The organism is Rhodococcus sp. 06-462-5, from assembly GCF_002258315.1.
Lineage (GTDB): Bacteria > Actinomycetota > Actinomycetes > Mycobacteriales > Mycobacteriaceae > Rhodococcoides.
This window is the reverse complement of sequence record NZ_NOYD01000001.1, coordinates 395458-452360: the sequence shown is the minus strand read 5'-3', so window position 1 is coordinate 452360 and position 56903 is coordinate 395458. Positions and strand designations below refer to the sequence as shown.

The window sequence follows — 56903 nt, the reverse complement described above, 5'->3', positions numbered from 1 at the left end:
ACCACTCTCCCGCAACACCTCCCGCCAACTCGCCTGCGACTGTGTCCTCACTGCCATCGTGATGGACGAGAACGGCAACCCGATCAACCTCGCCCGCACCGCACGCACCGTCACCGCCAAACAACGCAAAGCTCTCATCGCCCGCGATCACGGTTGTGCGTTCCCTGGCTGCGGAAAACCTGCCGCCTGGACCGAAGGACATCACATCTGGCACTGGGGAGACGGCGGCCCCACCGACATGAACAACCTCGTCCTACTCTGCGGATTCCACCACCGACTCCTCCACCACTCCGACTGGGAAGTCTTCATCGGCGTCGACAACCACCCGTGGTTCGTGCCACCGGCAACCGTCGACCCGTACCGACAACCCAGACCATCCCACGCCCGAGCAGGCCCCCACATCGCCTGAGCCTGCCGACACGAACCGAACGAACAATCCAGCCCCGCACCGAGAACACGGTGCGGGGCTGGAAGAGGTTGTCGTGCAGCTACTTCAGCAATGGTCCGTCACTTCAACGCCGCCAGGTTCGCAACGGATTTCTTGACATCGGTGTCGAGTGCCCGCGCCACCACCGACCCCACAGGACCGAACAGGACGCCCCCGCCGAACTTCGCGTCGAGCGTCAGCTCCGATCCACCCTCGGCCTCACGAACATGGACAGTCAACGAGATTCTCACCCCACCCTTGCCGCGGCCGGACATCTCGATCAGCTTGGGCTCGTCGTACTCCGTGAAGGTCCAGTTGATCGTGTTCTTGAAGCCCTTCACCTTCACCAGCGATTCCACCTCGGTGCCCTTGCCCACCTTCTTGGGTGGTGGGCTGCACCACCCACCGTGGATGGTCATCCACTCGTCGAACCGGTCGAGCGCGGAAGCCTTGTCCCACGCGCCCTGCGGATTTTCGGGCATCTGCACCGAGACACTGATCGTCGCCATGAATCGAGACTGTCACAACTTGCCCGCAGGTTCTGACGGCGGCCGTTAACCTGAGACGATGGCCACGCTCGAGATCGAAGGTCGGAAGGTCTCCGTCACCAACCTCGACAAAGTGCTGTTCCCCGAAACCGGCACCACCAAGAGCCACATCATCGAGTACTACACCACCATCGCACCTGCGATGCTTCCTCACCTGGTTGGCCGCGCGGTGACCCGTAAGCGCTGGCCGAACGGCGTCGATCAGTCATCGTTCTTCGAGAAGAACCTCGCGGCGTCTGCACCCGACTGGCTCGATCGGCGTTCGATGCAGCATTCCGACCGCGTGGTCACCTACCCACTGTTCTCCACTGCAGCCGATCTGGCGTGGCTCGGCCAACAGGCGGCCATCGAAGCGCATGTGCCACAGTGGCGGTTCGAAGGCACCGAACCCGGACCGGCCACCCGCATGGTCTTCGACCTCGACCCCGGCGACGACGTGGATCTGGCCCGATGCGCCGAAGTGGCCTGCGAGATAAGGGATCTGATAGGCGATATCGGCATGACCGCGTATCCGGTCACCAGCGGCAGCAAGGGAATCCACCTGTACGTCCCGCTGGAGAAGCCTTTGTCGACCTCCGGCGCGTCCACGGTCGCCAAACGTGTTGCAACCCTGCTGGAAGAGCGCTCACCGGACCGGGTCACGGCCACGATGGCGAAAGCGAAACGAACCGGGCGCGTGTTCGTCGACTGGAGCCAGAACAACGGCAAGAAGACGACGGTCGCCCCGTACTCGCTCCGTGGGCGAACACTCCCCACTGTCGCGGCACCACGCACCTGGGACGAGCTGGAATCGTCGGGGCTGCAACAGCTTCGGTTCGAGGAGGTCCTGGAGCGATTCCAGGACCTCGGCGATCCACTGGCACAACTGGACCCCGCCGCGGATTCGGCCCCCGAAACCAATGCTGCCACAGACAAACTCGACAAGTACCGCAGCATGCGCAGCGCCGACAAGACTCCCGAACCGATACCGACCACCACCGAACCGCAGGGCAACAACGACACGTTCGTGATCCAGGAACACCATGCCCGACGGCTGCACTACGACTTCCGACTCGAACACGACGGCGTCCTCGTCTCGTGGGCCGTCCCCAAGAACATCCCGGTGGATCCGAAGCAGAACCGGCTGGCGGTACACACCGAGGACCACCCACTCGAATACGCGACGTTCTCCGGTCGGATACCCAAGGGCGAGTACGGCGGCGGCGACGTCTCGATCTGGGACAGCGGAACCTACGAACTCGAGAAGTGGCGCGACGACGAGGTCATCGTCGTCCTGCACGGAAAGAAGGCGACCGGGCGTTTCGCCCTGATCCGCACCAAGGGCAATCAGTGGCTCATGCATCTGATGAAGGACGCACCCGACAAGCCCGAGCCCAAGAACATCTCACCGATGCTCGCCACCGCAGGAGAGATCCTCGATCTCCCGGTAGACGAGTGGTCGTTCGAGGGCAAGTGGGACGGATTCCGCATCGTCGCCGAACTGACGCACGGTTCGATGACGCTGCGCACGCGGAGCGGCAACGACTACACCGAGAAGTTCGGCGCACTCCAATCTTTCGCGGACGACCTGGCCGAGCACGACGCCATCGTCGATGGGGAAGTCGTGGTGTTCGACGACGACGGGGTCAGCAGTTTCGAGAAGCTGCAGAACGCCACCCGTGAGCAAATCCGATTCATCGCCTTCGATCTGCTCCACCTCGACGGCACGTCACTGCTGCGCAAGAAGTACTCGGATCGACGACGACTGCTCGAACTGCTCACCACCGGACTCGACTCGGTACTGGTGCCGCCGCGGCTGACGGGGACCGCTGCGGACGCCATCGCCGAAAGCAGAGAACGGGGCTGGGAAGGCGTGGTCGCCAAACGAACCGACTCGATCTATCAACCCGGCAAGCGCGCCCACACCTGGATCAAGCACAAGAACTGGCGGACCCAGGAGATCGTCATCGGCGGGTGGCGTCGGGGGCAGGGTCGTCGTTCCGGCGGGTTCGGCTCACTACTGATGGGCATTCCCGACGGGGACCGACTGCGCTATGTGGGACGCGTCGGAACCGGGTTCGACGACCGTGCGCTCGATACGCTCGCTGCCCTCCTCGCCCCACTCGAGGCGTCGGAAAGTCCCTTCTCCTCGGTGCTGCCCGCGGCCGATCGGAACGGAGCAGTATGGGTGGAGCCGGTACTCGTCGGCGAGGTGCGGTTCTACGAGGCCACGGAATCCGGCCATCTGCGGCATCCGAGCTGGCGCGGCCTGCGCCCGGACAAAGAGCCGAAGGCGGTGCGTAGGGAATGACGAGAATGCCTCGGGTGGAAAACTTGGATCCGATCGAAGAAACAAGGATAGGTAACGTTCGGTTGCCATAAAATGAGCCGATGCGTACCGTTGCGCCCATCGTTTCCGGGGGGAGCGTAACAACTCGAAGATCATCAGCTATAACGGTTTGCGGGCCGGCTCTACGGGGGCTTGCCAGATCGCCGCAGCGCTCGTCGCTTCGGTTCAGGCACGGAGGGGTTTACCACATGCGGGTTCTCAAGTTGGCAGGCGCTGTCAGCATGACGGCGATTGCAGTTCTGTGTTCGTCGCTCGTCGGCGCAGGTCACGCGGCTGCTGCGCCGTTGTACCCGACGCCTATCGCGGACGCCTTCTACTCTCCGCCCGTCGATCTCGACGCGCTCGCTCCGGGCGACGTGATCTCCAGTCGCCCGATGCCACCGCCCCCCGGATTCTTCGGCGTGGACGTGTGGCAGCTGAATTTCCGCTCCACCAATTCGGCAGGCGATCCCATCGCCGCAATCAATACCGTGTTGGTTCCACAGAACAAAGCGCCGAACGGCCCTTTACTTTCTTACCAACACATCATCAATGCACTCGGTCTCGAATGTGCACCTTCACAAGCACTCTGGACCAACGATCCCAATTTGATGATTCGTGAGGCACCCGCTCTCAATGCAGTACTGCAGCGCGGTTGGACGGTCGTGATCGCCGATCACCTCGGACCCAACAGCGCCTACGGTGCCGCGAAGCTCGGCGGGCAGATCGTGCTCGACAGCATTCGCGCCACTCAGCGCTTCGATCCCATCCAGGTTCAGCAGAGCCCGGTTGCGTTGGCCGGCTACTCCGGCGGCGGAATGGCCACGGCATGGGCAGCTGCGCTTCAGAACGACTACGCACCCGAGCTGAACATCGTCGGCAGCGCGAACGGTGGCGCTCCGATGAACCTCGAGCGCATGGCCCGCGATCTCGGTTTCGCCCCGCACCCCATGTTCGGTCTGGCGTTCGCTGCCGCGCTCGGTATCGAACGCGAGTACCCCACCCGCATCCCGATCAGCTCTCAGCTCAACCCGCTCGGTAAGGAGATCGAGAGCAAGATCCAGAACGGTTGCACCAACGACATCATCGCGGCGGGCGCGGGAAAGAGCGCCATGGAGGTCGCAGGCACGCTGGACCTGATCAGCAGTCCGGAAGCGATTGCCGCCGTCAACGACAACAGCGTCGAGCTGTATCCCGGCGTACCGAAGGCACCGTACTTCGAGTGGCACAGCCCGTCCGATGCATTGATCCCGGTCAGCGCCATCGACAACACGCTTGCCCGATACTGCCGCGCCGGGGTCCTGGTGACCGAGGTGAAGGTGCCCAGCAACGATCACCTGACTGCTGCAGTGCTCGGCCTACCTCAGGCACTCGAGTGGATCGACCAGCGATTCGCAGGAGTGCCGGCCACGACCAACTGCTGATCGCGCCGACCGACCCATGGCACATGATCAAAGCTTCAGTGGGTCGGTTAGGCTAACCTCGCTAAGTCCAGTTGCGAGGAGATCACATGAAGAAGACCGTCCAGCTCGTCGCCGCCGGTGCCTCCGTTCTGGCACTGGCAGCCGGCTGCTCGTCCGATGCCGGCACCGACGCATCCGGTAACGCCGGCAGCGCCGCCGGCTTCCCGGTCACCGTCGAGCACCGATTCGGCGAGACGGTCATCGAGGCCGAGCCCACCCGTGTCGTGACGATCGGGTTCAACGAGCAGGACTTCGCACTCGCGCTCGGCGTCAAGCCCGTCGCGACACGCGGCAACCTGAGCTACGACTACCGGCAACGCCCCTGGGCGCAGGCAGCCCTGGGCGGAACGGAGATTCCCGAAGTCGGCAGCACCGACCTCGAGCTGGAGCAGATCGCTGCGCAAGCACCCGATCTGATCCTCGGCCCGTACTCCTTCATCGACCAGGGCCAGTACGACACCCTCTCGGGGATGGCCCCCACGATCGCCGACATCGGCGGCTACGACGACGTACCTGCCGCGACCTGGCAGCAGGAGTTCGCCGTTGTCGGCGAAGCCCTCGGAAAGTCGCAGGAAGCCGAGGCCCAGACGGCCGAGCTCGAGCAGAAGTTCGCCGACACCGAAGCCGCGAACCCCCAATTCACCGGCAAATCACTGACTCTCGCGTTCGTCATGGACGACGGCAGCTACCTGATTCTCGGCAAGGACGACATCCGTGCCCTGTTCTTCACCGACCTCGGCTTTCAGATTCCCGACGCCTCCGAGACCATCAGTCCCGAGAACTTCGATCGACTCGACACCGACGTCCTCGTCATCGCCGGCCAGAGCCGCGAGCAACTGCAGGCCGACCCTCTCCTCGCTGCCCTCGACGTCGTCCGGCAGGACCGCACCGTCTACATCGGCTCCTTCAGTACCGACCTACCCTCGGCCCTCGGCTACTCGAGCCCACTGTCGCTGGACTACGCGATCGACGGATTCACCCCGATGCTCGCCGCCGCAACCGACAACGACCCAGCAACCGTGGTCCCGGACCCGGCTTCATAAGGTCACTCCGCAGGCTCCGCTCCCGGCTTCGTAAGGTCACTCCGCCTGTGCGAACTGCGTCCGATGCAGCTCCTCGTAGCGGCCTCCCGCCGCGAGGAGCTCGTCGTGGGTGCCGCGCTCGGCGACTTGCCCGTCCTCGATCACCAGGATCACGTCCGCAGCCCTGATGGTCGAGAGCCGGTGCGCGATGACCACCGACGTCTTGCCCTCCAGCGCCTCGGCCAACGCGGCCTGCACCGCGGCCTCCGACGTCGAGTCAAGCGAAGCTGTTGCCTCGTCGAGGATGACCACTCGCGGCTGTGCGATCAGCAACCGCGCGATCGTCAGGCGCTGACGCTCACCACCGGAGAGTCGATACCCACGCTCGCCGACGACGGTGTCCAGACCGTCCGGCAGCGAGCGAACAAGGTCCGCGAGCCTCGCCCGCGAGAGCGCGTCCCACAGTTCGTCGTCGGTGGCGTCGGGACGCGGCAGCAACAGATTCGACCGAATGCTCTCGTGGAACAGGTGCCCGTCCTGGGTCACCATTCCCACTGTGCTGCGGACGGATTCGGCCGTCAGGTCGCGCACGTCGATGCCGCCGAGCCGGACCGCACCACCATCGACGTCGTACAGCCGTGCGATCAACTGCGCGATCGTCGACTTGCCTGCACCCGACGTACCCACCAGCGCGACCATCTGGCCGGGTTCGGCTCGGAACGACACACCGTGCAGAACCTCCTCTCCCCCGCGCGAATCCAGGGTTGCGACCTCCTCGAGCGAAGCGAGCGACACCTTGTCCGCGGACGGGTACGCGAACCTGACATCATCGAGTTCGACGGCCACCGGACCTGGCGGTAGTGCCTTCGCGTCGGGCTTGTCGGCGATCAACGGAACGAGATCGAGAACCTCGAAGACCCGCTCGAAGCTCACCAACGCGCTCATCACCTCCACGCGTGCACTGGCCAGAGCGGTCAGCGGTGAGTACAGCCGCGCCAACAGAAGCGACAGTGCCACAACCGAACCCGGGTCAAGGCTCCCGCTGAGGGCATAGAAGCCGCCCAATCCGTACACCACGGCGAGCGCCAGTGCCGAGACCAGCGTCAGCGCCGTGACGAACACCGTCTGCACCATGGCACTGCGCACTCCGATATCGCGCACCCTGGCCGCCCGGACCGCGAACTCGACCGATTCCTGCTCGGGATGACCGAACAGCTTCACCAGTGTTGCTCCCGGCGCCGAGAAGCGCTCGGTCATCTGCGTGCTCATCGCCGAATTGTGTGCTGCCGCTTCACGTTGCAGCCGCGCGAGGCGTCGACCCATCCGGCGAGCGGGAAGCACGAACACCGGCAGCAGGACCAATGCGAGAAGGGTGATCTGCCAGGAAATTCCGATCATCACCACCAACGTCAGCACCAGGGTCACGAGATTGCTGACGACACCAGACAGAGTGGTGCTGAATGCGCGCTGCGCTCCGATCACGTCGTTGTTGAGTCGGCTCACCAACGCACCGGTGCGGGTTCGCGTGAAGAACGCGATCGGCATCCGCTGCACATGGTCGAACACTGCCGTCCGCAGATCCAGGATCAGGCTCTCGCCGATGTTCGCCGAGAGCCATCGGTTGATCAGACCGACCACCGCGTCCACCAGAGCGATACCCGCGATCGCCAGTGCCAGCAGCACCACCACGCGTAGCTCTCGTCCGTCGACGATCGCGTTGACGACCCGACCCGCCAAGACCGGCGTGGCCACCGCGAGAACGGCCAGAGCCACGCTGAGCACCAGAAACCCGCCGAGTGCGCGGCGATGCGGTGCCGCGAACGTCAGGATCCTGCGGGCCGTCTCCTTCGAGAACGACGACTGGGTGTCGGGCCTGTTCATCGTGCGATACATCTGATTCCAGGCGGTCATCTCCATACTCATCCCACCAACGTAGAACCTCGACATAGCTCGAGGTCAAGCGCGGCACCCGAGACCGACGGGAGGGGCAGGCGGCCGAGCCACCTGCCCCTCCCACGGCGATCACGCGGCGCTATGCCGCAGCAGTTGCCATCGCCGGCTCCAGCGCGAGCGCGAGAATGTCCGCGACGTCGGTCATCGGGCGAACATCCAACGCCTCCAACACCTCTGCGGGTACGTCGTCCAGATCCGGTTCGTTGCGCGCCGGAATGAACACCGTCTTCAGTCCCGCACGCTGCGCAGCCAGCAACTTCTGCTTCACCCCGCCGATCGGCAGCACCCGACCGTTCAACGTGACCTCACCGGTCATGCCGACATCCGAGCGCACCGGACGCCCCGTGGCCATCGACACCAGCGCAGTCACCATCGTCACACCGGCCGAAGGACCGTCCTTCGGCACGGCACCCGCCGGAACGTGCACGTGAATGCTGCGATCGAGAGATTCCTGCGTGACGCCGAATTGTGCTGCGTGCGAGCGCACGTACGACAGTGCGATCTGTGCGGACTCCTTCATCACGTCGCCGAGCTGGCCGGTGAGCTTCAGGCCGGGATCGCCGTCGGTCGCCGCAGCCTCGATGAACAGGACATCGCCGCCGAGTCCGGTGACCGCGAGTCCCGTTGCCACGCCCGGCACTTCGGTTCGCTCGTGCGCCTCGGGAGTGAACCGCGGACGACCGAGGAACGGCACCAGGTCCGGCTCGTCGATCCTCAGGACATCCGTGGTGCCCACCAACTTCGTCGCCACCTTGCGAAGCGCCTTGGCCAGCAATCGCTCGAGTTGCCGCACACCCGGCTCACGGGTGTAGTCGGCCGCGATCTTGCGCAGCGCGGCGTCGGTGACCGTCACCTCCTCGGATGTGATTGCCGCCCTGTCCATCTGACGGGGAAGCAGGTAGTTCCGGGCGATGACGACCTTGTCGTCCTCGGTGTAGCCGTCGATGGTCACCAATTCCATTCGGTCGAGCAACGGCCCGGGAATCTGGTCGATCACATTGGCGGTAGCGAGAAAGACCACGTCGGACAGGTCGAGGTCCAAATCGAGATAGTGATCCCGGAACGTGTGATTCTGCGCCGGGTCCAGCACCTCGAGCAACGCAGCACTGGGGTCGCCGCGATAGTCCGAGCCGACCTTGTCGATCTCGTCCAGCAGGACAACCGGATTCATCGATCCTGCCTCTCCGATGGCCCGCACGATCCGGCCCGGCAGCGCGCCGACGTAAGTACGACGGTGACCACGGATCTCGGCCTCGTCGCGGACGCCGCCGAGAGCGACACGTACGAACTTCCGACCGAGTGCACGTGCGACCGACTCACCGAGAGAGGTCTTGCCGACCCCGGGCGGACCTGCGAGCACCATGACGGCACCGGACCCACGCCCACCGACCGACTGCAGTCCACGTTCGGAGCGCCGGGCCCGGACGGCCAGGTATTCGACGATCCGATCCTTCACGTCGTCGAGTCCGTGGTGGTCTGCATCGAGAACCGCACGGGCCGAATCGATGTCGTTGTTGTCGGTCGTGGTGTTGTTCCACGGCAGATCCAGCACGGTATCGAGCCAGGTGCGGATCCAGCCCGACTCGGGGCTCTGATCGCTGGCCCGCTCGAGTTTGCCGACCTCACGCAGCGCCTGTTCGCGCACCTTCTCGGGTAGATCCGCGGCCTCGACGCGGCCACGGTAGTCGTCGGCACCGTCGGGCTCGTCCTCGCCGAGTTCCTTGCGGATGGCCGCCAACTGCTGACGGAGCAGGAACTCCTTCTGAGTCTTCTCCATGCCCTCGCGGACGTCACCGGAGATCTTGTCGTTGACCTCGACCTCGGCGAGATGAGCCTTGGTCCACTCGATGAGTGAGGTCAGACGCGTTGCCACATCCGGGGTTTCGAGAAGGTCCCGTTTCTGCACGTCGGTGAGATATGACGCGTAGCCCGCCGTGTCGGCGATCGCGCCCGGGTCGGTGAGTTTGTTGACCGAGTCGATCACCTGCCACGCATCTCGGCGCTGCAGCATCGCAACGACAAGTTGCTTGTACTCGGCCGCCAGGGCTTTGAGGTCGTCACTCGGGGGCACATCTGCAACGGTCTCGGCCTCGACCCAAAGGGCGGCACCGGGTCCGCTGACTCCGTGGCCGATGTGCGCGCGGCGCGTGGCCTTGATGACAGCGGCCGGGCGGCCGTCTGCGAGGCGTCCCATCTGCACGATCGTGGCCAGGACTCCGTATGCGGCGTAGCGGTCCTCGAGACGCGGCGCGACGAGCAGCGTGCCGTCGTTGCTCGCCTTTGCGGCGTCGACGGCGGCACGCGCTGCTTCGTCGAGTTCTACGGGCACCACCATGCCGGGCAGGACGATCGGATCGGTCAAGAACAGTACGGGGACACGAACGGTTTCGGTCACTTCTCCTCCAAAGGATTGAGCTATAGGGGCTCAACTTCGAAAGCAGTAGTGATGTTCCCGTCCAAGTCCGTTGTTCTCCGTGGGCGGAACTCCGACCGTCCTCTCCGGCTACTTCAGCGCGCTGACCAGCTTCTCCGCGAGGGGACGCGTCGACGCCGGGTTCTGACCGGTGTACAGGTTCCGGTCGACGACGACCTTCGGTGCCCACGCGTCGGTGGAGTCGAACTTCGCGCCGTTCTCGCGCAACCGGGACTCGAGCAACCACGGGGCCTTGTCGGCGAGACCGGCCTGGGTCTCCTCTTCGTCGGTGAATCCGGTGAGCTCGTACCCGTCGAACGCCCAGGTACCGTCGCTGCGGACGGCGGGGAGCAGGGCGGCAGGCGCGTGGCACACCGCGGAGACCACCTTGTTGGAGTCGAGGAAGTCGATCACCAGTGCCCCGGAGCTCTCGGAGACGGCGAGGTCCTCCATCGGCCCGTGACCACCGGGCACGAAGACGACGTCGAAGTCGGACGCCTTCTGATCCTCCAGCTTCGCGGGCGAGGACAGGATCGACTCGATGGAGGCGAGGTAGCTCTTCTGATCCGCCACCTTCTCCTCGTCGCCGCCGTTGGCATCGACGGCCAAGCTGCCTTCGTCGACGACCGGAGCCTTACCGCCCGGCGTCGCAACCGTGATGTCCCAGCCTGCGTCGACGAACGTGCGATGGGACTCGACCAGCTCCTCGGCCCAGTACCCGGTGGGGTGCTTCGTGCCGTCGTTCAGGGTCCAGTGGTCGGCAGCGGTGACTGCGAACAGCAATGTCGTCATGGTCGAACAACCTCTCGTCGTCGGTATCTGCTCCTGCATGCCACGCGGGAACCCGATCGAAACCCTCACCGACTCGGTGTCGAACCGATCACCACGACAGCATCGAATGACTCGGATTCGTCGACGCGACCGGTGAATCCGGCGTCGACCACGGCTTGCAGCGTCGAATGTGCCAGTGCTGCACTGGTTTCGATGAGCAAGTGGCCACCGGGAGCCAACCAGTGCGGTGCACCGACGGCGACACGACGATGAATCCCGGCACCGTCCGTACCGCCGTCGAGCGCGATGCGCGGCTCGTGAAGGCGCGCCTCTCGTGGCATCAGCCCGATGTCGGCCGTCGGCACATAGGGCGCGTTGACGACGATCGCATCGAATCTGCCGCGCATGTCCGGCGGCACGGCGTCGTACAGGTCGCCGCGATGTACGTGACCGACCGGTGCCGTACCCCCGACACCGGCGAGATTGCGAGAAGCACACTCCACCGCCACCGCGTCGACGTCGGCAGCATGCAACTCGGTGACGCCGGCGACCGACAGGCCGACTGCCCCGGAACCACAGCACAGGTCCAGCAACACCGAAGGATGCAGCGCTGCAGCACATTCGACGAGAAACTCGGTTCGCCGGCGAGGCACGAACACCCCCGGTTCGACGGCGATACGTCGACCACAGAACGCGACCCAGCCGACGACATGCTCGAGCGGTTCGCCGTCGACGCGTCGTGCGAGCATCGCGGTCAGCTCCGCCCGGGTCGACGCGGACTCGACGAGAATGTCGGCTTCCTCTTCGGCGAACACGCATCCGGCTCCGCGCAGTGCGGACACCACCTCGCCGTATTCGAGTTCCGACATCGACCGTGCCTTCCGGAGTGCTTTTCGCCCGCCTGCCCGCCCGCTGAAATACTGTAGACCGGTATGTCGCACGAGACGACGAACTGGGAAGCCGCTGTCCGACGGTTGTGCCTGGCCCTGCCCGAGACCTACGAGGAGCAGGCATGGGTCGGGACGCGCTGGCGGGTTCGCGGGCGCACCTTCGCCCACGTTCTCGAGATCGTCGACGCCGCCCCGCCTGCATTCGCCGCAGCCGCCGGCACCGACGGCCCGGCACACGTGCTGATCTTCCGTTCCAGCGGCATCGAACTCGACGCACTCTCCGCCCGCGCCGGGTTCTTCGCGCCCGGTTGGGGTCCGCAGATCATCGGCATGCTGCTCGACGAGTCGGTGGACCGGACCGAACTCGGCGAACTGATCACCGAGAGCTACTGCGACCGCGCCCCGAAGAAGCTCATCGCACTCCTGAATCGACCACAGTGACCGCCGCGAACAAACTCGTTTGACGCTGCCTTGCGCCCCGGGACAGAGTGGACGCATGCGCGCGCCCGAGAACCTGCTGGCCGATTGCGGCAGTTGTTTCGGACTCTGTTGCGTCGCTCTGCCCTTCGCGAAGTCCTCGGACTTCGCCGTCGACAAGGCCGCCGGTGAGCCGTGCCGCAATCTTCGGCAGGACTCGCGGTGCGGCATTCATTCGACGCTGCGGGAGAAGGGCTTTCCCGGGTGCACGGTGTACGACTGCTTCGGTGCAGGCCAGAAGGTCTCGCAGTCCACGTTCGCGGGACGCGACTGGCGGCAGCAGCCGTCGAACTCGTCGGAGATGTTCGCGGTGTTCCCGATCATGCGTGATCTGCACGAATTGCTCTGGTACCTGGCGGATGTGCGCGACCGGACTTCGACCGCGCCGCTGCACGATCGACTGTCCGGCGAGTACGCAGAACTGGACGCACTGACCGAGTCGGCGCCCGAGGTTCTACTGTCGGTCGACGTCTCCGGGCTGCGTTCGCGGCTCAACGAGTTGCTGCTCGAGGCAAGCGATCTGGTTCGCGCCGAAGTGAAGGGCAAGAAGAACTATCGCGGCCGCGACATGATCGGCGCGCGACTGACCGGCGCGGACCTGCGCGGCGCGAGCCTGCGCGGCACATACCTCATCGGAGCCACCCTGCGTGGTGCCGACCTGCGCCTGGCGGACCTGATCGGCGCAGACCTACGCGGCGCCGACCTACGGGGTGCGGATCTACGCGGCAGCATCTTCGCGACTCAGTTCCAGATCGATGCGGTGAACGGTGACGAGTCGACACGACTCCCGCAATCGGTGACGCGTCCGAATCACTGGGTCCGACACTCGACCGAAAATATCAACCGAGCGAGCGACCCGTCTGCTCCAACGCTGTCTGGATGACTGTCAATGCCTTGGGACCGACACCGTGCAGTTTCTTCAGCTCGGCCGCGGGCACTCCCGCAAGATCGTCCAGGCACATGTACCCCGCCGCGCGGAATGCCCCGGACGCGGGATTTCCGGTGCCCTTCGGAAAGTCCGGATGTTCGTCGGCTTCTGGTCTGCTCACGGGCAAAGTCTAAAACAGACCGGTAGCCTGGCGGCGTGCCCGAAAACAAGCAGAGACGCGTTGTCATCACCGGTGCGAACACCGGTATCGGCTACTACACCGCCTTGGAGTTGGCGAAGCGAGGCGACCACGTGACGCTCGCATGCCGTAACAAGGACAAGGCCGATGCCGCCGCGGCCAAGATTTCGGCGGAGGCACCCCGCGGAACCGTCGACACCGCCACCCTGAATCTCGCCGACCTGGCCTCGGTGCGTGAGTACGCTGCGTCGGCACCGGAGTCGATCGACGTGCTGATCAACAACGCGGGCGTCATGATGCCCGCAATGCGGACCGAGACGGCGGACGGGTTCGAGCTCCAGCTCGGCACCAATCACCTCGGCCACTTCGCCCTGACCGGCCTGCTGTTCCCCAAGCTCGCCGCGGACGCCAAGATCACCACCATCGCTTCCGTCGCGCACCGGCAGGGCCCCAAGCTCGATTTCGACAATCTTCAACTCGAGCGTGGGTACAACCCCCAGCGCGGGTACGCGAACTCCAAGCTTGCGAACATCCTGTTCGCGTTGGAACTCCAGCGCCGGATCGACAAGGCCGAACTGAAGATCACCAGCAACGCCGCGCACCCCGGAATCTCGGCCACCGAGCTGTACTCGAGCCCCGACGGGCTGGGCAGCAACAAGATCCTGTCCACTCTCGCGCCGATCGGACTGAAGTTCTTCTCGCAGTCCGCCAGCGCCGGAGCACGTCCCACGCTCTACGCAGTCGACGTTGCGGGTGGCGGTACGTACAGCGGCCCCAAGTCCCTGTTCGAGACGCGCGGTAAGCCGGGCAAAGCGAGCATGACCAAGACCGCACAGGACCCGGCTCTGGCTGCACGGTTGTGGGACGCAAGCGAGAAGTTGACCGGAGTCGGCTACCCGTTCTGACGGGGAACCGTCACCGGGCGGGCGTGGGCAGAGGAAGTCCGCGCTCGTGGGCTGAGTCCACCATGTCCTGGGTGACGTAGAGCTCGAAGTCGGGGTCGCCGACCTTGCCGTTCTGCGGGGTCCCCTGCACGGGCGAGTACGCCGACGCCCCGAACGAATCGATCGCGGCAATCGCGTCCCCTCCGAAGTCGTCGATGTCGATCCCGCCCAGCCACTTCGATGGTCGTTCCGCAGGCTCCACTCCTGGCGGCGATGCACCGTCCTGACCGACTTGCAGGAAGTCACCGTTGGTCAGTGCCACCACCGGCACCTCGGGTTCGGCGTCGCGGACCAGTTGCAGGGCACCCCAGTCGAAGCTCTGCACGGTGATCCTGTCCAGCATGCCCGCGTCGCGGATTGTCCCCAGAACCGTGTCGACGAATTGCTCGCGTGGAGCCGTCTCGGTAGGGCTGCCCGCCTCGACCTTGGTCTCGACGTTGAGTTTCACTCCCGGTGCATCGGCCGACTTCACCAGATCCAACACCTCGGTGAGGGTCGGCATTCGAGCGCCGGGGACACGTCGTTGCTCCGGGTAGTCCGTGAGCGGCAGGGCTCCGCAGTCCAGTGTGCGAATCTGCGCGAGTGTCAGTGTGTTCACGAATTTCCCGACGTACGGAAACTCGGGGTCTCCCGGCGTGATCGCAGCGGTGTCGACGCACTTGCTGTCCGAGACCTTGCGGTCGTGGGTGACGATCGCGATGCCGTCCTCGGTGATCTGAGTGTCCAGTTCGAGCGTGCTCACCCCGAGTTGCAGTGCGTTGGTGAACGATTCGATGGTGCTCTCGGTGACCAGGCCGAGGCCTCCGCGATGCGCCTGCAGATCGAACGACTCCTGCGGCAACGCCGGGTCTGCTGTCGAGTCCGTTCCGCACCCCATCGACACTGCGAGGGGAATGCACACCAGGGGCACGTACTTACCGAATCGCATGCTCGACGAGGCTACGGAAGATCGGTGTCCACCGAGTTCCCCGGCGATGAACTACCGGTGCCCGAAAGATAGACGGCGATCGGAAACCGCAGCGCTGCAACGTCCTTCGACGAGCGCCGCCCGAAGACGACGTCTGCCACCAGACCCTCACACAACGAGACCAGGCCGTCTCCGTGTGCGGGTTCGGCGAACAACGCCCGTGCCCGTTCGAGCGAGAAGAACGATCGAGCCAGTACGTCTCGAACATCCTGCGCGACAGCAGGATCGAGCATCAACGCGTAGCGGGCACGAAGCTCGATCGTGCGATGAGTCAGTGCATCGTGGAGGTACCGCGCAATGACAGTGGCAACATCACTCTCGGTGCCGGCGATATCGAAGAACGTCGCGCGCGACAGCTCGACGAGACGGGCGGCAACCGCCGCCGACAGATCGGACTTGGTGCGGAAGTAGTAGGACGTCGACCCTGCCGGGTAGTCGAGCGCCGAATCGATCGCCCGATGCGTCAGCGCACGCAGACCGGCGCGGGCGATGACCTCGAGCGCAGCATCTGAGATGGCGGTTCGGCGATCCATGATCGTGACCCTACACACTCACTCTACAAAAGTAGAGGGTGTCGGCGTACGGTTCGATCCATGAGGCCGATCGCACCGCGACACACGTTCGACGCCGACTTCACCCTCGACGACGCCCAAGCGTCGGCCGTCGACGCGCTCTCGACTATCGGTACCCGGGGCGTCTACCTGTGGGGTCCGGTCGGCCGCGGCAAGACCTGGCTGCTCGACGCCTACTTCGCCGGTGCCGCGACCACGGCGAAGAAGCGAATCCACTTCCACGCCTTCTTCCGCGACCTGCACGCTGCGTACTTTCGTCACCGCTTCTCGATCGACGCGGCCATCGACGACATCCTCTCGACGGACGACACCGGACTGCAGGCGGAACTGCTGTGCTTCGACGAGTTCCACGTCCACGACATCGGCGACGCCCGGCTCATCACGCGCATGCTCGACGCCCTCTTCGCCCGCGGGGTCGCTCTGGTCGTCACCTCCAACTACGCCCCCGACAATCTGCTTCCCAATCCGCTGTTCCACCCGACCTTCGTTCCGACGATCGAGAAGCTGAAGAACAATCTCGAGGTGATCTGCGTCGACGGTCCCGTCGATTACCGTGCCGCCGGCACCAGCGGTTCGCGATTCGCGTCGGGAACCTGGACTCTCGAACGCGGGTCGGATGGCCACTCGTTTGCCGATCTGTGCTGCGCCGCTCGTTCGACGGGCGACTACCTCCGGCTGTTCGAGGAGGCAACGAGCGTGACCGTCACCGAGGTTCCGGCTCTCGCGAGTGTCGACGAGTTCGCCGCTCAGCGCTTCGCAAATCTCGTGGACGTCGCCTACGACCGCGATGTACGAGTCGACTTCCACGCCCTCGTGTCGTTGGATGAATTCGCCGTCGGATGTGCGGGTCTCGACACCGACCGATTGGTCAGCAGGCTCAGTGAATTGGGCGCTACATTGCCTCGAGCATCGTTCGATTTCCGCCGTCGGCCTTGGCTCGGTACATGAGGGAATCCGCCGCGCGCGTCGCGTCGTCTACCACATCGACCCCTGAGGTCCACGCGTCGGAATCGGGAGCGATCACCACTGCGCCTGCGCTCACCGTGACCGGTATCGGGTCCGAGCAATCCGTCAGACTGCCGCTCACCTCGAGCACCAGTTCACACAGCTGTTCCGCCTCGCCGACGAGGACGGCGACGAACTCCTCGCCCCCGGTTCTCGCCACCACCCCCACCTTCCCGAGGTGGTCCCGGAGTCGGTCGGCAACGAGAACGATGACAGCATCGCCCTGGTCGTGCCCGTAGCGGTCGTTGACGCTCTTGAAGCGATCGATGTCGACCAGAACGAGAACGAAGGCCAACTGCTCGCGGTGAGCGAGCATCCGCAGATCTTCGATGGCGTTCTGCAGTCCGCGCCTGTTCTTCATTCGGGTCAGCGGATCGATCTCGGACTGCCGTGCGTCCTCGCACACCAACGACCAGGCGATCTGGGCGAAGATCGGGACACCCGATGTCGCACCCGCGGCCACCAGCACAGCGGCGATCGCATCCCACGGACCCCACAGGCCCTGCACATACGCGGCCACCCCGATGTAGACGATCACCAGATTGGCGAACACCAGGTGGGCGACGAGCAGTCGCGGTCCGAGAAAGAAGGTGCACATCGACCCGGTCAGCGCGAAGAGGAACGTACCGATCAGCGCCGACGTGGGGACGTCGAGAAGAATCACCGACGCGAGACCGACGTCGCCGAATACCAGGAAGGTCACCACCTGCCACTTACGGTCCGGCAGCGGCCCGAACAGCAGATACACGATGACGGCGAACTGCAGAACCAGGATGAAGATCACGTAGGCAACCGGACCCGATCCGGTCGGCCCGTTCGGCGAGGCCAACATCAGCATCGACACCGCGGCGTACAGAGCCACACAGCTCGCGAACACGACCCGGATCAATCGGTGCAGCGGACGAGTCGACTTGTGCACGAAAATCCAGTCGAAATCGTGCGGGGCAGCGAACCAGTGGCGAAGAACCTGAGCCGCACTGGGCTGAGGTCCGAGCGGCGGAGCGGTGATACTCGAGATCGACCTCGGCGGCGAGGGCGTGCTCGACCGTTTGCGGTGGCGACTACGCGCCTGGCCGTGCGCTCGCGTCGAACGTGGCTGTACCGACGCATTCGATCGCTCGCCGTGCCGCGATGCGGGCGATCGAAAGTCTTCGTACATGAGGCTCCCTCGAGAAACGACCTGCCCAGGTCCGAAAGCGTACCGACCACCGTTTCGGCTCGCCCGAAATCTTCCGATCCGGTCTCGAACGGCTGCCGTGCGGCGGATCGGGAGTCGGGCTCCAAACGCATCCATCGCGATGTGGACGTCGTCCCGCACACAAAAAGGGAGACACCCACTACTGACGGCGGTCGGGGGCGACAGCAGTAGCGGGTGTCTCATTGTGCATTCGCAGCCCCTGTCGAGGTGGATGGGTACCGGATGAGAAATTTTTTCGAAGTTTTTCCACGACCCGAGGAATAGCCTGTGACCATGCCTTTCACCGCAGCGAATCACTACGACTTCACCGGCGACGACATCACCGGGAGCGTCGATGCCCATCGATCCGCAGGCGTCTGGGCGGCGCAGCTCGTTCTGAGCGGACAGACGCTCGAGTCCACCGACGTCACCCGATCGGACCTGGGTTTCGAGGTCCGTTCCGTCGTCGACAATCTCTCGGACGGTAACCGGACCCACCTGCTGGTCGTGTTACCGCGCGTCACCGTCGACTCCGACGACAGCCAACCTGTCACTTTCACCTCCTACTCGGTGCTGTACACGGTCCACGGTGAATCGACCGAGGTGCACGGTGCGGCCGAGTCCTACGACGTGCGGCTGCTCAGCGGAACCGCGTCACTCGTCGGGTAGAGCCGGACCGGGAACAGCCCTCGCCGCATTCGGGTTGTTCCACCCAGTCGATTCGAGCGCCAACTTTCGTGCCATCAGGAGCAGACGTGATCGAAATTCTCACCCCACGCGAGGTTCCTCTCGGCGGCCCGCGCGCCCTGAAGGTTCGGCGCACACTTCCCCAGCGGCAGCGTTCACTGATAGGCGCGTGGTGCTTCGCGGATCACTACGGGCCCGACACCTCGTCGATGGACGTCCCGCCGCACCCGCACACCGGACTGCAGACCGTCAGCTGGTTGTTCTCCGGCGAGATCGAACACCGCGACAGCGTCGGATCACATGCCATGGTGCGGCCCGGCGAACTGAACCTGATGACGGCCGGCTACGGCATCAGTCACTCCGAGACCTCCACCCCGCAGACCGAGATTCTGCACGGCATGCAGCTGTGGGTTGCCCTTCCGGCTCGATCTCGCTTCACCGCACCGACTTTCGAGCATTACGTGCCGCAGACCCACACGAGCCAGGGGCTGACCGCACGAGTGTTCCTCGGCTCGCTGCTCGGCGAGACCTCGCCGGTGGCCACGTTCACCCCACTTCTCGGAGCCGAGATCGTGCTCGACGCCGGAGCCCGCGTCACCCTCGACGTCGACCCGACGTTCGAGCACGGCGTCATCGTCGACCAGGGCACCGTGACGATGGACGAGACCGTCCTTGCCGCAGCCGAGCTGGGCTATCGCGAACCAGGCGGTTCGACGCTCGATCTGCACAATCCGACCCGAAAGCCGGTGCGACTGCTGCTGCTCGGTGGACCGCCGTTCGGAGAGCAGATCGTCATGTGGTGGAACTTCGTCGGCCGCAGCCACGAGGACGTCGTCGAGTACCGGGCAGCCTACGAGCGGGGCAGCGAGCAGTTCGGCACCGTCGAGGGCTATCCGGGATCTCGACTGCACGCGCCACCCCTGCCCAACAGCCGAATGCAACCGCGCGGCTGAATCGTCCTGCTAGGCAGCAGGAGCCGTGGGCAGCACCCGCTTGATGACGTCGGTGAGCGTGACGATGCCGAGGAATCGTCCACCGGTCTCGACCACCGCGAGCTGAACACTGCGGTTACGCATCTGCCGGAGCAACTCGTACACCGGTGTCGAACCGTCGACCGTGTAGGCCTCCCGTGCGTAGTCGGCCGCCGGTTCACCGACGTCGGCCAGCAACGTATCTCGCACGTGGACGACGCCGGGCGTCGCGCCGGAGCTGTCGGTGAGCAGTACCCGAAGGTGACCGGAGCGCAGCGCCGCCGCCTGCACATCGGAGACAGTGGCACCGTGCGGCACCGAGGTCGCCTTGGAGTCGGGCACCGTGATCTTCTCGACGGTCAGTGTCTCGAGTTCGATCACCCGGGTGATCTGGGTTTGCAGTTCCGGTTCCAGCACACCGACCTGCGACGAGTACTCGACGAGGTTGCGGATGGTCTCGGCATCACGTCCGCCGACCGCAGCGCTCTCCACCGGTTCCACTCCCGACCGTTCGACGAGCTTGTTGGCGATCTTGTTGACCCACACCAGGAACAGCCGGAAGGGGCGGATGAACGCCCGAGACGGCAGCCCGATGATGGTGGCGGCGAGTTCGGGATGCGCGATGGCCCAGGACTTCGGGGCCATCTCACCGATCACCAGATGCAGGAACGTGACGAGCAACAGCGACAGCGCGAAGGCGGCGGTCCCGGCCAACCAACCCGGCACACCCCACGAGGTGAACACCGGACCCAGCCAGGAATCGACGGCGGGCTTGGTGACGGCACCGAGCGCGAAGGTGCAGCCAGTGATGCCCAGCTGCGCGCCCGCCAACATGATCGTCAACTCGTTCATTCCGCGCAGCGCCGCCCGCACCGATCGGCTCGTTCCGGCCTTCTCTTCCAGTCGATGCCTCCGGGCACCGAGCAGAGCGAACTCGATGACCACGAAGAACGCACTCAGCGCGATGAGCACTACCGTGACCAAGACGACGACCCATGCGTTCATCGGTCCGTCTCCTCGTCCGACTCCTGCGAATCCTCGCTGCCGTCCGGCGAATTCTCGTGCAGTCTGATTCTCAGCTCACTCGGCACGTACCGGTCCACACCCAACACCTCGACTTCCAGCGACGGACGCGGTGGTATCTCTTCCATCAGGTCGGCCCCCAACACCGCGAGGTCGATCCGCACCGTGTCTCCGACCTCGGGCAGACTCCCGCCCTCTGCGATGAGCAGGCCGGCGAGCGTCTCGTAATCGCCTCGCGGCAGCAGCATGTCGCGACCGATGGTGCGTTCGACCTCGTCGACGTGGACGTCGCCGTCCATGAGCCACACTCCGTCTTCCTGATCCTCCACGCCTGCGATGTCCTCGTCGTGCTCGTCGGTGATCTCGCCGACCAGTTCCTCGGCGAGATCCTCGATGGTCAGCACACCGGCGAATCCGCCGTATTCATCGATCACGCATGCCAATTCGTTCTTGGTACTCGACAACAACTCCAGGGCATCCTCGAGCGGCATCAGCTCCGGCACGATCAGCGGCTCTCGCATGATCTCGGTGACCGAACGGCTGTCGTCGGGGGCAGCGGCCAGCACCTCGGCCAGCTGCACCACACCGATCGGCTCCTCACGGTCGCCGATCACCGGGTAGCGAGTGTGCGCACGCACCATCCGCGCCCGCATCTCGCCGATGGCAGTGGCAGGGGTGACCGCGTCCACCCGACTGCGCGGGATCATGGCGTGCTCGACGTCGCGTTCCGGAAAGTCCAGGATGCGGTCGAGCAGCAACGACAGATCCTCGGTGAGATCCCCGCTGGCCCGGGAATCGTCGATGATGCTCTCGAGATCCTTCGCGGTGGCACTGCTGTCCACGTCGTGCACCGGTTCGACGCGCAGCAGACGCAGCATCGCGTTGGAGGACTTGTCGAAGAAGGTGATCAGCCAACCGAACGCGGCCAGGTAGATCAGCGTCGACCGGGCAAGGCGTCGGGACAGCGGATCGGGGTTCGCAATCGCGAGATTCTTCGGATAGAGCTCGCCGAAGATCATCTGCACGACGGTCGCGAGCACGAGAGCGCCCACCGTGCCGATCGAAATACCCACCGCGATGGGAACTCCGGCACTGCTCAGCAGCTCACCCAGCGATTCACCGATGAACGGCTCGGCCACGTAGCCGACCATCAGACCGGTGACCGTGATGCCCAGCTGCGCGCCCGACAGCATGAACGAGGTGCGCTTGGTGACCTTCAGTGCCCGCTCGGCCGACGCATCGCCCTTCTCGGCCCCGGTGCGGAGCGTCGCCCGGTCGACGGACATGTAGGCGAACTCCTGGGCCACGAAGTATCCGTTGGCCGCGATGATCGCGGCGGTGAGTACGAAGCCGAGGAGCAAGGACAGCAGCGCGGTGATCACCATGCGATCACTCGAAAACGGACGCCCTCGAATGAAGCAGTGCCTACGGACGAAGCAGCGGCCATGGGCGGCCGAGAGGGATCTATGGAGTGCACAGTGCGCTCGACGCCTCCGGTATCAGAGAATCCGAATTGAGTGGAATGTCGTGATTCTATCGACTGCCGGTGCGCGATTCTGACGTCGAGGCGGGATGAGCGATCAGAACAGCGTCGGAACCGCGTCGTCGGACGTCGACGCCTCGCGCGCAGCCGGGGCCGGAGACGAAGGAACTGCATCCGCCTCGGCCGGTGTCGACCTCTCGGGTGCGGTCTTGACCGGAGCTGTCGGACCGCCTGCGGCCACGGCGCGTGCGGCCTCCCCCGCCAAGGCGTCGGCCGCTTCGTTGAAGTGGTTGCCGACGTGTCCGCGGACCCACCGGAACCGGACCGGACCTTCGCGTTCGGTGATGGCTCGCTCGATGCTCTGCACGAGCTCCAGGTTGCGCACCGGGGTACCGCCCGCGGTTTTCCAGCCCTTGCGCTTCCACCCTGCGAGCCACTCGGACGCGCACTTGATGGCGTATTGCGAATCGGATTCGATCAACAGCGGCTCGGGGCCGGGGTGTGCCAGCACGGCCTCCAGCAGGGCCCTGAGCTCGGCGACCTGGTTGGTGCCCGAGGGCTCACCACCGGAGTTGCTCGGTCCCGTGTGGTTGACCCACGCCCACCCGATTGCTCCGCCGGGGTTACGCAGACACGAGCCGTCCGTACTCACGATGATCACGGTCTCAGACCCTACGTCGGGGCACCGACAAACTCCGGGTGACTCGCGCACGAACACCGAGGTACTTGGCAATCGACTGCGCGCACCGCGAATCGACTCCGGCGCACCGCCGTCCGGGTCAGGCGTAGTGGGACGCCTCGGCCTTCCTGCCGTCGAGGGTGAGCAGCACGAACGCCACCGTCGCGAGCGCTGCGATGAGCGCGGAGAACACCAGTCCCGCCGTCACCAATCCCCATTCGTTCGCCGCAGCCCCGGCCCCGATGACCGGCACCGAGATGGCGACGTAGAGCACCACGAAGAATGTCGACGTCACTTCGGCTCGACGTTCCGGCGGAAGCCCTGCGGCAATGGCGGCCATGCCGTTGCTGAACGTCACGCCCTGCCCGATACCGCACAGCAGCGCCGCGATCACCAGGACCGGCAGCGACGTCACCAGCAGCGACAGCGCCAGGACCACCAGCCCGACCGTCAGAACGACGCAACCCCAGCGCTGAGCGGACCCGGGATCGGCTCGGCCCAGAACGATCTGTGCGGTCGCGGATGCCGCGAAGACGACGAACACCACGGCCCCGGTGACCGCGTGGTTGTCGATCTGCAGCACGCCTGCGATGAATCCCGGTGAGACCGCGGTGAACAGCCCGAGCACCGCGAACCCGGCGAAGCCACCGATCGAGGCGCGCAGAAACGTGCCACGGACATCCGCCGGCACGGACAATCTCTGCATCTGTGGGCGGGCACCGCGCGCCACCCTGACGGTTTCGGGCGCGAGGAACACCGCCACCGCTGCCACGACGAGCAGGACGATATCGACGAAAAACGTCAGGCGGAGCGGTTGCGGAAGGTATTCGGCCAGCAATCCGGCCACCAACGGACCGAGGCCGAGGCCGCCGATGTTGGCCGCGGTGGCGATGGCCGGGGCTCGGTCGCGCCACTTGTCCGGTACCAGTTCGATCAACGTCACCGTCGCGGTGCCCACGAAGATGCCTGCCGATATTCCGGACAGCACGCGTCCGATCACCAGGGCTGCCAGCGAACCGGCGAACACGAACACCACGGCGCTGATCAGTCCGAAAGCGATGGCGGCCAACAGCATCGGCCTACGCCCGAGTGAATCGGACCACCGACCGAATGCCAGCAGGGCACCGAGCACACCGACCGCGTACGCCGCGAACACCAAGGTGACGACGAAGACGGAGAAGCCGAACTCGATCTCGTACAGCGCATAGAGCGGCGTCGGCATGGTCGTGCCCATCATCGCCACGACGAACGCGTAGGCGACTCCTATGAACGCGACTGCGCGCGATCGAGTCACGAAGATCCTCCAGATGGTGTCGATGGGACCGGACGCGGCGCGGGAGGCTGTGCGGCTCTCCCGCGCTCCGCGGGGCACTATGTATCTTGCCGTCGGCGCTGCAATCGTGTCGGCCGACGCCCTGACGGGGACCCACTCGGTCCGCATGACCACGAACGTTCGGAGGTGAAGAACCGATGCCCGACGACGCCGGTTCCGACGGGGTCGCCCGCCTCGTCACCTCCGAGCAACGGATCGACGTCCGGATGTCGGTGTCGCCGCTGCGTCGGGGCCGAGGTGATCCCACCTACGAGTCGACGCCGGACGGCGGGATCTGGCGCACGTCGCGAATGAGCTCGGGTCCGGTGACGTATCGCCTGATCCAGGCCTCGCCGACGAGCGCCCAGGTTCGAGCCTGGGGCCCCGGTGCACCCGAACTTCTGGACGCGGCACCCGACCTGCTGGGCCGCGGCGACGATGCCTCCACGTTCGCGCCCGAGCACCCGATTCTCCAGGAGGCCCACCGGCAGCTGCCGCACCTGCGACTGGGTAGAACCGGGCTGGTGCTCGAGGCCTTGATCCCGGCGATCATCGAGCAACGCGTACACGGAATCTCGGCCTTCGGGTCGTGGCGCCACCTGGTGAGCAAGTTCGGCGAGAAGGCACCGGGTCCGACGCCGAAGCCGATGTTCGTCTTCCCGACACCCGACGTGTGGCGGCGGATCCCGTCGTGGGAGTACCACCGCGCCAACGTCGATCCGGCCCGGTCCAAGACCATCGTTCACGCCGCCTGCGCGGCCGGACGCCTGGAGGAGGCGTCGGGAATGACACCCGAGGACGCTGCACGCAGGCTGCGGGCGATCCCGGGCGTCGGTGTATGGACGGCAGCCGAGACCGCGCAACGCGCCCTGGGGGACCCCGACGCGTTGTCGGTGGGCGACTATCACCTGGCGGCGGTGGTGGGCTGGTCGTTGTTGGGTAGGCCGATCGACGACGCCGAGATGGTCGAGTATCTGCAGCCTCTGTCGCCGCATCGGCATCGCGCAGTTCGCCTGCTGTATCTGAGCGGCAAGGCGACCAAGCCGAAGTTCGGTCCGCGAACCGCGCTGGTGGATCACACGTGGCACTGAGGACTCGACTGCCCGTACAGTCGAGTAGTACGCCGACGTAAGGGGTTTGTCTGTGGTTGCCATCGGTAGTTCCGATCTGGAGATCTTTCCGCTCGCTCTCGGCGGGAACACGTTCGGCTGGACCAGTGACGAGGCCGAGTCGTTCGAGATCCTCGACGCTTTCACCGCGGGCGGAGGCAACTTCGTCGACACCGCAGATTCGTACTCCGCATTTGCCGACGGCAACTCCGGTGGCGAGTCCGAGACGATCATCGGCAACTGGACCACCGCCCGTGGCAACCGCGACGATGTCGTCATCGCCACCAAGGTCAGCCAACATCCCGAGTTCCGCGGATTGGCCCCGGCCAACATCCGCGCCGCCGCGGACGCGTCACTGGCTCGGCTGCGGACCGACCGCATCGACGTCTACTACGCGCACTACGACGACGAGAAGGCTCCGCTGGTCGAGTCCCTCGCCGCGTTCGATGCCTTGGTAACGGCAGGCAAGGTGCGGTACGTCGCCATCTCGAACTACACCCCGGCGCGGGTGCGCGAGTGGCTGGAACTGGCGAAGGAGAACGGGTTCGCCGCTCCGATCGCGCTGCAGCCGCACTACAACCTGGTCGCCCGCCGGGATTACGAAGGCGAACTGCAGAAGCTGGCCGTCGAGAACCATCTCGGCGTCTTTCCGTACTTTTCGCTCGCGGCCGGGTTCCTGACGGGTAAGTACCGCACCCGCGAGGACCTCGCGGGCAAACAGCGCGAACGTTTGACCACCGGGTACTTCTCCGACGCCGGTCTCGACGTGGTGCAGGGTCTGCGTGAGATCGCCGAATCACGTTCGGCCGAGATCTCGAGCGTGGCCCTCGCGTGGCTGCTCGCGCGACCGGGCGTCACCGCCCCGATCGCCAGCGCCAGCAAGATTTCTCAGCTGCCTGCCCTGCTCGACGCACCGGCCCTGGCTTTGACCGGCGAGGAGGTCGAGAAGCTGACGGTGCTGTCCGACGCCGTGGCGTAGAACACGAAAGTTGTAGTCAGCAACCGGGAACAGAACGAGTGCCCCGGTTGCTGAACCTCGGGTGGCCCAAGCACCGAACACGTCAGCAGCCGAGACAGCCGTAGCCGAAGCACCGACAACGAGCGCGTCCCCCGAGCCGACATCGAAGGAACGCCTGCGGGTGATCCTGGTGCTCGGCGCGCTCATCGCGCTCGGTCCACTGACCATCGACATGTACCTGCCGGCTCTCCCGGCCATCGCCGACGACCTGAACACCCCGTCGTCGGCCGTGCAGCTCACCCTCGCGGGCACGTTGATCGGGCTCGCCCTCGGCCAACTCGTCATCGGCCCGCTCTCGGACATCGTCGGCCGTCGCCTACCGCTCATCGTCGGCACCGGGGTGCACATCCTGGCCTCCGTCGCGTGCATCGTGGCTCCCAACATCGCCGTTCTCGGTGGCCTACGCGTCGTGCAGGGTCTCGGTGCTGCGGCTGCTGCGGTGGTCGCGATGGCCATCGTGCGAGACCTGTTCAGCGGCCGCGCGGCCGCAACCGTCCTGTCCCGGCTGATGCTCGTCATGGGTGTCGCCCCGGTGCTGGCTCCCTCGCTCGGCGGTGCAGTGCTGCTGGTGGGATCGTGGCGGCTCGTGTTCGCCGCGCTGGCGATCATGGGTGTCGCCCTGATGACACTGGCGATCGTGTCGCTCCGCGAGACGCTGCCGCCCGAGCGTCGTCGCGCGAGCGGCGTCATGCCGGTGTTGCGCACCTACCGTTCACTGCTGCGCGACGCCCAGTTCGTGGTGCTCGTCCTCGTCGCGGCCCTCGCGATGTCCTCGTTGTTCGCCTACATCGCCGGATCGTCGTTCGTGCTGCAGGAGGAGTTCGGCCTCGACGAGCAGCAGTTCGCCATCGTCTTCGCCGCCGGTGCGATCTCGCTGATCGGTGCATCTCAGCTCAACGTCCTCCTGCTCGGACGCTTCGCTCCGGTGCAGATCGTGTTGGCTGCGCTGTCGTTCGCCGTCCTCGCGGGCGGCGTCATGGCCGTGCTGGCGATCGCCGAGATCGGCGGGATGATCGGCTTCGTGGTTCCGCTGTGGTTCGTGCTCGGTGCCGTCGGTTTCGTGATGCCCAACGCGCCTGCGCTCGCGCTGTCCAGGCACGGTGAGGCCGCAGGCGGTGCCGCTGCCCTCCTCGGAGCAGCTCAATTCGGGCTCGGTGCCATCGTTGCGCCGATCGTCGGTGCACTCGGAAACGACGCCGTTGCCGTGTCCACCACGATGGTCGTCACCTCTGCCGCCGCCCTGGCAGCACTGGGTGTCATCACCGCACGTTCGTCTTCGCGGCTGTGAGCTCGGTGCGGGCCACTACCCACTAGGGTTTCCGCCATGGCCGAACGCGAACGTGATGCGCACGGTAAACCCCTCAACGCCAGGCCTCGTGACGGTCTCGGGCGGCCACTCTCGCGCGGCGGCAACGGAACCCCACGTGTTCCCGACGACCTCCGTCTTCCTCCCACCGCCGCCCTCGTCGAAGCGCAGAGATTCCTCGACGCGAACATGCCCTTCCATGCGCACGAGGTACTGGAAGGCACGTGGAAGAGTTGCTCGCCCGACGAGCGTCCGTTGTGGCAGGGCCTCGCCCAACTGGCCGTCGGGTTGACCCATCTGATGCGCGGCAACCGCGTCGGTGCCGGTTCACTGCTCCGGCAAGGACACGACCGGCTCATCGCCTTCGAGTCCGACCCTCCGCATCGTCTCGACGTCACCGGGCTGTTGACCTGGTCGGAGGGCCTGCTGGACGAGCTCGAGACCGGAAGGTTACCGGTCGCTCCCGGCATTCCGGCGCTGCGCGCCACCGGCCGAACCGATCCCGACGGGGGCGTCCTGGCCTCCGATTCCGGCTCGAGCTAACCTGGGAAAGGTTAGGTAAGGCTAGGACAATCCGGATCGGAAGTGGGGTTCGTCGGAGTGACCGTGTTCGCACCGCTGAGACTCGTGCACCGCGAGACGATCAGCCCGGCCCAGCTCGGACGCACTCTCTGCACTGAGGTGGCCGAACAGGTTCCGTACTGGGTAGCCGTCCTGACCCCGGCAGAGCGACCGCTGCTCACCGAACGGCCCACGGAATTCGAGCAGACGTCGATGACGTTCGTGTTGCCCGACGGCCTGCACCGCCGCCGCGTTCTGCTGCTCGCGGCCTTGGGCTCGGCCGTGTCCACGTGGCAGAGAAACAACCGCCGCGGCTCCTCGGCCGGCGTGTTGGTGGACCTCGATCTCGACAACACCCAGGCAGTTCACCCGGTCCGGCTCCCTTCGATCCATTCCGACGCTCTCGCCGTCCCCGCCCACCGCGAGCACCTCCTCGACGAGGTATCGAGGCGACTGGGCTCGGTGCCGAACGGCGGCCGCGACTACGCACTGACTCGCAACTATCCCGCGCTGGCCTCGCGCGCGGGAGCCCAGATAATCCTGCGTGAGGATGCACGGGCCGAGCCCCGCCGCGATCACGCCATCGACATCGGGATCACCGTGACGGATGCGGGTACCGTGCTGGCGCGCATCACCTGGGCTGTGAATCTGCACGGCATCGACGAACTGATCCGGCTGTGGTCGGTGGCCGTGCACGACCTCGCTGTCACGACTACAGGCTCTTCAGCAGCCTGACGTCGTCTTCGATCCCCTCGGGCGGGGTCTCTAGGATCACCGGCGCGTCGGCCGCCAGTGCGACGGCCGTCAGAATCTCGGCGTCGATCGTTCCGGTGCCGAGATTTGCGTGCCGGTCTCGCGCCGAGTCGAACTCGTCGCGTGAATTGTTCAGATGCACCAGATCGATTCGCCCGGTGATGGCCTTGATTCGGTCGACCACGTCGACCAGATCCTCGCCCCCGGCCCACGCATGACAGGTGTCCAGACAGAATCCGGCACCGAATTCACCGATCGCGTCCCACAACCGGGCGATGTCGTCGAAGTGGCGCGCCATCGCGGAGTCTCCGCCCGCGGTGTTCTCGACGAAGATCGGCACGGCGAAGCCGCCCTGCTCCGCTTGGCGCTCGAACAGCTTGCGCCAGTTGTCGATTCCCTTCGCAGTGTCCTCGCCCTCACGGACGTGGCCGCCGTGGACGACCAACCCGATGGCCCCGATCTCGGCCGCAGCGGCAGCCTGCTCGACGACGGCCTTGCGCGAGGGAATGCGGATCCGATTGTTCAAGCTCGCCACGTTCAGGACGTAGGACGAGTGCACCACCACGTCGACATCGCCCCTCAGCAGCGCCTCGCCCTGCGGGTGCGGGGTGAGCTTGTTCCACTTCTGCGGATCGGTGAGGAACATCTGGACGAGGTCGACGCCGAGCGCCTCGGCCGTACCGAGAGGGTCGCTGCTGTCGCGGACGTGGGCTCCGATGCGCATGAGGCCCATCATAGGGGTGGTGTTCAGGGTCTCCCCTGATAGCAACCGGCGCAGAACGCTGCAACACTGGCAACCATGAGCGACATCGCCGCACGTGCGGTCAACGTATCGAAGGTCTACGGATCAGGGGACACCCAGGTCCACGCACTGTCCGGGGTGAGCGTGGAATTCGCTCGCGGAGAATTCACCGCAATCATGGGCCCGTCGGGCTCGGGCAAGTCCACGCTCATGCACTGCCTGGCCGGTTTGGACAATGCATCCTCGGGAACGGTGACCATCGGCGACACCGAGTTGACGGCGCTGTCCGACAAGGAGATGACCGGATTACGCAGGGACCGAATCGGATTCGTGTTCCAGGCCTTCAATCTGGTCCCGACGCTCACCGCGCTCGAGAACATCACGCTGCCTCTCGACATCGCCGGCCGCACACCGGACCAGGGATGGCTCGACACCGTGGTCGACCGACTCGGCCTGCGTGACCGCCTCGATCACCGCCCCAGCGAACTCTCGGGCGGACAGCAGCAGCGAGTGGCGTGCGCACGTGCACTGGCAGGCAGGCCCGACATCGTGTTCGGCGACGAGCCGACCGGCAACCTGGACTCCCGCTCGTCCGGTGAGGTGCTGTCGATCCTGCGCACTGCCGCAGACGAATTCGATCAGACCGTCGTCATCGTCACGCACGATCCACGCGCGGCCAGCTACGCCGACCGCGTCGTGTTCCTCGCCGACGGATCGGTCATCGATCAGCTGAACTCGCCCACGGCCGACGCCGTACTCGAGCGGATGAAGAAGCTGGAGACGGTCCGATAATGGCGCATTCCGTTTCCAGCAAACCTCCTCGACAAAAGCCGTCGGGCAATCCCATGCGCAAGGTGTCGTTGAGAAACCTTGCTGCACACAAGGTTCGGCTTGCCTTGACCGTACTGTCCGTGGTGCTCGGCACGGCATTCGTCGCGGGTTCGTTCGTGTTCACCGATACCCTCCAGCGCACCTTCTCCTCGCTGTTCGCCGATACCGCGCAGGGCGCGGACGTTCGAGTGAGCCCCGAGGACGCGCGCTCGTCCGGCGTGCCGAACGAGGACATCGCGGCGATCTCGGCACTGCCGAACGTGCGCGCCGTGTCCCCGTACGTCGGCGGGCAGTTGGTACTGCTGGGGTCGGACGGGGCTGCCGTACAGTCCGGCGGCGCACCGACCATCGGTGAGTCGTACCTCCCCGACGATCAACGACTCGGCGATCCGACCACCTTCGTCGACGGCTCGGCTCCCACCGCTCCCGGTCAGGTCGTGATCAACGCCGGTGGTGCCGAACGCGCCGGCCTGAAGGTGGGTGACGCCACGCAGGTTCTCGTGCCGTCCAAGGGCATCACCGACGTCACGATTGTCGGAATCTATTCCACGGCAACCGAATCCGGTGGCTACATCGGAATCCAGTTCGTGCAGAGCCAGGCGAACGAGCTGTTCACCGACGGTGCCCACGTGCAGTACATCGACGTCGCAGGCAACGATCTCGCCGCGCAAGGGTTGGGTCAGAGCGATCTTCGCGACGAGATCGCCGCGGCGTTCCCAGATCTGAAGGTCCAGACGGCCGCGGACGTACAGGCGGAGACTCAGGCCGAGGTCGAGTCGGCGCTGTCGTTCATCAACTACTTCCTGCTCGCCTTCGGTGGGATCGCCCTGCTGGTCGGCACCTTCATCATCTACAACACGTTCTCGATGATCGTCGCTCAGCGCGTCCGCGAACTGGCACTGCTGCGCGCCATCGGAGCCAGCCGCGGGCAGGTCAGCCGTTCGGTCGTCCTCGAAGCTCTCGTCGTAGGCGTCATCGGCAGCGTGCTGGGCTTCGTCGGCGGAGTCGGGCTCGCCTACGGACTACGGGCACTGCTCAACGCCTTCGACCTGGGCCTGCCGTCGGGACCGCTGGCGCTCGAGCCGCGCACCGTTGCCGTCGCCTTCGCCGTCGGCATCGTCGTCACCGTGCTGAGCGCGTACGCACCCGCCCGACGAGCGGCCAAGATTCCACCGGTCGCCGCGATGCGCGAGGAGTTCGCCTCTGCGGGCGACACCCTGCGCACCCGGACGTTCGTCGGCGTCGGCCTGGGAATCGCAGGCGCGGCCGCACTGATCATCGGCGCGCAGTCGACCGGCGGAGCGGCCGCCGGCACGGTCGGCGCGGGAGCCGTCGCGCTGATCGTCGCCACCGCACTGGCCGCACCGTCGCTGTCACGGCCTGTGGTCGGCGCGCTGGGTGCCGTCATCACCCGTCCGTTCGGAGCGATCGGACGCTTGGCCAGGACCAACTCGGTACGCAACCCGCGACGCACCGCGGCCACCGCCTTCGCGCTGATGCTCGGCCTCATGCTCGTCACGGTCATCGGCGTGCTCGGATCCACTGCCAAGGCCAGCGTCGACTCACTCGTCGACACCGGCGTCGAGGCGGACTACATCCTCACCGGTCCGCAGTCCATCGGCGTTCCGACCGGTGCCACGACTGCTGCGCAACAGGTGAGCGGCGTGGACCGCACGGCGGTACTGCACCCGGTGTTCGTCACCATCGCCGGCCAGGAGGAGTACGGCGCCGCCATCGACGGCTCGCCCGAGGGACTGCTCGAGCTGTCGATGGTCCAGGGCACGGCAGACCTGGACAGCGACGGATTCTCGGTGTCGGAGACCGAAGCAGCCAACCGGGGATGGACGGTCGGAACCGAGGTCACCTTCGACACCGTGGACGGGGCGTCGGTCCCCGTGACCGTCACCGGCGTGTTCACCGACAATCCGCTCATCGGGAGCTGGATCGTCTCGGGCGATATCTACCAGGAGGTGACGCCGTCCATCACCCGGTCCGACATCCTGGTTCTGGTCAAGGCCACGCCCGGTACCGACCTGGGCACGCTGCGCACCGACCTCGAAGCCGCGACCAAGCCGTTCGTCGTCGTCCAGGTTCAGGACGTCGAGGAGTTCAAGGGCAGCCAGGGTCAGCAGATCGACACCCTGCTCGCCGTGCTGTACGGATTGCTGGCATTGGCCGTCGTCATCGCCGTGCTCGGCATCGTCAACACGCTGGCCCTGTCGGTCGTGGAGAGGCGTCGGGAGATCGGCATGCTGCGGGCGATAGGCATGCAGCGGCCCCAGGTTCGTCGCATCATCTATCTCGAGTCGCTGCTCATCGCCCTGTTCGGCGCAATCGTGGGCGTCGTCCTCGGCATCGCGTTCGGGTGGGGATTCGTGCAGACTCTGCGCGACGAGGGCCTGGGCACCATGACCGTGCCGTGGGGCCAGGTGGTGGCGATGCTGCTGGGCTCGGCCGTCGTCGGAGTCTTGGCGGCGCTGTGGCCCGCCGTGCGAGCCGCACGCACGAAGCCACTGGAGGCCATCGCGGACCTGTAGGGGCAGGCCCGGAAACCGACCGGACATTCCGCAACGTCACCCGATTGTTGTGGAATGTCCGGTTTTCCGCTTGCGTAAAAAGGCCATGCGCGTCTACCTTTGAGACGTTAAAACAGTCTCGAAGACGGTTTGTGAGCAACAAACCGACTTCGCAATCACGGGTCGGGCTCGTGCAAGGAGAATCATGTCGATTCAGGACATCGATGCGCCGACCCGACTTTCACTGGCCCCACTGTGCCGGCCCGAACGCCGCGACACCCTCATGGCCCGCTACCGCGAGGTGGCTCACGCCCTGCCGCACGCCGTCGCACTCGACGTCGACGGCACCTCGCTGACGTTCGACGAGCTCCTCCACCGCGCTTACTCGCTGGCCCGGAAGATCGCCACCCTCTTTCCCGCCGATTCTCGGCCGCTCGCCGTGGACACCGACGCGACGCCCGATTCGATCGTGCTGATGCTGGCCGTCGTCACCGCGGGCCATCCCCTGGTTCCGCTCGACCCCATGCTTCCCGCCGAGCGCCGCGCCACGATCATCGACCAAGCAGACGCGACGGCGATCGACTCGGCCGCCGTCGCCGCCGCCGTCGATTCCTGTGTTCCGCTGCCGACGCTGTCGGGCGACCACACCGCGGTGATCAACTACACCTCGGGATCCACCGGCACCGCCAAAGGTGTGATCCTCAGCCACCGCATGTGCCTGACCAAGGCATACGAGGTTGCCAACGCGTTGGCGCTGAGCCCACACGACCGCGTCGGAAACTCCCTTCCGGTCAGCTTCGGTGCCGGCTTGAACACGTTGTTCGCGGGGTTGCTCAGCGGCGCCGCTGTGCACTGCCGCGACCCCAGGTCGGGTGTCCCCAGCAGCACCGTCGAGTGGGCAGCCGCGCATTCACTGACCACGCTGCACTGCTCGTCCTCGCTGCTGCGTGCTGTCTCCGCGGCCGATCACGGACCCACCGGGCGCGGGGCCGTACCTTCGCTGCGGGTGGTCGTCACATACGGGGAATCGCTGCACTCCGACGACGCCGACGGCTTCCGGCGGCGATTCGACAGCCGCGCCACGGTGGTCAACTGGTACGCGACCACCGAAGCCGGTGCCGTCGCCTACGGCGAATACCCGCCCGAACGAGCGCTGCCGTCGGGCTTTCTCCCTGCAGGCAGACCCATCGCAGGCAAGCTCGTCGAAGTCGTCACCTCCGACGGTTCGACGTGTGCACCCGACGTGATCGGCGAAGTACGGGTGACGGCGAATTGCTTGGCCGACGGCTACCTCGGCGGTGCCGGTCTGGACTCCCAACGATTCACCGCCCTCGGCGACGGTCTTTTCCGGTACCGCACCGGCGATCTGGGCCGACTCGACGAACACGGGACGCTGCACCTGGCCGGACGCATCGACGACGCCGTCAAGGTGCGCGGATATCTGGTGGAGCCGGCCGAGGTCGAGGCAGCACTGCGCGCGATGCCGGGGATCGGCGACGCCGCCGTGATCGGCAGAACCTCCGGCACCGATACCGACCTGGTCGCCTACGTGTGCTCGGCCCGTTCCGAGCGACGACCCTCCGTGGCCGAGATCCGAGCGTCGCTGCGCCGGACGCTGCCGGAATGGATGGTGCCCACCCATATCGTCGCGCTCGACGCGATGCCGCGAAACGAGCGCGGCAAGCTCGATCGAAGTGCACTGCCAGAGCCCGCCGATCGACGCGTCGAGCGCACGGCGGTCGGCCCGACCGAGTACATCGTGGCCGAGGCCGCACGCACCGCGATCGGACTGGACACCATCGGCCGGGACGAGGATTTCCTGGCGCTGGGCGGCAACTCGCTGACCACAACGGCAATGCTGGCTCACCTCCGCGAGAGCCTGAAGATCGATCTGACGCCGGAGGACGTGTTCGCGGCGACCACTGTTCGAGCGCTGGCCGTGACAGTCGATGCCCGCCTCGAGGACGCAGCGACTGCGCGCCGGCGCACAACCGGTGAACACGATGTGCTCGTGCCGCTGCGCACCGAGGGCAGCAAGGCACCGATCTTCCTCATCGGTGGTGCAGGTGTCGGGGCGATGGCGTTCCTCAATCTCGTCAAACACATCGACGACGACCGCCCGGTGTATGCGTTGCAGGCGCACGGCCGAGGCAAGCGCGGACGCCCGGACCGAACGATTCGGCGAACCGCGAAGCGCTACGTCGACGCTGTTCGTACGGTCCAGCCCGAGGGCCCGTTCCATCTGGTCGGCCATTCGCTCGGCGGCTGGATCGCCATCGCGATGGCGGAGGAGATCCGAGACTCCGGCCTGGGCTCCCCGCACCTGCTGCTTCTCGACACACGGCTGTTCCGGCATCTGCTGGACAAGTTGCCCGGCGGTACCGAGGTTCCGGCTGCTCCGCCGGCTCGGACGCGAGAAGAAGCGGGCTTCCACCTCGGCCGCGTCGGCACCGCCGCCCTCTGGGTACGGATGCAGTTCGCCGGGCTGCTGCGGTACCCGACGACGATGGAATGGTTGGTCTTCGCGAGCATCGGGTACGTGGCGTTGAACAAGCACGTGCCGACACCGTGGTCGGGTTCGATGACCGTGGTTCGCACAGCGGAGAACGTGAAGGATCTCAGGTCGTGGCAGACGGTCGGTCGTGGTGAGCTGAGCTTCGTCGACATCCCCGGAGATCACGTCGACATGTTGCGCGAACCGATGGCCGAACACTTGGCCGAGACGATCGCCAACACCTTCGACGAGGCGGGGCTCGCGCGCTGACCGAGGGTCTGTCGCAGTGTCGGCTCAGCTTGTACGTTTGTGCCAGCGGCTCGCCGAGCCACGCGACGACCCGGGAATCACACGACGAGGAGGTCGACCATGAGTTCATCGTACGAATTGCAGTCGGTAGAACTACACAAGGACGTCCTGCGATACGTGGACATGGGCGACGGCCCGCCCGTGATTCTGGTTCACGGCCTACTCGGATCGCATCAGTCCTGGGGCACGCAGCTCGAGCGTCTGTCGCAGAAGTATCGGGTCATCGCGCCCGATCTGTTCGGCCACGGTGAGTCCGACAAGCCGACCGGTGACTACTCGCTGAGTTCGCACTCGGCCACCATTCGCGATCTCATGGATCACCTGAACATCGATTCCGCTCCGATGGTCGGTCACTCCCTCGGCGGTGGCATCGTCATGCAGCTGACGTACCTTTTCCCCGAGCGGGTCGATCGCCTGGCGCTGGTCAGCAGCGGCGGCCTCGGCCCCGAAGTGAGCCTGCTCCTCAAGGCCGCGACGTTGCCCGGCAGTGAGCTGGTGCTGCCCCTGCTCGCATCGGACTGGTTCCGTAAGAACACCGAGAGTGCGCTGGCGCAGTTGGGCAGATGGGGTCTGCCGGTCGAGCCGGGTCCCAGCATGGCCGAGACCTGGCGGTCGTTCCGGTCCGTGGCGGACCGCTCCACCCGCGGCGCATTTCTGGCGTCGACGCGAGCAGTGGTTGGCCCGCGTGGTCAGACCGTCAGCGCGAAGCAACATTTCGAGAAGTTCGAGTCGATTCCGTCGCTGCTCGTCTGGGGCGGCAAGGACCGAATGATTCCGGCCAAGCACGCCGACAACATTCGACGCGAGGTCCCGAACAGTCGCGTCGAGATCTTTCCCGACGCCGGCCACTTTCCCCAGCTCGACGAGCCGGACTTCTTCTTCCGACTGCTCGACGAATTCCTGGACTCCAACCGGACCGAGAAGAGCGCGCCTGCGGCGATCACCCCGGCGGCTGTTCCGTTGCAGCACCCGTGAGCGTGACACCGATGTTCCCGCTCGGCAGTGTGCTGCTCCCCGGCGAACGCCTACCCCTGCACATCTTCGAGCCGCGCTACCAAGCTCTGGTGCACGACTGCCTGAAGCAGGACGACCCGAGCTTCGGCGTTGTACTCATCGCGCGTGGGCACGAGGCCGGCGGCGGCGACGTACGGCACGATGTGGCGACGGTCGCACACATCATCGGTCACGAGTCCATCGGCAACGGCCGATTTCTTCTCGAGTGCGTCGGCGGTGAACGGATCAGGATCGACGCCTGGCTGCCGGACGATCCGTACCCACAGGCCGACGTTCGAGCGTGGCCGGACGAAGATACCGACGCGGTGATCGCCGACACCGAATTCGACGCCACCTGGGCACGGGTCGAAGATCTCTACGAGCTGATCGGCCGACTCGAATCGACGGAAAACGTCGCCACACCCGGTGTTCCGGACTTCCTGGGCCTGCCGATCTCGGCCGCCGAGAAAATCTGGTCGCTGGCAGCACTGATTCCGATGGGTCAGTCCGATCGACTCGACATCCTGTCTGCGCCCGACGCCAGAGCACGCATGACCGCTCTCGACGACGCGATCGAGAATGTCACCGCTGTCGTGCAGTTCAGACTGCAGCCCTGATTCGCGAACGCACCGGCACCACAGGCGAGGGCAGCACAGACGAGTCAGGCCCGACATCATCGATGTCGGGCCTGACTCGCGTAGTAGCGGGGACAGGATTTGAACCTGCGACCTCTGGGTTATGAGCCCAGCGAGCTACCGAGCTGCTCCACCCCGCGTCGGGTGTTCACCAACCTACATGCCTTCTCGGCAGTCTCCCAATCACCAGGTCAGCCGCACGCTCTACGGTTCCGAAGTATGCCCACCGCACTTTCTCCCGTCCTGACCTTCCCGCACGCGGCCGTCGCGCAGATCACGCTGAGCAATCCGCCGGTCAACGCGCTGACCCGACCGGCAACGCGGCGACTACGCGCAGTCCTTCTCGAGCTGGCCGACAATGCCTCGGTTCGGGCGATCGTTCTCACCGGCGACCGGGTGTTCAGTGCCGGCTCGGACATAGCCGAGATGCCCGAGATGCAGGACGGCGGTGACGTACTCGCCCGCAAGAGCAATCTCGAGAACGCCACCCTCGAGTTGCTGGACGATCTGCCGCTACCCACGGTCGCGGCGATCGACGGATTCGCGTTGGGCGGCGGCCTCGAGATGGCGCTGTGCTGCGACCTCGTCGTCGCCGACGCGGGAGCTCGACTCGGACTGCCGGAGATCGACCTCGGTGTGATCCCCAGCAGCGGCGGGTCCATGCGTGCGCTGCGGCGGGTGGGTCAGGCGCGCGCGGCGGAACTGGTGTTGCTCGGCGAGCCCGTCTCGGCCGAGACTGCTCTGGAATGGGGCCTGATCAATCGAGTCGCTCCGCGTGGACAGTCGTTGTCGGTGGCACTGGGCTTGGCGCAGGCGTTGGCGCGAAAGTCCCGCTCTGCTGTTCGGGCGAACAAGCGCGCCCTCGCTCTCACGTTCGGCGAGTCCCCCGGCCTGCCGGCGCGACGGGCGTTGCCGGTGTTCGAGGAGGCGTTCGAGTCGGCGGATGGCAAGGAGGGCGTACGCGCTTTCCTCGCAAAGGAGTCACCCGACTTCGAGTAGGCGGCGCTTGACCAGAATCGTTGCACCGGTGACGATCTCCCATCCGATGATGGTGTAGACCGAGATGCGCTCGAATGTTCCGCCGCCGAGGATTCCGGTGTCGGCGAGAAACAGAGCCAGCCCCACCAGGCCTGCCACTCCTGCAGTCGCACTGCCCACCGTGTACCAACGCGGCGCGCCGACGCGGCCGCCGTATCGGCCTGCCGCCAGCAGCACCAGATTGCCGCCGACGATCGCCATGCCCGCACCCACCGCATGGGGCGTCGAGGCCCCGGCGACCGAGGCGTGAGCGAGCCCGACGACGATGCTGCCGACACCGTGAACGACGGAGGTGCCGGCCACGATCCACCGCGCGCGGCCCTCGAAGAGCACCGACAGTCCCAGCCCCGCCAGGACGAACAACGTGCCGTCGACGACGAAGCCGGTGTTCATCACCGTGTGCAGCGGCGAGATGTCCGGGATTCCGAGGTCGCTGATGTTGTTGCGGGCGTAGCTGTACGGCCGGTCCGTCCACCCGAGCGCGGCGACGGCCTCGGCGGCCAGATAGGTCACCCCGCCGACGAGAAAGGCTCCAGCGGCCAGGACGGTAGTTCTCTTCACAGCTGTACGACCCATCTCGGCTCGACCCCGATGGGTCATTTCGCAGGCTCCACTCCCGGAGCCCCGATACACCTGGCGTGTACCGATTGGTACAGTACCGGCTCATGAGCGATCGCCACGACGTGGTGCCGATACTCGCAAGGGTGTTCCGCGACCACGGTTTCGACGGATCGTCCCTCGCCGTCATCAGCAAACAGACCGGCCTGGGGAAAGGCAGCCTCTACCACTACTTTCCGCGGGGAAAGCAGGAGATGGCCGAGGCAGTCCTCGACGACGTCGAGCTGTGGTTCCACCACAACGTGTTCGAGCCGTTGCGACACGGCACCGATGCCGCGTCGACCACCCACGAGATGTTCGAGCAAACCGCGCGATACTTCCGGTCCAATCGTCTGGTGTGCCTGTTCGGAGCGTTCACGCTCGGTCTCGAACGTGCGGTGTTCTCGGGCCGCGTCGCAACGCATTTCACCCATTGGATCGACGCACTCACTCCGGTACTGAGCCGTCTTGGGCACGGCGACTCGGCAGCCGAACTGGCCGAGGAGATCGTGGCCGGAATTCAGGGCGCGTTGGTGCTCTCACGCGCCTCCGACGATGCAACGCGGTTCGATCGACTGTTGGCACGCCTGGAAGCCTCGGCAGCACGCGTGCCTGCGGGGGTGCACGCATGACACCCGAGCCTCTGACACCGAAGCCGGCACCCGAGCTGAGGAAGTTCGGGGTACGAGAACTGCTGCGGCTCATCGTCATCGGCTCGGTGTTGGCGTACTTCCAATTCGTCGCGATCGGCCGCTGGGTGCGCGCGCCACGGCGCGGGTGGCCGCTGCACGCCTCCGAGGCCGTCGTCGACGCCTTCTTCGTTCTCGGCCCCACCTTCGTCAAGGTCGGGCAGTTGATGGGGTCCTCACCGGGGCTGTTTCCCAAGGTCCTCGCCGACACCTGTCTACGCTGCCTCGACGAGGTGCCACCGTTTCCCGGGTCGCAGGCGCGCGCGGTGATCGAGGCCGATCTGGGCCGCGGAATCGACGAGCTGTTCTCCTCGTTCGACGACGTGCCGCTCTCGTCCGCCTCGGTCGCTCAGGTGCACCTGTGCGTGCGCCGTGACAACGGCCGCGAAGTGGTCATGAAGGTGCAGCGTCGCGGCATCTATCACCGCATGAAGATCGACCTGCGTATCGCGTACCTCATCGCCCGCGGACTCGAGAAGTTCATTCCGTTCTTCGCCACGGCCAACGCGTCGGCGATCATCGTCGACCTGCACGCTGCCACCTTCGCCGAACTCGACAGCGCCGTGGAAGCCAAGCGGCAGGACAGCTTTCGCGCGGCCATCGGCGCGTTCGGCGACAACGAGCACGTCACCGCGCCCGAGGTGTTTCTCGACTACTGCGGCGGGCGCGTGATCTGCATGGAACGCATGCACGGCTCCCCACTCGACCGTTACGAGCCGGGAGATCAGTCCGAGCTGATCGTCCGCCGTGCGGCCAAGGTCTGGATGGAAGCCCTTGTGCTGCACGGCCTCTTCCACGGCGACGTGCATGCGGGAAACGTCTGGGTCCTCGACGACGGCAGGGTCGCGTTCCTCGATTTCGGAGTCATGGGCGAAGTGGACGAGCAGTGGCGCGCGCTGCTGCTCGACCTGTTCCACGCCACCGTGATCGACGGCGACTTCACCCGACTCGCCGGTACCGTCAAGCGGCTGGGAATCGTTGCCCCGCAGATGGGTTCGGACGCCGAGGTCGGCGCGATCCTGCAGTCGGTGTTCGCGCCGATGCTTTCGGCAACCCTCGCGCACTTCAGCCTGGCGGACTTCATTCGAGCGCTGGTGGGCATGGGCAAGCAGTACAAGACGTCGAGCCCGGAGGAATTGATCCTGGTGGCCAAGCAACTCGGCTACTTCGAGCGATACGCCATCGAGCTCGCACCGAACTGGGCGCTCGGAACCGATCCGTTCGTGTTCAAGAACGTCTTCCCTGCCGAGATCGCAGCCCTGGCCGAGGCGAGGGGCGTCGAGCTGCCGGAATGAACCGGCAGCCCGACCCCAACTCAGCGTGTGAAGTCCAGCACCACTTTGCCTGCGGCAGTGCGGTTTTCCAGTGATGCGATGGCGGCGGCAGCGTCGGCGGCCGGGAACACCGACGGCTCCGGCGCGCTGAGCGATCCGTCGGCGAGGAGCGGTTCGATCTCGGCCCACTGGGTGGCGAGGTAGCCCGGGCGCGTCATCCACCATGCACCCCAACCGACGCCGACGACGTCGACGTTGTTGAGCAGTAGCCGGTTGACCTTGACCGTCGGGATCTCGCCACCGGTGAAGCCCAGCACCAGGATTCGGCCGGACGGCGCAAGCGAGCGGATACTGTCGGTGAACCGGTCACCACCCACAGGATCGACGACGACGTCGACGCCGCGGCCGCCGGTCAGTTCCTTGACCGCGTCCTTCCACCCGTCGACCAGCACCACATCGGTGGCTCCAGCGGAGCGGGCGATGTCCGCCTTGGCCTGCGAGCTCACGACGGCGATGACGCGAGATGCGCCGAGTACCGGAGCCATTCGCAACGCGGAGGTTCCGATGCCTCCTGCTGCGCCGTGTACCAGGACCGTTTCGCCCGGGGCCAGACGACCGCGCTCACGAAGCGCGAAGTGCACCGTCAGGTCGTTGAACAACAGCCCTGCCCCTGCGGAGAGCGACACCGACTCGGGCAGCGCGAACACAGTGTCGGGTGAGACCACGGCGACCTCGGCCATGCCGTCGCTCAATCCGGTCAGGGCGGCTACTCGATCACCTGCCGAGAAGCCGGACTCCGGCGGTGCCGACCGGACGATGCCGGCGATCTCGCTGCCGGGGACGAACGGTAGTTCGGGCTTGTACTGGTAGAGCCCGCGGGTGAGCAATGCGTCGGGAAAGGCGACACCCGCCGCATGGACCTCGATGACCACCGACCCGTCGCGCGGGGCAGGCGCGTCGATGTCCACCACGCTCACCGAATCGGGTCCGTCGAGGCTGGAGATCTGAACCGCACGCATGAGTTGTCCTCTCGGTCGGGATCGTTCCCTGCACGCCACCGTACAAAACTGCGGAACTCACCGTTGTTACCGGCATGCGCTAGTGGTGATGTGCTCCAATCGAGGGATGAACACCACTCCCCTCACCGTCGTTCGGCCCGATGGTGATGCCCGCGGCGGCGTCATCGTCATCCAGGAGGCCTTCGGGGTCACCGACCACATCGTCGACGTCTGCAATCGCGTCGCGGCTGCAGGGTGGGTCGCGGTCGCCCCGCATCTGTTCCACCGGCAGGAGGGCGTCACCGTGCTCGACTACTCGGACATGGATTCGGCCATGGCGGCCATCGGCAAACTCGAGGCGGACGAAGTGGACTCCGACGTGGACGCGGCGGCGAGTGCCCTCGCCGAATTGGGATTCGAGCCCTCGTCGATCGCCATCGTCGGCTTCTGCATGGGCGGCAGTGTCGCGTTCCAGACCGCCGTTCGACGCCCCCTCGGTGCGGCAGCGACGTTCTACGGCGGCGGAATAACGAAGGGCCGCTTCGGCTATCCCGCGATGGCCTCGGTGGGCGACGCCCTCCAGACCCCCTGGCACGGCTTCTTCGGGGACCTGGACGAGGGCATCCCGTTCCAGGACGTCGAGACGCTGCGCGAGATCACCGCCACGGCACCGGTGGCCACGGAGATCACGCGGTACGCCCACGGCAAGCACGGATTCCACTGCGACGACCGCCCTGCCGTGTTCGACGCCGACGCCGCCGCCGATGCCTGGGGCAAGACTCTCGAGTGGTTCGACGCCCATGTCGCACGCTGAGCCGCCGCGCTCCGACGCCGAACTTGCCGAGGAGACGGAACGGATCGTCGCCTTCTGGACCGACCTGTCGCTGCCCGGCCTGTTCGACGTCCACACGCACTTCATGCCGAAGAACGTGATGGACAAGGTGTGGAGCTATTTCGACAGTGCCGGTCCGCTGACCGGCAGCGTCTGGCCCATCTCCTACCGGTTCGCCGAAGAACAACGGCTGGACGTCATTCGGGGGTTCGGAGTACGGCAGTTCACGTCGATGATCTACCCGCACAAGCCGTCGATGGCGGCCTGGCTCAACTCGTGGGGTGCCGACTTCGCGGCCCGCACCCCCGACTGCCTGCAGACCGCCACCTTCTACCCCGAGGACGGAGCCACCGAGTACGTCGAGCAGGCCTTGGCGAACGGCGCTCGAATCTTCAAGTCGCACATCCAGGTCGGCAACTATTCACCGATCGATCCCCGGCTCGACGGCGTCTGGGGTGCGATATCCGATGCCGAGGTACCCGTGGTGATCCACTGCGGATCAGGCCCGGCACCCGGCACCCATACCGGACCGGAACCCATTGCCGCACTGCTGCAGCGGTTCCCGAAGCTTCCGTTGATCATCGCGCACATGGGCATGCCCGAGTACGGCGACTTCCTCGACCTGGCCGATCGTTACCAGAACGTCCGGCTGGACACCACGATGTCGTTCACCGACTTCTCGGAGGCAGGCGCACCGTTTCCGAGACACGAACTGCCCCGGCTACTCGATCTACAGAATCGCATTCTGTTCGGCAGCGACTTCCCCAACATCCCGTACCCGTATCTGCATGCCCTGCAGGCAGTGCGCCGACTCGATCTCGGTGACGACTGGGTTCGTGCCGTCTGCTGGGGAAACGGGGCTGCCCTGTTCGGCTAGAGAGGTTCTCTAGACCCAGAACTCGGCGATGCGCGCGGCGATGGCGTTGCCCTGTGCGCGTCCGGCCACGGCCGCAGCCGATCGGACGGCGACGTCGGTGGCATCGGGTCCGATGGCCGCCGACGAATCGGCATCGGGGGCAATCACTTCCACCTTGGAGCCGCCCTTGATCAGTCGCTCTCGTTCGACGTCGAAGGGATCGTTCTCCAGGTCGAGCGCTCCGACTCTGAACACCAGCACCTTCTCGAAACCGACTGCCAAATCGGCATTCTCGCTCGCCCGAATACCTCCGTCGACGTAGCGATGATCGCCGATCGTCACCGGCGGCCACATTCCCGGGATAGCGCAGCTCGCGGCCACGGCGTCGATCAGCTGGACGCCCGAGCCACGATCGAGTACCCGATGCCGCCCGGTCACCGCGTCGACGGTGACAATCCGCAGATCGCGGTTGGGCCACGTGGGCGACGGCAGCCGTCGTTCGATGATCGCCCTGCGCTCACGCTCGGTGATCGTCGAGGCCGCGAGCGCTTCGGTGCCGATGCGCCTGCGAGTGTCGATGGCACTGCCGTCCGAGTTCTGGGCCGCCCGAGCCAGCATGGAGACCAGTTCGTCGATGGTCGCCTCGGCATGCGGTTCGTGGTCCTGCTTCGCTTCGTCTGCTTGACGCTCGAACAGCTCGGCCAACGCGGCTCCGCTCGAGATCTGGGCCGCGACCGAGGAGCCGGCCGACGTTCCCAGCAGCATCTCGGCGTCGGTGACGTCGGCTCCTGATTCCGCCAATCCCAGTAGGACACCCGTCTGCCACGCAATACCTGCGACTCCGCCGCCGCCCAATACGAGTGCTCGCCTGGTCATGGTGGTACCCCCTTCTTCGAAAAGATCCGTCAGGAACTTACAGCGCCGGTGTGTACACGGGGACGCAGCCAAGCGATGAGGTCGTCGAGTACGCGCTCCTTCTCCGGTTCGTTGAACACTTCGTGGAACAGCCCGTCGTACGTCTTCAGGGTCAGGTCGTCGGATCCGGCCAGCTCGGCGATCAGTTCACTGCCCGAGACATCGGCCAATCCGTCCGCCGTTCCGTGCTGGAGCAGCACGGGGATCTTCAGCGACGGCAGTCGAGCCGGGAAGGTCTCCCCGACGCCCAGCATGGCTGCGGCCAGGCCCGCCGGAACCGCGCCGTGGTATCCCAGCGGATCGGCGAGATAGGCGTCGACCACATCCTTGTCGCGGGAGACGAGATGGGGGTCGAGCTTCAGCACGGGAATTGCCGGGAGGAATCGTCCGAGGACCTTACCCACCGCCACCAAGGCTTTCGGCTGTCCCACGCTGGGAGCCACTGCAGGTCCGGACAGCATCAGACCGTCGAGGTCGCCCTGATGGTCGAGCGCGTACGACAGCGCGATGGCACCGCCCATGCTGTGGCCGAGCAGGAAGGTGCGCTGATTCGGATGCTCGGCGGCTGCGACGCCGAACAGCGTGTGCAGGTCGTCGGTGAAGTCGGACCACTTCTCCAGCGACACCCGTTTGCCACCGGATCTCCCGTGTCCGCGGTGGTCGGGCGCGTAGACGACGACGCCGAGCGAGCCCAGCCGTTCGATGACGTGCCGGTACCGGCCGGCATGCTCGGCCAGGCCGTGAGCGAGCACCAAGATCCCGGTCGACGTGGTCTCGGGGGTCCAGACGTCGTAGACGATTCGGGTTCCGTGAACTCCGACGAACGACGACTCGACATGCTCCATTCGGTCACCGTACAAGGGCGGCGGGGCCTTCGACGGCTCATCGGCGAACCCACAGATTTTTGCTTGGGTAACTATCATCGTGGAACGGGCGATGTAGTTGTGACACGCCACTACCGATCTGTCCTCGCACCTCGGGGCACGACACCGACCAGGAGTGAAGAAACCTTCAATGCGTGATGAGTCCGCCACGAGTACGTCGCCGCGGTGGCGCGACCCCAAACGCTACCTGTGGCCGTTGGGACTGATTATTCCCCTGAGCCCGTTCCTGGCCTGGGGTCTGGTGACCCTCCTCGGTCCCGGTGCTTTCTGGACCCTCGGTCTGATGATCATGGGCATCGCACTGCCCCTAGTGGACAAATTCGCCGGTGTCGACCGCAGCAATCCCCCGGACGAGGCGATCGCCGCGTTGGAGAACGATCGGTACTACCGCTGGTGCGTCTACCTGTTCCTGCCGCTGCAGTACGCGGGGCTCGTTGCCGCCTGCTACCTGTGGGCGCACGGACCGCTGGGAGTGCCCGAGCGGATCGGCCTGGCCATCACCGTCGGCATCGTCGGTGGCGTCGGCATCAATGCCGCCCACGAACTGGGCCACAAGCGTGCCCGCCTCGAACGTTGGCTGTCGAAGGTGACGTTGGCACAGACTCTGTACGGCCACTTCTACGTCGAACACAATCACGGCCATCACCTGCGCGTGGCGACCCCGGAGGACCCGGCGTCCGCCAAATTCGGCGAGTCGTTCTGGAAGTTTCTGCCGCGCACCGTCGTGCACGGCCTGCGCTCGGCCTGGGAGCTCGAGTCGCGACGCCTCGCCCGGCAGGGGCTGTCGCGGTGGACGTACCGAAACAATCTGTTCAACGCCGCGGCCATGAGCGTCGCGCTGTTCGGCGTACTGATCGCCGTCTTCGGCACCGTGATCGTGCCGTATCTGGTGCTGCAGGCCGCGATCGCCATCGTCCTGTACGAGGCGGCCAACTACCTCGAGCACTACGGATTGCTGCGCCAGAAGCGGCCCAGCGGTCGATACGGCAAGCCGACTCACCGGGACAGCTGGAACAGCGATCACCTGTGGAGCAACCTGTTCCTCTACCACCTGCAACGTCACAGCGACCATCACGCGAATCCGGTGCGCCGATACCAGGCATTGCGCACCGTCGACGAATCCCCGCAGCTACCGGCCGGCTACGCGGTGATGATCTTCTGCTCGCTGGTTCCGCCGCTGTGGCGCCGGGTGATGGACCAACGACTGATCGATTTCTACGACGGTGACGCAGACCTCGTCAACGTCGATCGGTCCGACCCCAGGGCAGTGCGGAAGCTCGAGCAGCTGTGTGTCGAGCGAGCCGAGGCGCACTGAAATTTCACACCGCTGCAGGCTCGTCGGTCTGTGCGCGCAGGTAGCGACCGAAGTGCGGGACCGTGAAAGCGATGGTTCCGCGCTCGGCCGAGTAGATCAGGCCCTTCTTGATCAGGCCGTCCCGCGCCGGAGACAACGACGCAGGCTTGCGTCCCAGCTCGGTCGCCACGGCCGAGGTCGGCACCGAGCCGTCGTCCACCGACAGTTCGGCCATCGCGCGCATGTATTCGCGCTCGGCCGGCGTTGCCCGTTCGTAGCGAGAACCGAAGAATCCGACGGCCAGTTCCTCCTCCGCCGTCGGGGCGGCGACGCGCACGTCCTCGACGGTGATCGGGGTGTCGGCCGCGAGATCCCACGTCGCCTTGCCGTACGCCTGCACGAAGTACGGGTATCCGTCGGCGGCCGCGTACAGCGCGTCCAGAGCTTCCGGAGTGAATTCGACGTCCTCGCGGTCGGCCGGGGCGATCAGGGCCAGATCGGCCGCGGCCCGCTCGAGCCGCCCGATCCGGTGGTAGCTGAACAGACGCTCGGAGTAGCTCTTGGACGCCGAGAGCACCGCGGGCAGGTGCGGCAGCCCGGCCCCGACGATGATCAGCGGCGCGGTGTCCTGGCTGAGCTCGTGGCAGGCCGCACACAGCGCGGAGATATCGGCTGGTCCCAGATCCTGCATCTCGTCGATGAAGATGGCGATGCCCACGCCCACGTCGCCGGCCAGCGCGGAGGCATCGAGCAGCAGTTCCACGAGGTCGATCTCGATATCGCCGGAGTCGGCGCGGCCGGTCTTGGCCGGGACGTCGATGCCGGGTTGCCAGCGTTCCCGCATGCCCTTGTCGGCCGTGGAGCGCAGGGCGAAGGCCTTGAGTACGCCGAGGAACTCGTCGACGCGTTCGGGGTCGCGATGCGAGGCCGCGATCCCGCGGACCGCCATATGCAGTGCCGAGGACAGCGGGCGGCGTAATTCCTGGTCGGGGCGAGCCTCGATCTTCCCGGTGCCCCATCCGCGCGCGATCGCCGCGGATCGGAGTTGATTGAGCAGCACCGTCTTTCCGACGCCTCGCAGCCCGGTGAGTACGACGCTGCGTTCCGGTCGGCCGCGGGTGATGCGTTCGAGCACCACGTCGAAGGCGTCGAGCTGCTTCTTTCGGCCTGCGAGCTCGGGTGGGCGCTGGCCGGCGCCGGGAGCGTAAGGGTTACGCACGGGGTCCATGGGGCCAAAGTTACAACGAATCGTGCGATATATGCGGACATCTAGCTCGTGTCCTAGAGATCTGTATTCGCTCGATACTTGCGCGCCAGTCCAGGTCGCGGCTAAGTTCGACGCTGTGAAGCGCATTCTCGTAGTACGCCGCCGTAGCGGGGTCTGATTCGGACCGACCCCTCGCTGCGGGTCGTCGTGCTCTCTCGGTCCTCCCTTCACATTCGCCAGGACCACTCCCATGAATGCACTTGCTTCTTCTTTCGCCACCGATCCCTTCCACGGCCGCTTCGGCTGCGCTCTGCCGCGCACGATGCGCGACGAGATCACCGAGTCCACCTGGCACACCATGACGTGGACGGCATTCACCGACCGCTTCTCGCCCACCACAGGACCGCTTCGAATGGGCTCCTGGACCGGAACTCGAGCCCCAGGGGGCAAGACGTCGTTCGACGCCACCTTCGGCCTCGGCGACACCATCATCACTTGTGCTGCAACGTCTTACGGGCCGATCGAGGCGTTGACGTCGATGCTGCACGACGCCGGATTCCGCATCGAGATCCTCTCGTTCCACCAGCAGATCGTCGGCGACGAGACGGCGACCTTCATCCTGGCCGAGCACGACGGTCGTCGCGAATGGTCGATGGCACTCGAGGCCGACGCAACCCTGTCGGCCGTCCGGGCCATCATCGCCGGAGCGAACATCCTGCATCGGTAGCGCTTTCTTGGCCTGTCTAGCGCTTGTACAAGACAGGGGAAGATCTCGCTAGGGCATCTCGATCGTCTCGGCTCGGTGTACTTCGGCCAGTGCGCGGCGCAGGTAGGTCTCTGCGCGACCGCGGCGAACCGCGAGTAGGTCCGCAACCACCAACAATGCGTGTGCCGGACGGGGTTTCGTGCGCGACTGCTCTTCGACGTCGGAAACCCCCAGGGCTCCGGTGAGCACCTCGACGAACCCCGCGATGTCCAGATTCGGCAGCCAGTCCGCGCCTCGCACGGTTCGCCCCAGCACCTCCTGGACGTTCTCGCCGGTCAAGCCATCGCTATGTACCTCTTCGAGCAACGTGCGTACCATTTCGGCATGCACGTGCCCGGCCTGCGCCGAGTCCGAGCGGCCCAGTAGTTCGACGGCGTCGTCGAACGCGATCGGATCCCGCGCCGCAACCGCGGCGAGGGCATCGTTCGTGGCGTCGGCGATCTTTCGGACCTCGACGGGCCATTCGGCAGGCCAGGCGATGGGGACGCGACTCGGGGGAGTCGACGCCGGGGCAGGGGGAATCGACACGGGGGAGGAGTCGGTCATCACAGCAGTCTCTCACTCGGCTCCGACACGGTTCCTTTTACCTGTAACTGGTGTTTATACTAAAGCGCGCACTGTGGCATCGGCCACACATGCGGATGTGGAGGAGGTGGCTCGATGAACGAACGGAACACCGTCGCGTCGGATCCCGGCGAAGTGATGCTGCAGGCCAGGAACGTGAAGTTCGACTGGACCGATCTGCCGATGCACTGGGTGCCGGGTGACCCGTACACCACGCATGTGCTCAACGTGCTGCATCTGTTGCTGCCCGCCGGTGAGCACTGGTTCGTCGACACGTTCAAAGAGGCCCTGCCGTACATCGACGACGAGAAGCTGCGCGACGACGTCATCGGCTTCATCGGCCAGGAGGCCGTGCACGCCGAGGCCCACACCGGTGTACTCGTTCACCTCGAGGCCAAGGGGCTCGACCCCAAGCCGTTCACCGATCAGATGGAATGGACCTTCGGCAAGGTACTCGGAGCCGATTCGGTGACGAGCCTGCGGTCGAAGAACAACCTGGTCGAGCGCCTGGCCCTGATCGCCGCCATCGAACACGTGACGGCGTTCCTCGGCGACTGGGTGCTCAACGCAGACGGTCTCGATCGCGCAGGAATCCACCCCACCATGCTCGATCTGCTGCGGTGGCACGGTGCCGAAGAAGTCGAGCACCGCTCGGTCGCGTACGACACGCTCCGCTACTTCGACAAGCGCGAGGTCCGTCGCCTTCGCACCTTCGTGCTGGTCGTGCCGTTGATGGCGTACATCTGGATGCGCGGGATCATCTTCCTGATGAAGAACGACCCGGAACTGCAGTCTGCGCCGAAATCCGTGCGCAAGCCTCGGTCGGCTCTGTGGCGGAAGTCGGTCAGGCGCGGCACCCTTCCCGCGTTGACGCACGTCGGTCGCAGCATGTCGCGCTACCTCAGGAAGTCGTACCACCCCAGCCAGGAAGGCTCGACCGCGCAGGCCGTCCGGTACCTCGCGTCCTCGCCTGCCGCGCAGGCTGCGGCCAGGTGAAGCTCACCTCGCGCCGCGTCCCGCGACTGCTTCCCAAGGATGCGCCACCCGATCTGCGTGGACGGGCACATCCCGATCGCTCGATGCAGCTCCTCGGCACGTTTCTCAACGGATACATGCGTGCGGCTGCCGGTGCGGAGTACGACGAGGCCGTCGCCGGCCACAATCCCGATTCCGCGTTGACGTTGGTCGTCACCGAACGCGAGATCGTCGCCGAGGACAACGATGTCGCAGCCATCACCCTTGCGTCGCCGACGGGGGAGCAGCTGCCGATCTGGCATCCGGGCTGCCATCTCGATCTGCACCTGCCCTCCGGCCGCCGCCGCCAGTATTCGTTGTGCGGCAACCCGTCCGATCGCAGCTCCTACCGGATCGCGGTGCGTCGAATCCCCACCGGCGCAGGTGGATCCATCGAGATGCACGGGCTGGAGCCAGGCACCGAGGTGACCGTCCGCGGTCCCCGCAACGGATTCCCTTTCGTCGGTGAGGGCAGCGCCCTGTTCGTCGCGGGTGGTATCGGCATCACTCCCATCATCGCGATGGTCAGAGCTGCGCGGATTCTCGGCATGGACTGGCAATTCGTGTACTGCGGTCGATCTCGCGACACGATGCCCTTCCTCGACGAGATCGAGAGCTGGGAGTCGGACCGCGTGTTCGTTCGCACCGACGACGTGCACGGCTACCCCACCGAGGGCGAATTACTCCAGCGCGCACCCGCGGGAGGTGCCGTCTACTGCTGTGGCCCCACCCCGATGCTCGACGCCGTCCGCCGCGATTTTCGCCAGTGCCCGTCCACCGCACTGCATTTCGAGCGTTTCGGCCCGCCACCCATTCTCGACGGCACTCCGTTCGAGGTGCAGCTGATCAGCACCGGTGCCGTGCTCGACGTCGCGGCCGACGCGTCGGTGTTGACGGCCGTCAAGGAACAGAAACCGAATATCGCGTACTCGTGCCAGCAGGGCTTCTGCGGTACCTGCAAGGTTCGGGTGCTGTCGGGTGAGCCCGAACATCTCGAATCTCGGCTGACTCCCGAAGAACAACGTGATCACATGCTCATCTGCGTCTCGCGTGCTCGTAGCGGGCGTCTCGTACTCGATCTATAGAACGGAAATACTGTTGAGCAGCAACGCGGTTCGAACGACGGTCGTCAACGAGGGAATCCGACTGGCGGTGTTCGAGAGCGGCAACCCCGACGGTGACCCCATCGTCCTCGTACACGGGTGGCCCGATACCCACGAGCTGTGGAGCCACATCGTCCCCCAGCTCGAGGACCGCTTTCGGGTGATCAGTTACGACTCCCGCGGTGCAGGCGACAGCTCGGTCCCCACCGAGCAGTCGGCGTACAAGTTGGCGCGTCTGGCCTCGGATTTCTACGCTGTCGCCGACGCGGTCAGCCCCGACGCCCCGGTGCACGTGCTCGCCCACGACTGGGGTGCCGTGGAGGTTTGGGAAGCCGCCGCCCAGCCGCGCGCGAAGGACCGCATCCGCTCGTACACATCGATTTCCGGGCCGAATCTCGATCACCTCGGCAAGTGGTCGCAGTCGCGGCTACGCAGACCCACCCTCACCGGCATCAAGCAGGTGCTCGCCCAGGTACGCGCGTCGTGGTACACCGTCACCTTCCACATCCCCGGGCTGTCGACGCTGCGGATCAAGCGACAGTTCGCCAAGGGCTGGCCTGCATTCCTCGAAGAGTTCTCGGGAGTCGACCCGAAGCTCGTCACCCAGAACCCCACATTGTGGTCGGACGCCACCAACGGAACAAAGCTTTACCGCGCGAACATTCTTCCCATTCTGGGCAATCCACGGGATCGGTACATCGACATCCCGGTACACCTCATCGTCAACACCGAGGACGTCGCGGTGCGCCCGTACCACTACGACGACACCGACAAGTGGGTGAAAGATTTGACCCGCAACGACATTCCAGCCGGACACTGGTCGCCGATCTCCCATGCCGACGACATCGCTCGATTGACAAGGAAATTCATCGACTCGTTGGACACTCGAGCCGGTCAGGGGACCAATATCAGTTTGTGACGGGTGAGTGGGGCTCGCTTCCACGCGCTCGCCACCTCGGCCAGCGGGACGTTCTCGTACTCCACGGTGATCTCGCCGGCCGCGGCCCAGTCGGTCAGGGTTCGATAGGCCTGCGAGGTGGCATCGGGCCCGTAGTGCAGCGGCATGAAACCGACGATGGTCGCCCCGAGCGATCGAAGAAGCTGCGCCGGTAGAGTGATTTCGGCACCGGCTCGATCGCCGATCTGCACCAGACGAACGAGTCGGTTTCCTGCGCGCAGTGCCGCCGAAGCGACTGTGCTCCAGGTGTAATCGAGTACGACGTCCGCGCCGGAGGATGCCTGCCGAATGGCCGAGCCGAGCTCGTCCAGGCTCTTGTCTCCGATGGTGACCGTCGCCGTGGCCCCGAGTTCGCGGGTGGATTCGAGTGCGACCTCGTCGCGCCCGACCACGGTGATCGATCCCGCTCCGAGCAGCTTCGCGGCTTGCACTGCCAGGCGTCCGACGACCCCGGTGCCACCGAGGATCACAACGCTCTCCCCTTCCTTCACTCGACCACCGTGGGTCAGTGGCATCAGCGCCGCAAGGCCGGCATTGCCCAGCGTCGCGGCGGTCGAGAAGTCCAGCCCGTCGGGTAGCTCGATGAGCGACGCCGTCGGTACCAACGCCTGCTGAGCCATCGAACCGTACGGCGGGACCGGCGGGCAGAAATAGACTCGGCGACCGTCCTGCGTGGTGCCCGCGCCTTCGATACCGCTGACGGTGGGCAGCGACCGCGGGCTGAGGTAATGGGTTCCTGCGGCGATGGCGATGTCGACGGCATTGAGCGTCGCCGCCGCCACGTCGACCACCTCCATGCCATCGGCCGGTACCGGATGCCCGTGGTCGGCGTATCTCGGTATCCCGAATTCGGTCAGAACTGCTGCCTTCACAACGACTCCTTCGACGAATGAGCATTCACTGAATCGTGATTCAGTGTGTATCGTGACGGCAGAGGTGTCAACAGGCAGGGAGCAGAGATGGCCGCCACAACACGGGCGCAACAGGCCGGACGAACCCGGGTCGAACTGGAGAACGCCGCCCGCGTCGTGTTCGCCCGGTCCGGATACCTGAACACCAAGATCGTCGACATCACCCGCGAAGCCGGACGAGCGGCAGGCTCGTTCTACAACCACTACTCCAGCAAGGAGGAGCTGCTGCTCGCCCTCGCCGAGCAGATCGGTGAGGACGCCGACGTCATCGTCGCCACTCAGGACCCGTCGGCGCGCGAGCACCCGACGATGCGTCCGCACGTGGAAGTGTTCTGGCAGTTGCTCACTCGGCACCGAGTGGTGATCGATGCCCTCCGCGATGCAGCTCTGGTCAATGCAGACTTCGCACTGCGAGTACAGCGATTCACGCAGGTTCAGTTCGAGCCGTGGGTCGTCCGCCTCGCGAATTTCGAGAGGGCAGGCGTCGAGCTACCGGCGTCCCCTGCCACCACCGCGATGCTGATCGGTGGTGCAGCAGAGAATTTCGCCCGGCTGTGGCAGGGCTCGCCCGACGACGGACTCGACGCTCTGGTGACGTTCGTCGATCGGGGGGTCTTCGGGCCTGCTCGGTGAGTCGGTGAATCGGTGAATCCGATCAGCGAGCCAGGTGCCCGCGCAGCGTCGACGCGGTGTAGTCGGATCGAAAGACGCCGCGCTGCTGCAGGATCGGGACCACATGGTCCACGAAGTCCTCGAGGGAGTCCGGATATCGCGGACACATCAGATTGAATCCGTCGGCACCACGGCCGATCCAGGACTGCATCTCGTCTGCAATCGATTCCGGTGTGCCGATCATCGTGGCGTGGCCTCCGCCGGCCGCGAGGGTACCGAGCAGTTCCCGCACGGTGGGAGCGTCCTTCTCGACGATCCGCAGGATTGTCTCGTAGCGGCCCTGCGGTCCGGTGAACTCCGATGCCGGCGGCAGGTTCGGTACCGGAGCATCGAGTTCCCAAGCAGCGCAGTCCTGCCCGGTGAACGTCGACAGCATCGCCAACGACTGCTCGGTGGGGAGCAGCCGATCCAGTTCGGCTTTCTTTCGGCGGGCTTCGTCCACGGTCGAGCCGATATAGGTCACCAGACCCGGCATGATCCCCACCGCCGCGCTGTCGCGACCCGCTTGGCGGATCCGCGTCTTCACGTCCCCGTAATAGCGTTGCGCTGCAACGAGATCGTAGGCGACAGCGTAGATTGCCTCGGCGTATTTCGCCGCCAGTTCGCGACCCGGCCCCGACGCCCCGGCTTGGAACAGCACCGGCCTGCCCTGCGGCGACCGCGGTACCGTCAACGGGCCGTCGACTCGAAAATGCTTGCCGTCGTGGTCGATCGAGTGCACCTTGGCCGGATCCGCATACTGTCCGCTTCGATCGAGCGTCAATGCGTCGGCATCCCACGAATCCCACAGCGCCAGAGCCGTATCGACGAACTCTTCGGCGCGCGCGTAGCGCTCCTCACGAGCGGGGATGACGTCCATTCCGTGATTGCGTGCCTCGGCGTCGAACATGGAGGTGACGACGTTCCAGCCCGCCCGGCCGCCGCTGATGTGATCGAGCGACGCCAGCATGCGTGCAGCATGGAACGGGGTGTAGAACGTCGACGACACCGTGGTGACCAGACCGATGTGCGTGGTGGCCCCGGCCATGGCCGACAGCGCGGTGATCGGCTCGAGGAACCACGTGCCGGCTCCGGCCGGGTCGCGCACCGAATGTCCGTCGGCGAAGAACACCGCATCGAACTTTCCCCGTTCGGCGAGCTGCGCGAGTTCCTCGTAGTAGGAGATGTCGCCGAGATCCTCCACTCGCGAACCGGGATGCCGCCACGCGGCGCTGTGGTGGCCGCAACCGTAGAGAAATGCGTTGAGGTGCATGTCAGTTCTTGACCAAGCCGCCGTCGACGACGAGATTCTGGCCGGTCACCGACCGCGCCCACGGCGAAGCGAAGAACAGCAGGGCATCGGCGAACTCCTCGGGCGTGGTGACGCGTTGCAGCGGAGTGGAGGCGGCGATGAAGTCGAACACCTCGACCGGGGTAGCGGCACTGGCGTCGGTGGTGCGCAGCAGTCCGCCCGAGACCATGTTGACGGAGATGTTGTCTGCACCGAGGTCCGCGGACAGAGTGCGGGTCAGCGAAAGCAGTGCGGCCTTGGAGGCGGTGTAGTCGTGGTACGGCACCACCGGATTCTGGAACAAGTTGGTGCCCACGTTGATGATTCGACCGAACCCGGCCTCGCGCATACCCGGCAGTGCCGCCTGGGTGGTGAGCAACGCCGCGCGGACGCTGCCACGCAATTGAGCGTCGAAGCGTTCCCAGGTGATGGTGTCGGCCTTGGGCCGGGCATCGCCGGCGAAGGAGAAATCGGCCAGCGCATTGTTGACGACGGTGGTGATCGGGGTGCCGAAGTGTGCACGGGCGGTGTCGAACAGTGCAGCCACATCGCCTTCGTCGGTGACGTCACCCTGCACTGCGATCGCGTTCTCGCCGAGTCGGTCCGCCAGTGCTTCGGCAGCATCTTTGCTGTTGCGGTAATCGATCACCACGCGCGCACCCTGACCTGAGAATGCCGCCGTGATCGCTGCTCCCAGTCCACGGCCACCGCCGGTCACCAAGACCGTCTGCTCGTCGAATTTCATGCGCCTCGCCTCTCGTTCGAGGTCGGGACCCACGCGAAGGACAGGAAATACCGAAACGTCACGACATTCCCTTCGCTGGTCCTAACCAGATCAGGTTCGACGGGTGTGTTCTCAGCCCCTGGGGGCACCCCGTGTCGCGCTCGACTGTACCCACCGGCCTCGGTTGGGCGCTGCATTGCCGTCGATACGGTTCTCTAGCCCAGTTGATAGACACCCGAATACGACGATGACAAGTTACTGTGCCGCCAGGGCCGAACGCGTCTACCTGGAGTATCGCCTCGACGAGAACGTCATTTTCGTCCTCGACCACCGCATCGGCTAGCGGGCGACCGAATGAAGTTCACCGTCACCGACGAACAGCTGCCGCATCTGCCGGCATTCTTCGACCGCGCGAAAGCGGCCAGGGCAGTCAGCCGATGACGGCCCAGCCGTGCGGCGGAACGTTCACTCGCCCGTCGTTCAGGCCCGCTTCCCCGGCCAGCACCTCGCTGCCCTCGACCGCGTAGTCGATCGCGTCGTCGCCGAGATTCAGTGCCACGGTGATCGACTCGCCGTCCGCAGAAGCTCGGTAGACGAGTGCTGTGTTCGTGAGTTCGAGAGTTTCGGTGCGGGCTGAGTACAACCACGGGTTTCGCCGCCGTAACCCGATCAGCTCTTGGTGAATTCGGAACACCGGCCAGCCGTACGGGGCGAGATCCTCGGACGTGTCGGGGTACTCCGGACGCACGTCGTCGTCGCCGCCTACGCGGTCCTCCTTGATGCCCCTGAACGCCTGCTCGTCGCCGTAGTAGATCATCGGCATACCGCCCACGGTGAACAGAACCACCAACGCGTGCAACAGATGTCGCTCGTCCTCGATGACGCTGGCGATGCGATTGACGTCGTGATTT

General features: G+C 65.6%; 55 protein-coding genes, 1 tRNA gene and 1 riboswitch (2 of these 57 only partly in view). Of the genes, 31 read left to right on the top strand and 25 right to left on the bottom strand.

Annotated features, from left to right (window positions below; genetic code table 11):
* Positions 1-409, top strand: partial view of an HNH endonuclease signature motif containing protein gene (locus CH251_RS02230; protein WP_094611603.1) — the 3' portion only. 935 nt of this gene lie to the left of the window's left edge; 409 of the gene's 1344 nt are visible here — the last part of the coding sequence; the start codon falls outside the window, past its left edge; its stop codon occupies positions 407-409.
* 98 nt (positions 410-507) lie between these two features.
* Here CH251_RS02230 and CH251_RS02225 read toward each other — a convergent pair whose 3' ends face one another.
* Positions 508-936: an SRPBCC family protein gene (locus tag CH251_RS02225; RefSeq protein WP_094611602.1), complete on the bottom strand. Its 429-nt coding sequence runs from the start codon at positions 934-936 to the stop codon at positions 508-510.
* Between the two features lie 58 nt (positions 937-994).
* Between CH251_RS02225 and CH251_RS02220 the strand changes: the two genes are divergently transcribed.
* The 3 genes from CH251_RS02220 to CH251_RS02210 all read left to right on the top strand — a co-directional run bounded on the left by CH251_RS02220 (position 995) and on the right by CH251_RS02210 (position 5789).
* On the top strand, positions 995-3265 hold the full coding sequence (locus CH251_RS02220) for an ATP-dependent DNA ligase (protein WP_094611601.1): 2271 nt from the start codon (positions 995-997) through the stop codon (positions 3263-3265).
* 227 nt (positions 3266-3492) lie between these two features.
* Positions 3493-4707 carry a lipase family protein gene (locus CH251_RS02215; protein WP_094611600.1) on the top strand — a complete coding sequence of 405 codons (1215 nt, stop codon included), beginning with the start codon at positions 3493-3495 and terminating at the stop codon, positions 4705-4707.
* Positions 4708-4793: 86 nt separating this feature from the next.
* Positions 4794-5789 (top strand): iron-siderophore ABC transporter substrate-binding protein, encoded by a 996-nt coding sequence (locus CH251_RS02210; RefSeq protein WP_094611599.1) that lies wholly within the window; start codon positions 4794-4796, stop codon positions 5787-5789.
* Between the two features lie 36 nt (positions 5790-5825).
* On the opposite strand, the gene CH251_RS02205 is transcribed toward CH251_RS02210, so the two are convergent.
* From CH251_RS02205 to CH251_RS02190, 4 genes are all read right to left on the bottom strand, one after another.
* Positions 5826-7691, bottom strand: a complete 1866-nt coding sequence (locus tag CH251_RS02205; RefSeq protein ID WP_094611598.1) for an ABC transporter ATP-binding protein — start codon at positions 7689-7691, stop codon at positions 5826-5828.
* Between the two features lie 109 nt (positions 7692-7800).
* Positions 7801-10116 (bottom strand): endopeptidase La, encoded by a 2316-nt coding sequence (gene lon, locus CH251_RS02200; RefSeq protein ID WP_094611597.1) that lies wholly within the window; start codon positions 10114-10116, stop codon positions 7801-7803.
* A gap of 108 nt (positions 10117-10224) precedes the next feature.
* A complete protein-coding gene (locus CH251_RS02195; protein WP_094611679.1) occupies positions 10225-10926 on the bottom strand; it encodes a type 1 glutamine amidotransferase domain-containing protein in 702 nt (233 codons plus the stop codon).
* 65 nt (positions 10927-10991) lie between these two features.
* The gene (locus tag CH251_RS02190; RefSeq protein WP_094611596.1) at positions 10992-11774 is read right to left on the bottom strand and encodes a putative protein N(5)-glutamine methyltransferase; all 783 of its coding nucleotides are present in this window, start codon (positions 11772-11774) and stop codon (positions 10992-10994) included.
* 63 nt (positions 11775-11837) lie between these two features.
* Between CH251_RS02190 and CH251_RS02185 the strand changes: the two genes are divergently transcribed.
* Positions 11838-12236 carry an MmcQ/YjbR family DNA-binding protein gene (locus tag CH251_RS02185; protein ID WP_094611595.1) on the top strand — a complete coding sequence of 133 codons (399 nt, stop codon included), beginning with the start codon at positions 11838-11840 and terminating at the stop codon, positions 12234-12236.
* 55 nt (positions 12237-12291) lie between these two features.
* Positions 12292-13155 (top strand): pentapeptide repeat-containing protein, encoded by an 864-nt coding sequence (locus CH251_RS02180; protein WP_094611594.1) that lies wholly within the window; start codon positions 12292-12294, stop codon positions 13153-13155.
* Here CH251_RS02180 and CH251_RS02175 read toward each other — a convergent pair.
* The gene (locus CH251_RS02175) at positions 13112-13321 is read right to left on the bottom strand and encodes a DNA-binding protein (protein WP_094611593.1); all 210 of its coding nucleotides are present in this window, start codon (positions 13319-13321) and stop codon (positions 13112-13114) included. The genes CH251_RS02180 and CH251_RS02175 overlap by 44 nt on opposite strands.
* 35 nt (positions 13322-13356) lie before the next feature.
* On the opposite strand from CH251_RS02175, the gene CH251_RS02170 reads away from it, so the two are divergent.
* Positions 13357-14244 (top strand): oxidoreductase, encoded by an 888-nt coding sequence (locus CH251_RS02170; RefSeq protein ID WP_094611592.1) that lies wholly within the window; start codon positions 13357-13359, stop codon positions 14242-14244.
* Between the two features lie 10 nt (positions 14245-14254).
* Here CH251_RS02170 and CH251_RS02165 read toward each other — a convergent pair whose 3' ends face one another.
* Positions 14255-15160: a glycerophosphodiester phosphodiesterase family protein gene (locus tag CH251_RS02165; RefSeq protein ID WP_306436834.1), complete on the bottom strand. Its 906-nt coding sequence runs from the start codon at positions 15158-15160 to the stop codon at positions 14255-14257.
* A 62-nt stretch (positions 15161-15222) separates the two neighbouring features.
* Positions 15223-15783, bottom strand: coding sequence for a TetR/AcrR family transcriptional regulator (locus CH251_RS02160; RefSeq protein WP_094611590.1), 561 nt, complete (start codon positions 15781-15783; stop codon positions 15223-15225).
* A 60-nt stretch (positions 15784-15843) separates the two neighbouring features.
* Between CH251_RS02160 and zapE the strand changes: the two genes are divergently transcribed.
* Complete coding sequence (gene zapE / locus CH251_RS02155; protein WP_094611589.1) at positions 15844-16770, top strand: cell division protein ZapE; 927 nt, start codon at positions 15844-15846, stop codon at positions 16768-16770.
* Here the strand turns inward: zapE and CH251_RS27345 are convergent.
* Positions 16715-17746, bottom strand: a complete 1032-nt coding sequence (locus CH251_RS27345; protein ID WP_179273692.1) for a GGDEF domain-containing protein — start codon at positions 17744-17746, stop codon at positions 16715-16717. The two genes, zapE and CH251_RS27345, sit on opposite strands and share 56 nt — an antisense overlap.
* 552 nt (positions 17747-18298) lie before the next feature.
* On the opposite strand from CH251_RS27345, the gene CH251_RS27150 reads away from it, so the two are divergent.
* Both CH251_RS27150 and CH251_RS02145 read left to right on the top strand, forming a co-directional pair.
* Positions 18299-18673: a hypothetical protein gene (locus CH251_RS27150; protein WP_143537941.1), complete on the top strand. Its 375-nt coding sequence runs from the start codon at positions 18299-18301 to the stop codon at positions 18671-18673.
* 86 nt (positions 18674-18759) lie between these two features.
* On the top strand, positions 18760-19644 hold the full coding sequence (locus CH251_RS02145; RefSeq protein WP_094611587.1) for a pirin family protein: 885 nt from the start codon (positions 18760-18762) through the stop codon (positions 19642-19644).
* 9 nt (positions 19645-19653) lie between these two features.
* Here the strand turns inward: CH251_RS02145 and CH251_RS02140 are convergent, their stop codons facing one another.
* From CH251_RS02140 to CH251_RS02125, 4 genes are all read right to left on the bottom strand, one after another.
* Positions 19654-20667 carry a CNNM domain-containing protein gene (locus CH251_RS02140; protein ID WP_094611586.1) on the bottom strand — a complete coding sequence of 338 codons (1014 nt, stop codon included), beginning with the start codon at positions 20665-20667 and terminating at the stop codon, positions 19654-19656.
* Complete coding sequence (locus tag CH251_RS02135; RefSeq protein ID WP_094611678.1) at positions 20664-22067, bottom strand: hemolysin family protein; 1404 nt, start codon at positions 22065-22067, stop codon at positions 20664-20666. The genes CH251_RS02140 and CH251_RS02135 overlap by 4 nt, the downstream gene beginning before the upstream one ends.
* A gap of 198 nt (positions 22068-22265) precedes the next feature.
* Positions 22266-22829, bottom strand: coding sequence for a ribonuclease H (locus CH251_RS02130; protein WP_094611585.1), 564 nt, complete (start codon positions 22827-22829; stop codon positions 22266-22268).
* 118 nt (positions 22830-22947) lie between these two features.
* A complete protein-coding gene (locus tag CH251_RS02125) occupies positions 22948-24141 on the bottom strand; it encodes an MFS transporter (RefSeq protein WP_094611584.1) in 1194 nt (397 codons plus the stop codon).
* Between the two features lie 176 nt (positions 24142-24317).
* Here CH251_RS02125 and CH251_RS02120 point away from each other — a divergent pair, with 176 nt between their 5' ends.
* From CH251_RS02120 to CH251_RS02100, 5 genes are all read left to right on the top strand, one after another.
* Positions 24318-25250, top strand: a complete 933-nt coding sequence (locus tag CH251_RS02120) for a DNA-3-methyladenine glycosylase (RefSeq protein ID WP_094611583.1) — start codon at positions 24318-24320, stop codon at positions 25248-25250.
* A gap of 52 nt (positions 25251-25302) precedes the next feature.
* Positions 25303-26247 (top strand): aldo/keto reductase, encoded by a 945-nt coding sequence (locus CH251_RS02115; protein WP_094611582.1) that lies wholly within the window; start codon positions 25303-25305, stop codon positions 26245-26247.
* 61 nt (positions 26248-26308) lie between these two features.
* Positions 26309-27574, top strand: coding sequence for a multidrug effflux MFS transporter (locus CH251_RS02110; RefSeq protein ID WP_094611581.1), 1266 nt, complete (start codon positions 26309-26311; stop codon positions 27572-27574).
* Between the two features lie 36 nt (positions 27575-27610).
* Positions 27611-28135 (top strand): DUF309 domain-containing protein, encoded by a 525-nt coding sequence (locus CH251_RS02105; protein ID WP_094611580.1) that lies wholly within the window; start codon positions 27611-27613, stop codon positions 28133-28135.
* A 57-nt stretch (positions 28136-28192) separates the two neighbouring features.
* A complete protein-coding gene (locus CH251_RS02100) occupies positions 28193-28888 on the top strand; it encodes a hypothetical protein (RefSeq protein WP_143537940.1) in 696 nt (231 codons plus the stop codon).
* On the opposite strand, the gene CH251_RS02095 is transcribed toward CH251_RS02100, so the two are convergent.
* Positions 28866-29630 carry a deoxyribonuclease IV gene (locus CH251_RS02095; RefSeq protein ID WP_094611677.1) on the bottom strand — a complete coding sequence of 255 codons (765 nt, stop codon included), beginning with the start codon at positions 29628-29630 and terminating at the stop codon, positions 28866-28868. The genes CH251_RS02100 and CH251_RS02095 overlap by 23 nt on opposite strands.
* A 75-nt stretch (positions 29631-29705) precedes the next feature.
* Here CH251_RS02095 and CH251_RS02090 point away from each other — a divergent pair, with 75 nt between their 5' ends.
* The 5 genes from CH251_RS02090 (at position 29706) to CH251_RS02070 (ending at position 37408) form a co-directional block, all read left to right on the top strand.
* Positions 29706-30440 carry an ABC transporter ATP-binding protein gene (locus CH251_RS02090; protein ID WP_094611578.1) on the top strand — a complete coding sequence of 245 codons (735 nt, stop codon included), beginning with the start codon at positions 29706-29708 and terminating at the stop codon, positions 30438-30440.
* Positions 30441-30493: 53 nt separating this feature from the next.
* On the top strand, positions 30494-33016 hold the full coding sequence (locus tag CH251_RS02085) for an ABC transporter permease (RefSeq protein ID WP_094611577.1): 2523 nt from the start codon (positions 30494-30496) through the stop codon (positions 33014-33016).
* A 184-nt stretch (positions 33017-33200) separates the two neighbouring features.
* The gene (locus CH251_RS02080; protein ID WP_094611576.1) at positions 33201-35759 is read left to right on the top strand and encodes an alpha/beta fold hydrolase; all 2559 of its coding nucleotides are present in this window, start codon (positions 33201-33203) and stop codon (positions 35757-35759) included.
* Positions 35760-35858: 99 nt separating this feature from the next.
* Entirely contained in the window at positions 35859-36773 is a 915-nt protein-coding gene (locus CH251_RS02075) for an alpha/beta fold hydrolase (RefSeq protein WP_094611575.1), read from the top strand.
* Between the two features lie 11 nt (positions 36774-36784).
* Complete coding sequence (locus tag CH251_RS02070) at positions 36785-37408, top strand: LON peptidase substrate-binding domain-containing protein (RefSeq protein ID WP_179273702.1); 624 nt, start codon at positions 36785-36787, stop codon at positions 37406-37408.
* Positions 37409-37492: 84 nt separating this feature from the next.
* Here the strand turns inward: CH251_RS02070 and CH251_RS02065 are convergent.
* Positions 37493-37566: transfer RNA gene (locus CH251_RS02065), tRNA-Met, on the bottom strand.
* 79 nt (positions 37567-37645) lie between these two features.
* Between CH251_RS02065 and CH251_RS02060 the strand changes: the two genes are divergently transcribed.
* Complete coding sequence (locus CH251_RS02060; RefSeq protein WP_094611573.1) at positions 37646-38425, top strand: enoyl-CoA hydratase/isomerase family protein; 780 nt, start codon at positions 37646-37648, stop codon at positions 38423-38425.
* On the opposite strand, the gene CH251_RS02055 is transcribed toward CH251_RS02060, so the two are convergent.
* The gene (locus CH251_RS02055) at positions 38408-39025 is read right to left on the bottom strand and encodes a DUF998 domain-containing protein (protein WP_179273690.1); all 618 of its coding nucleotides are present in this window, start codon (positions 39023-39025) and stop codon (positions 38408-38410) included. The genes CH251_RS02060 and CH251_RS02055 overlap by 18 nt on opposite strands.
* A 104-nt stretch (positions 39026-39129) precedes the next feature.
* Between CH251_RS02055 and CH251_RS02050 the strand changes: the two genes are divergently transcribed.
* Positions 39130-39693, top strand: a complete 564-nt coding sequence (locus CH251_RS02050; protein ID WP_179273689.1) for a TetR/AcrR family transcriptional regulator — start codon at positions 39130-39132, stop codon at positions 39691-39693.
* Positions 39690-41045 carry an AarF/ABC1/UbiB kinase family protein gene (locus CH251_RS02045; RefSeq protein WP_094611571.1) on the top strand — a complete coding sequence of 452 codons (1356 nt, stop codon included), beginning with the start codon at positions 39690-39692 and terminating at the stop codon, positions 41043-41045. The genes CH251_RS02050 and CH251_RS02045 overlap by 4 nt, the downstream gene beginning before the upstream one ends.
* A 20-nt stretch (positions 41046-41065) precedes the next feature.
* On the opposite strand, the gene CH251_RS02040 is transcribed toward CH251_RS02045, so the two are convergent.
* Entirely contained in the window at positions 41066-42043 is a 978-nt protein-coding gene (locus CH251_RS02040; RefSeq protein WP_094611570.1) for an NADPH:quinone oxidoreductase family protein, read from the bottom strand.
* 106 nt (positions 42044-42149) lie between these two features.
* On the opposite strand from CH251_RS02040, the gene CH251_RS02035 reads away from it, so the two are divergent.
* Together CH251_RS02035 and CH251_RS02030 are read left to right on the top strand one after the other, a co-directional pair.
* Positions 42150-42836, top strand: coding sequence for a dienelactone hydrolase family protein (locus CH251_RS02035; RefSeq protein ID WP_094611569.1), 687 nt, complete (start codon positions 42150-42152; stop codon positions 42834-42836).
* The gene (locus CH251_RS02030) at positions 42823-43731 is read left to right on the top strand and encodes an amidohydrolase family protein (RefSeq protein ID WP_094611568.1); all 909 of its coding nucleotides are present in this window, start codon (positions 42823-42825) and stop codon (positions 43729-43731) included. The genes CH251_RS02035 and CH251_RS02030 overlap by 14 nt, the downstream gene beginning before the upstream one ends.
* 9 nt (positions 43732-43740) lie before the next feature.
* Here CH251_RS02030 and CH251_RS02025 read toward each other — a convergent pair whose 3' ends face one another.
* Both CH251_RS02025 and CH251_RS02020 read right to left on the bottom strand, forming a co-directional pair.
* A complete protein-coding gene (locus CH251_RS02025) occupies positions 43741-44586 on the bottom strand; it encodes a patatin-like phospholipase family protein (protein WP_094611567.1) in 846 nt (281 codons plus the stop codon).
* Positions 44587-44615: 29 nt separating this feature from the next.
* Positions 44616-45470, bottom strand: a complete 855-nt coding sequence (locus tag CH251_RS02020) for an alpha/beta hydrolase (protein WP_094611566.1) — start codon at positions 45468-45470, stop codon at positions 44616-44618.
* Positions 45471-45639: 169 nt separating this feature from the next.
* Here CH251_RS02020 and CH251_RS02015 point away from each other — a divergent pair, with 169 nt between their 5' ends.
* Positions 45640-46824 carry an alkane 1-monooxygenase gene (locus CH251_RS02015; protein WP_094611565.1) on the top strand — a complete coding sequence of 395 codons (1185 nt, stop codon included), beginning with the start codon at positions 45640-45642 and terminating at the stop codon, positions 46822-46824.
* A 4-nt stretch (positions 46825-46828) separates the two neighbouring features.
* On the opposite strand, the gene CH251_RS02010 is transcribed toward CH251_RS02015, so the two are convergent.
* Positions 46829-48031, bottom strand: coding sequence for an ATP-binding protein (locus CH251_RS02010; RefSeq protein WP_094611564.1), 1203 nt, complete (start codon positions 48029-48031; stop codon positions 46829-46831).
* A gap of 229 nt (positions 48032-48260) precedes the next feature.
* Between CH251_RS02010 and CH251_RS02005 the strand changes: the two genes are divergently transcribed.
* A complete protein-coding gene (locus CH251_RS02005; protein ID WP_094611563.1) occupies positions 48261-48737 on the top strand; it encodes a 2-isopropylmalate synthase in 477 nt (158 codons plus the stop codon).
* Positions 48738-48785: 48 nt separating this feature from the next.
* Here CH251_RS02005 and CH251_RS02000 read toward each other — a convergent pair whose 3' ends face one another.
* Entirely contained in the window at positions 48786-49322 is a 537-nt protein-coding gene (locus CH251_RS02000) for a hypothetical protein (protein ID WP_231893757.1), read from the bottom strand.
* Positions 49323-49436: 114 nt separating this feature from the next.
* Here CH251_RS02000 and CH251_RS01995 point away from each other — a divergent pair, with 114 nt between their 5' ends.
* Genes CH251_RS01995 through CH251_RS01985 form a run of 3 tightly spaced genes read left to right on the top strand, consistent with a single transcriptional unit; the run spans position 49437 to position 52376 of the window.
* The gene (locus tag CH251_RS01995; RefSeq protein ID WP_094611562.1) at positions 49437-50336 is read left to right on the top strand and encodes a metal-dependent hydrolase; all 900 of its coding nucleotides are present in this window, start codon (positions 49437-49439) and stop codon (positions 50334-50336) included.
* Positions 50333-51439 carry a PDR/VanB family oxidoreductase gene (locus tag CH251_RS01990; protein WP_094611561.1) on the top strand — a complete coding sequence of 369 codons (1107 nt, stop codon included), beginning with the start codon at positions 50333-50335 and terminating at the stop codon, positions 51437-51439. Before CH251_RS01995 ends, CH251_RS01990 begins: the two co-directional genes overlap by 4 nt.
* A 7-nt stretch (positions 51440-51446) precedes the next feature.
* Positions 51447-52376 carry an alpha/beta fold hydrolase gene (locus tag CH251_RS01985; protein WP_373454901.1) on the top strand — a complete coding sequence of 310 codons (930 nt, stop codon included), beginning with the start codon at positions 51447-51449 and terminating at the stop codon, positions 52374-52376.
* Here CH251_RS01985 and CH251_RS01980 read toward each other — a convergent pair.
* Positions 52352-53287, bottom strand: coding sequence for a zinc-binding dehydrogenase (locus CH251_RS01980; protein ID WP_094611559.1), 936 nt, complete (start codon positions 53285-53287; stop codon positions 52352-52354). The two genes, CH251_RS01985 and CH251_RS01980, sit on opposite strands and share 25 nt — an antisense overlap.
* Before the next feature lie 87 nt (positions 53288-53374).
* Here CH251_RS01980 and CH251_RS01975 point away from each other — a divergent pair, with 87 nt between their 5' ends.
* Complete coding sequence (locus tag CH251_RS01975) at positions 53375-53959, top strand: TetR/AcrR family transcriptional regulator (RefSeq protein WP_094611675.1); 585 nt, start codon at positions 53375-53377, stop codon at positions 53957-53959.
* Between the two features lie 22 nt (positions 53960-53981).
* Here CH251_RS01975 and CH251_RS01970 read toward each other — a convergent pair whose 3' ends face one another.
* From CH251_RS01970 to CH251_RS01960, 3 genes are all read right to left on the bottom strand, one after another.
* A complete protein-coding gene (locus CH251_RS01970) occupies positions 53982-55250 on the bottom strand; it encodes an LLM class flavin-dependent oxidoreductase (protein WP_094611558.1) in 1269 nt (422 codons plus the stop codon).
* A gap of 1 nt (position 55251) precedes the next feature.
* The gene (locus CH251_RS01965; RefSeq protein ID WP_094611557.1) at positions 55252-56013 is read right to left on the bottom strand and encodes a 3-oxoacyl-ACP reductase; all 762 of its coding nucleotides are present in this window, start codon (positions 56011-56013) and stop codon (positions 55252-55254) included.
* A gap of 49 nt (positions 56014-56062) precedes the next feature.
* Positions 56063-56155: riboswitch (TPP riboswitch) on the bottom strand.
* Between the two features lie 267 nt (positions 56156-56422).
* On the bottom strand, positions 56423-56903 hold the end of the coding sequence (locus CH251_RS01960; protein WP_094611556.1) for an alpha-amylase family glycosyl hydrolase. Its footprint extends 815 nt past the window's final position; 481 of the gene's 1296 nt are visible here — the last part of the coding sequence; its start codon lies beyond the right edge, outside the window; its stop codon occupies positions 56423-56425.

Excerpts from the sequence above, each read along its gene's own strand:
- CH251_RS02225 (WP_094611602.1), bottom strand. The coding sequence starts at position 936 with ATGGCGACGATCAGTGTCTCGGTGCAGATGCCCGAAAATCCGCAGGGC.
- CH251_RS02220 (WP_094611601.1), top strand. The coding sequence starts at position 995 with ATGGCCACGCTCGAGATCGAAGGTCGGAAGGTCTCCGTCACCAACCTC.
- CH251_RS02215 (WP_094611600.1), top strand. The coding sequence starts at position 3,493 with ATGCGGGTTCTCAAGTTGGCAGGCGCTGTCAGCATGACGGCGATTGCA.
- CH251_RS02210 (WP_094611599.1), top strand. The coding sequence starts at position 4,794 with ATGAAGAAGACCGTCCAGCTCGTCGCCGCCGGTGCCTCCGTTCTGGCA.
- CH251_RS02205 (WP_094611598.1), bottom strand. The coding sequence starts at position 7,691 with ATGAGTATGGAGATGACCGCCTGGAATCAGATGTATCGCACGATGAAC.
- CH251_RS02195 (WP_094611679.1), bottom strand. The coding sequence starts at position 10,926 with ATGACGACATTGCTGTTCGCAGTCACCGCTGCCGACCACTGGACCCTG.
- CH251_RS02190 (WP_094611596.1), bottom strand. The coding sequence starts at position 11,774 with ATGTCGGAACTCGAATACGGCGAGGTGGTGTCCGCACTGCGCGGAGCC.
- CH251_RS02185 (WP_094611595.1), top strand. The coding sequence starts at position 11,838 with ATGTCGCACGAGACGACGAACTGGGAAGCCGCTGTCCGACGGTTGTGC.
- CH251_RS02180 (WP_094611594.1), top strand. The coding sequence starts at position 12,292 with ATGCGCGCGCCCGAGAACCTGCTGGCCGATTGCGGCAGTTGTTTCGGA.
- CH251_RS02165 (WP_306436834.1), bottom strand. The coding sequence starts at position 15,160 with ATGGGGTGCGGAACGGACTCGACAGCAGACCCGGCGTTGCCGCAGGAG.
- CH251_RS02160 (WP_094611590.1), bottom strand. The coding sequence starts at position 15,783 with ATGGATCGCCGAACCGCCATCTCAGATGCTGCGCTCGAGGTCATCGCC.
- zapE (WP_094611589.1), top strand. The coding sequence starts at position 15,844 with ATGAGGCCGATCGCACCGCGACACACGTTCGACGCCGACTTCACCCTC.
- CH251_RS27150 (WP_143537941.1), top strand. The coding sequence starts at position 18,299 with ATGCCTTTCACCGCAGCGAATCACTACGACTTCACCGGCGACGACATC.
- CH251_RS02140 (WP_094611586.1), bottom strand. The coding sequence starts at position 20,667 with ATGAACGCATGGGTCGTCGTCTTGGTCACGGTAGTGCTCATCGCGCTG.
- CH251_RS02120 (WP_094611583.1), top strand. The coding sequence starts at position 24,318 with ATGCCCGACGACGCCGGTTCCGACGGGGTCGCCCGCCTCGTCACCTCC.
- CH251_RS02105 (WP_094611580.1), top strand. The coding sequence starts at position 27,611 with ATGGCCGAACGCGAACGTGATGCGCACGGTAAACCCCTCAACGCCAGG.
- CH251_RS02095 (WP_094611677.1), bottom strand. The coding sequence starts at position 29,630 with ATGCGCATCGGAGCCCACGTCCGCGACAGCAGCGACCCTCTCGGTACG.
- CH251_RS02090 (WP_094611578.1), top strand. The coding sequence starts at position 29,706 with ATGAGCGACATCGCCGCACGTGCGGTCAACGTATCGAAGGTCTACGGA.
- CH251_RS02085 (WP_094611577.1), top strand. The coding sequence starts at position 30,494 with ATGCGCAAGGTGTCGTTGAGAAACCTTGCTGCACACAAGGTTCGGCTT.
- CH251_RS02080 (WP_094611576.1), top strand. The coding sequence starts at position 33,201 with ATGTCGATTCAGGACATCGATGCGCCGACCCGACTTTCACTGGCCCCA.
- CH251_RS02075 (WP_094611575.1), top strand. The coding sequence starts at position 35,859 with ATGAGTTCATCGTACGAATTGCAGTCGGTAGAACTACACAAGGACGTC.
- CH251_RS02070 (WP_179273702.1), top strand. The coding sequence starts at position 36,785 with ATGTTCCCGCTCGGCAGTGTGCTGCTCCCCGGCGAACGCCTACCCCTG.
- CH251_RS02060 (WP_094611573.1), top strand. The coding sequence starts at position 37,646 with ATGCCCACCGCACTTTCTCCCGTCCTGACCTTCCCGCACGCGGCCGTC.
- CH251_RS02050 (WP_179273689.1), top strand. The coding sequence starts at position 39,130 with ATGAGCGATCGCCACGACGTGGTGCCGATACTCGCAAGGGTGTTCCGC.
- CH251_RS02045 (WP_094611571.1), top strand. The coding sequence starts at position 39,690 with ATGACACCCGAGCCTCTGACACCGAAGCCGGCACCCGAGCTGAGGAAG.
- CH251_RS02040 (WP_094611570.1), bottom strand. The coding sequence starts at position 42,043 with ATGCGTGCGGTTCAGATCTCCAGCCTCGACGGACCCGATTCGGTGAGC.
- CH251_RS02035 (WP_094611569.1), top strand. The coding sequence starts at position 42,150 with ATGAACACCACTCCCCTCACCGTCGTTCGGCCCGATGGTGATGCCCGC.
- CH251_RS02030 (WP_094611568.1), top strand. The coding sequence starts at position 42,823 with ATGTCGCACGCTGAGCCGCCGCGCTCCGACGCCGAACTTGCCGAGGAG.
- CH251_RS02025 (WP_094611567.1), bottom strand. The coding sequence starts at position 44,586 with ATGACCAGGCGAGCACTCGTATTGGGCGGCGGCGGAGTCGCAGGTATT.
- CH251_RS02020 (WP_094611566.1), bottom strand. The coding sequence starts at position 45,470 with ATGGAGCATGTCGAGTCGTCGTTCGTCGGAGTTCACGGAACCCGAATC.
- CH251_RS02015 (WP_094611565.1), top strand. The coding sequence starts at position 45,640 with ATGCGTGATGAGTCCGCCACGAGTACGTCGCCGCGGTGGCGCGACCCC.
- CH251_RS02010 (WP_094611564.1), bottom strand. The coding sequence starts at position 48,031 with ATGGACCCCGTGCGTAACCCTTACGCTCCCGGCGCCGGCCAGCGCCCA.
- CH251_RS02005 (WP_094611563.1), top strand. The coding sequence starts at position 48,261 with ATGAATGCACTTGCTTCTTCTTTCGCCACCGATCCCTTCCACGGCCGC.
- CH251_RS02000 (WP_231893757.1), bottom strand. The coding sequence starts at position 49,322 with ATGACCGACTCCTCCCCCGTGTCGATTCCCCCTGCCCCGGCGTCGACT.
- CH251_RS01995 (WP_094611562.1), top strand. The coding sequence starts at position 49,437 with ATGAACGAACGGAACACCGTCGCGTCGGATCCCGGCGAAGTGATGCTG.
- CH251_RS01975 (WP_094611675.1), top strand. The coding sequence starts at position 53,375 with ATGGCCGCCACAACACGGGCGCAACAGGCCGGACGAACCCGGGTCGAA.
- CH251_RS01970 (WP_094611558.1), bottom strand. The coding sequence starts at position 55,250 with ATGCACCTCAACGCATTTCTCTACGGTTGCGGCCACCACAGCGCCGCG.
- CH251_RS01965 (WP_094611557.1), bottom strand. The coding sequence starts at position 56,013 with ATGAAATTCGACGAGCAGACGGTCTTGGTGACCGGCGGTGGCCGTGGA.